The following is a 57172-nucleotide window of genomic DNA, read 5'->3' as shown; positions in this document are numbered from 1 at the left end:
CTCGCCAAACAGGCGCTGGCCGGCTTTCAGCGCGGCTTCGACGCTCTCTATCGGGTGGAACTTGCTGACGGCGACGAGGGAGACATCCGCCTCTGCACGTCCGGCCTTTTCGCAGGCTTGGGCAATGCGGTGACGGATGGCGGCGAGGTTCTGGGCAATAAGATCGGACATGTCTGGAGAAGACGCCATTGCGTCCGTGGCCGCAAGATGCGATTTCGGCAGGATGCGAGAGACCGATAGCCAGTCATGACCCAGAAGCCTTCCAATCCGTCGCCCCGTAATCCAGCCTCCGGAAACCGGAGCGGTGGTTCACGTCGTTCGCGGGGCCCTTCGCAGGGCAGGACGCAGGAGCGCCGTCCCGCGCCGGATCCGACGCGCGATCTGGCATTCGATATCGTCTGCGGTGTGGTCGAGCATCGCCGGATGCTGGAGACGACGCTGGACCGCGCCGGGCCGATGGATCCGCGTGACCGTGCATCCGCGCATCGTCTGGCGGCGACGACGCTGCGTCATCTGGGCAGCATGACCGAACTGCTTCAGCCGATGCTGCGACGCGAGCCGCCCGAGCCGGTGCGCTGTGCGCTGCTGATGGGCGTGGCGCAGCTGCTGCATCTGGAAACACCGCCTCATGCGGCCGTCGGCACGATCGTGGATCTGCTGCGTCGTCGTGGTCTGGCGCCATTCGCGGGGCTGGCCAATGCGGTGCTGCGACGCGTGTCGCGGGAAGGGCACGATCTGCTGGAGGGCCTCGACGAGGACCGGCTGGATGTGCCGCCCTGGCTGTGGAGTGCGTGGGGCAAGCGGGCGCGGGCGATTTCGCGCGGTCTGCATCGTGAGGCGCCGCTGGATCTGACGTTGCGTCCGGGCGCGGTCGCGCCGGAAGGGGGCGAGGTGCTGCCAACCGGTTCCGTCCGTTATCCGGCCGGCACGCGGATTACGGCGCTGGAAGGGTTCGAGGACGGCGCGTTCTGGGCGCAGGACGTGGCGGCGACGATGCCGGTGAAGCTTATGGGAGATGTGGCGGGCAAGACCGTTGTGGATCTCTGTGCGGCACCGGGCGGCAAGACGGCGCAGCTTGCGACGGCTGGCGCGCATGTCGTGGCGGTCGAGCGCGAGGAAGCGCGGGCCAAGCGGCTTGAGGAAAACATTGCGCGTCTGAAGCTTACGGCAAAGACGGTCGTGGCGGATGCTGCGACATGGCGTCCGCAAACGTCGGTGGACATGGTCCTGCTGGATGCGCCGTGTTCCGCGACGGGGACACTGCGCCGCCATCCGGATGTGCTGTGGATCAAGCGCCCGCGCGATGTGACGGCACTGGCGGAAGGTCAGGATGCGCTGATCGACGCGGCACACGAGATGCTCAAGCCGGGCGGCGTGCTGCTTTATGCCGTGTGCTCGCTCCAGGACGAGGAAGGGCCGGAGCGGATCAAGGCTGCGATTGCACGTGGTGGCTGGAAGTTCGATCCGTTCTCGGAAGCCGCGCTGGCGGATATGGCCGTCGCGCGGACCTGGGACGGGATGTTCCGCACTCATCCGGGCCTGTGGAGCGAACTCGGCGGCATGGACGGGTTCTTTGCCGCGCGACTGATCAAGGTCTGATCCCGCCCGGCATCAGAGGCGCATAAGCCCCGATGCCGGATGCTCCGCCTCAGGGAGCCGGGTTGGAGTGGACCTGATGGATGGCGTTGATCTTCTCTTCCAGTTCGGGCGTGATGGTCACGTTTTCCGCGCCGAGAATGGTGCGGAGCTGCTCCAGGCTGGTGGCGCCGATAATGTTGGACGTCACGAAGGGCCGTGAGGTCACGAAGGCAATGGCGAGCTGGACGGGGTCGATCCCTTCCTCGCGGGCGAGGGCGTGATAGGCCGTGACGGCCTCATCAACGCCGGGCTTCTGGTAACGCTGGCCGCGATCGAACAGCGTGGTGCGGGCGCCTGCGGGACGGGCGCCGTTGAGATACTTCCCGGTGAGATAGCCCTGAGCCAGCGGAGAGTAAGCCAGTAGCCCGACTTTCTCCTGAAGCGCCATTTCCGCCAGACCGATTTCGAACGTCCGGTTGATCAGGTTGTAGGCGTTTTGAATGGAAGCCACGCGGGGCAGGCCGGTGCGGGAGGCTTCCAGAAATTTCGAGACACCCCAGGCGGTCTCGTTGGAGAGGCCGACATGACGGATCTTGCCTTCATTCACGAGATCGCCGAGCACGCCGAGCGTTTCTTCGATGGGGACGGAGGTTTCTTCCGGCAGGTCGCGGAATGTCGTGCCGCCTGCGCCGAACAGGCCGATTTTCCGGTCCGGCCAGTGGAGCTGATAGAGGTCGATATAGTCCGTGCCGAGGCGGCGCAGGGAGCCTTCGAGGGCGTAGCGGATCTGGCGCGGGGTCAGGCGGGCTTCCTCGCCATCGGGCCGGAACCACGGCATGGCGGTGCGTCCGACGACCTTGCTGGCGATGACAAGGCGGTCCCGGCCACCGCGGGCTTTCAGCCAGCTTCCGATGATGGTTTCCGTTGAGCCCTGCGTCTCGGCGCGGGGTGGAATGGAATAGAGTTCGGCTGTGTCGATGAAGTTGATGCCGTGGTCCAGCGCCATGTCGAGCTGGGCGTGGCCTTCGGCTTCGGTGTTCTGCTGACCGAAGGTCATGGTGCCGAGGCAGATTTCGCTGACGGCAATGCCGGTGCGGCCAAGTTCACGCTGTTTCATGGGAAAGACCTGATCAGAAAATGGGGGGAAGCCCCCAGCATGGAAGGGCCGGCACCATTGATCAAGGTGCGGGCCTGTCCGGACCGGGCTTACAGGGCCAATGTTACGATGACGCGCAGCCCGCCGCTCGGCCGGTTTTCGAGGCGGACATTCCCGCCCTGGCCATGCAGGATGGTGCGGGCGATGGACAGACCCAGACCGCTGCCGCCGGTCTCACGGTTGCGGCTGCTTTCGATGCGGACGAAGGGCTCGAACACACGGTCCAGCTCGCTTTCGGGCAGGCCGGGGCCGTTATCTTCGATCAGGATCTTGACCACGTTGCCCTTCTCGCCCGGATGGGTGGCGGGAATGAGCGTGACATGCGCGTTGCCACCATATTTCAGGGCATTGAGGATCAGGTTGTTCAGGGCCCGTTTGAGCGCCACCGAGCGGGCCTTGATCCGGACAGGAACATTGGGCGGCTCGTAGAACAGGTCGTCGGCTTTGTCCGGCAGGCTTTCGGCTGCTTCGTCCATGATGGTCTGGAGCAGGGCGCGCAGGTCGAGCGAGACGATGGGTTCGGCGGAGGCGCTGTCCCGCCCGAAGGCCAGCGTGGCCGAGACCATGGCTTCCATTTCGTCCAGATCGGCCAGAACCTTGTTGCGCAGTTCCTCGTCGTCAATGAATTCGGCGCGAAGTTTCAGGCGTGTGATGGGCGTGCGCAGGTCATGGCCGATGGCGGTCAGCATGAGCGTGCGGTCCGTCACGAAGCGACGGATGCGCAGGGCCATGGTGTTGAAGGCGATGGCGGCACGACGGATTTCGGAGGGGCCGTTCTCGGGCAGGGCGACCGTGTGGACGTCCCGGCCCAAAGCTTCGGCGGCATTGGCCAGCGTTCTGACAGGCGCGATCAGGCGCTGCGTGGCCCAGACGATCATCGCACTCCCTGCAATCGACATGACGAGGAAGGCGATCATGAAGGTCGGGGAGCCGAACGGATTAGGCAGGGAGGTGACGAAACGTACCACGAGCCAGCAGTCACGGTCCGGCAGGAGGATCGAGGTCGAATGCGTGCGCATTTTCTGCCCGATCAGGACCTTGCGCGGATAGAGCGAGGACGGCAGGAGCGCCCAGCGCATGAAGGGTGGCATGTCGCGGCGGTGTATGGTGCCGGGAAAGCGCGGCTCTCCGTTCAGGTGCTCGGCGTCCGGATGTTCGCCATCGGGGTGTTCGGGAGGAAAATGGAACTCCGGTCCGCCCATTGGTCCCCCGGGCGGTCCTCCTGGTGGTCCCATCGGGCCGGGGAAGCCCGACCCTCCCATATCGGGTCCGGGATGCGGCATGCCCGGATCCATCGGGCCGGGAGGCGGAAAGCCCTCATGGCCCGATGGATCATCATGCAGGCGGTGCAGGAAAGACGGTGATGCCATCGCCGGAAACGGGATTTCATGCCCCTCGATCAGCGGGTCCGGCTCCTTGATCAGCAGCACCGTGACGTTGGAGGGGATATGCAGGTCGTCGATCGCATCGTGTCGGTCGGCGGGTTTGGCTTCCGCGACCGTGCGATAGATTGAAAAGACCTGAACCTGTTCCTCGTGGACCTGACTGCGCTCTTCCAGATCGAAGCGGTCCAGCGCGTGGATTCCGAGCCCCGCCGCTTCCACGACCGCAAGGCCCACGATCAGCAGCAGGCTGGTCCGGGCGACGAGAGACCGTGGCAGGATGTGCATCGGGTTCAGAGACGCTCCACTTCCGCTGCGAGCACGTAGCCACCGCCACGGACCGTCTTGATGACCTGTGCATTGCGCCCGTCATCCTCGAGCTTGCGGCGCAGGCGGCTGATGGCCACGTCGATCGCGCGATCGAACGGTCCGGCCTGACGGCCCCGCAGCAGTTCAAGCAGCATGTCACGCGTCAGGACGCGGTTTGCGCGCTCTAGCAGTGCCATGAGCAGGTCGTACTCGCCGCCCGTGAGGGAGACTTCCGCCCCGTCCGGGTTCAGCAGGCGCCGGCGCACGGGGTCGAGGCACCAGCCGGCGAAATGGATCTTGCGGGTGTCGGACGCCTGACGCTTGTCCTCGACATCAACCGTCCGGCGCAGGACGGCGCGGATGCGGGCGAGCAGTTCGCGCGGATTGAACGGCTTGGCGACGTAATCGTCCGCGCCGAATTCGAGGCCGATGATGCGGTCGGTTTCATCGCTCATGGCGGTGAGCATGATGATGGGGACGTTGTCCTGCGAGCGCAGCCAGCGCGCGACTTCAAGGCCGCTTTCGCCGGGCAGCATCAGGTCCAGCACCACGAGCTGGTAATGCCCGTTGGCCCAGGCCTTGCGGGCCTCGCGGGCGTCACGGGCGGCTGTGACGCGGAAATGGTTGCGTTCGAGGAACTGGCTCAGCAGTTCGCGGATTTCGCGGTCATCATCCACGACCAGAAGATGGGGCAGGGTTTCCGTGCTCATGACCAGAGGCCTTTCGGGAATGCTGTGACCGCGTTCGGACTGCTCATGCCGCCTGTCCGGAAAAAGGCGTTTCCGGACAGGATGTGGATGGGAGCGATGTTATGCCAGCCAGGGGGGAACAGGCAGGTTTTTCGCACGCAGGAACTCCGGGTTGAACAGCTTGGACTGATATCGGGCTCCACCGTCGCACAGAATTGTAACAATCGTATGTCCGGGACCGAGCCTGCGTGCCGTCCGGATTGCGGCGGCAACATTGATGCCGGACGAGCCCCCAACGGAGAGGCCTTCTTCCGATGTCAGGGAGAAAATCTGCTCCAGTGCTTCCGCATCGGGGATGCGTTCGGCGTCGTCGGGGTGCGAGCCTTCAAGATTCGCCGTGACACGACCCTGACCGATGCCTTCGGTGATGGAGTTGCCGGTGGCGGTGAGGTCGTTGGACTTGACCCAGCCATAAAGCGCGGAGCCTTCCGGATCGGCGAGGACGATGCGCGGGGCCGTCTTTCCTGCGGCTTTCGCCTGATTGCGCAGGCCGAGCGCAGTGCCGGCCAGCGTGCCGCCGGTGCCGCAGGCGCAGGTGAAGGCATCGACCTCGCCGCTCGTCTGTTCCCAGATCTCGCGGGCCGTGGTGGCGCGGTGGCCTTCGCGGTTGGCGGTGTTGTCAAACTGGTTGGCCCAGAATCCGCCGATCTCTTCGGCCAGACGGCGCGAGACGTGAACGTAATTGCCCGGATCGCGATACGGCTTGGCGGGTACGAGACGCAGATCCGCGCCGATCATGCGCAGGAAGTCCAGTTTCTCGCGGCTCTGTGTTTCCGGCACGACGATGACGGCCTTGCAGCCAACAGCATGGGCGACCAGTGTGAGGCCGATACCCGTATTGCCGGCCGTGCCTTCCACGACGGTTCCGCCGGGCTTGAGGGCGCCGGTCTTCAGAGCGTTCTCGATGATGGCCAGGGCTGCACGGTCCTTGACCGAGCCGCCCGGGTTCATGAACTCGGCCTTGCCGTAGATGTCGCAGCCCGTTTCCTCGGAGGCGCGTCTGAGGCGGATCAAGGGTGTACCCCCGATTGCGGCGGTCATGCCCGGGGAAGTGGTCTGCCATCCAGGCGTGGTGGCCGGAGAGACGGTTTGGCGGTTCGGGGAGATGTCAGTCATAGTTCACTCCTGTGCTGGGTGAATTATAGAACGCGTTTTGGAAGGATGAGGAAGAGCATGAAGGTTCTGACGGCACGACAGGCATGGGACATGCTTGAAAAAGAACCCGAAAATCAGGCGCCGGAAACGCCCGCTCCCATTCTCGTGGATGTCCGGACCCGGCCGGAATGGGTACATGTGGGGCTGCCGGACGCATCGGCAATGATGGCGCCGCTCCTGTGTCTGACCTGGCAGCCGGACCGGCAGCGGGAGTTCGTGGAGGCTCTGGTCGAGGCTGTCCCCGACCAGCAGACTCCGCTGCTGTTCCTGTGCCGGTCGGGGATGCGGTCACATCATGCCGCACTTCTGGCGGAAAATGCCGGTTATGCGGATGTCAGCAATATCGTGGACGGATTCGAGGACCAGCATGGTCCGGACAAGGGCTGGCGTGCCAGTGGCCTGCCGTCCACTCACATGCCGCTGTCGGGTTCCTGATCCGCATCGTAATGGACTTCCAGCACGGCGCACCAGGGATAGCGGCTGTCATAGCTGTGGCCTGAACCATCGGCGATCATACCGTTGGCATCCGTGGGAACATGGGTGAGGGCCACGGCATCGTCCACGTTACCGCCGACGATGCTCAGTTCGTGACCAAAGGGCTGGGCATTCTGGTTCGTGGCGGAGACGATGCCGCAATGGGCCGGAAAGCCGTAGCTGGTGGGCAGCATGGAGAAGGTAACGGTTTTGCTGCGGCCTCGGCCGACGCAGATCAGGTCGCCGATCTTCGGGGCATAGGTGCCCGGATCGTGGGCCGTGACGCCGCTGGACTGTCCGCTGGCGGCGGCGTTGATGTAGGTCGAGTGATTGGGCGAATACGGGAAGCGGTCATTGGCTCCGGCGACCCGCATCACATAGGAAATGAAAGCTGCGGACCAGGCGTAATGGCCGTCATGCTCGATCTCGAAGCGTGTGCCCTGGGAGTCCGTCTTGCCCGTCCAGCCCACTTCCGTCTCGTACGGGTCCTGCCCGATCCACCAGTACTCGCCAACGCGCTGCCACAGCCCGGGGAGGCGTTCGGGCTTCAGTGCGGCATCGGTGGGTTCGGGGCGGTCTTCGGGATCATCATCCGAGACGGGCGAGCCGAACATCCGCCATTCGCGCAGGGCGATGGCGGCGACATCCTGACGGTTGAACGGTTCGAAATTGCGTGTGGCGAAATCCGGGACGTGGCTGTCATAGCCAGCCGGACCAGTGGTTCCGTTCGCATACTGGGCGTTCGGCGTGCGGGCCGGGTACGGGCGGACACTCTGCTGGCTGGAACATGCAGCCAGTGCGAGCAGGGCGGCCGTAGCAGCTGCTCGCCTGAAAATATGCGAATCTGGCACTGTTATCCTCGTTGGGGGATCTGTTTCCCAGCCTGAATGAAGGGCCAAGACGACCGGGGCGTCAAGGACGGGCGCTCAGAGGGGCATGGCTGGCCGCATGGACCGCCATGATTTTCGTACAGGCTTTCTCAAGCAGTGGCACGCCCGTGGGAAGGAACCAGATGCCGAGCAGAACTGCCGAAATCAGCGTGTTCACGATCATCCGCATCCGGGACGGGGACGCCGCCCTGAAGAGAAGGATGGCTGTCACGATGCAGATGACCGGCAGGAGCAAGAGATAGAAAAACAGGCACCATCCGAAAATCGGCTCGTTGTCGGGGCTGGACAGGGCCATGCCAGCGCCGAGCCCGATACCGGGAAGAAAAACGCTCGCGACCATTCCGGCAATGACGTTGGCCATCAGGAAGCCCCGTATGATGCGGAACCACAGCGGAAGGAAGGCTGCAGGTGGTTCCTCGGAGACCGGAACAGGAGGTGGTATCGCGCAGTCCAGGTCCTGGCAGGAGGACACTCCTCAGTGGACTTTCGTCTGCTCGGGAAAGAGGGACTGCAGCCCGGCCTCGGATGCATCACAGCGGCCGCGTTCGGTGATGAGGCCTGTCACGAGGCGTGCGGGCGTTACGTCGAAGGCGGGGTTGGCCGCCGGGCTGTTGAGCGGAGCGATCCGGACGCGGCCGGCTTCCCCATCGCTGTCCAGTCCCGTCATGAACAGGACTTCATCCGCGCTGCGCTCTTCAATCGGGATATCCTTCACGCCGTCGCGCACGCGCCAGTCGATCGTCGAGGACGGCAGCGCCACCCAGAACGGGACATTGTTGTCACGGGCGGCCAGCGCCTTGAGATAGGTACCGATCTTGTTGGCGACATCGCCCTGAGCGGTCACACGGTCCGTGCCCACAATGACCATGTCCACACGACCGGCCTGCATGTAATGCCCGCCGGCATTGTCGGCGATGACGGTATGCGGGACGCCATGGCTGCCGAGCTCCCATGCGGTCAGGAGGCTGCCCTGATTGCGCGGGCGGGTCTCGTCCACCCAGACATGCACGGGGATGCCCTCGTCATGCGCCATGTAAATCGGGGCGAGGGCCGTGCCCCAGTCCACGGTCGCGATCCAGCCGGCATTGCAGTGCGTCAGCAGGTTTACCTGTCTCTGTTTGCCCTTGCGCTCCCAGATCTCGCGGATCAGCTCTAGTCCGTGACGGCCGATGGCCTCGTTGGTCTGCACGTCTTCGTCGCAGATCGCATCGGCTTCAGCGTAACCTGCGGCGACGCGTTCATCTTCGGGAACGGCCTTGAGGTGTGCGACCATGCGCTCGATGGCCCAGCGCAAATTGATGGCCGTCGGGCGGGTGGCGATCAGGAAAGCCGCTGCCTTGTCCAGTGCTGCGTCGGAGGCGTCGTCCTGCAGCGCGAAAACCAGACCATAGGCCGCGACGGCTCCGATCAGCGGTGCTCCGCGGACCTGCATGGTGGTGATGGCCTCGGCGACGGCATCTGCGTCCCGGAGTTCCAGGATCTCCACGTTCCAGGGAAAGCGGGTCTGGTCGAAAATCCGGATGCTGCGATCGTCATCGGACGGGCGCCAGAGGCTGCGATAGGAAATGCCGTTGATTTTCAAGTGTGACGCTCCTTGTCGGGACCAGGCGGCGGGGATGCCTCTGCATGTGCGTGATCCGGGGCCTCAACTCAAGGCCCCGGACCGCAAACAGTCCCGGAGTGTCAGAAAAACCCTGCTCAGAGTGTTTCGAGCGTTGCCAGAATGGTCTTAGCGCTTTCGGCCCACGGCCTGGGTTTGAACTCCGTACGGACCTGCTGCGTCCATGCGGTAAGGCCTTCGGGATCCTCGATGGTCTGTCGGATGACCGTGTAGGCCTCTTTCAGACTGCAGGGATTGAAATATCGTCCAAGGCTTCCTCCGGCTTCGGGAATGGAGGTCGTGTTCGAAGCGATGCAGGGGCGTCCCATCGAGAGGCTTTCCGTGACCGGCAGCCCCCAGCCTTCAAAGAAGGACGGAAAGAGCGTGAAACTGCAATCAGCGTAGAGGCGGCGCAGTTCGCCATCCGTGGGGTTCTGGATGAAACGGATCTTGCCATTCAGCCAGCGGGAGTTTTCCAGTTGCTGCATGAGGTCGGAGACGAGCCATCCCTCGCGTCCGGCAAAGACCAGGGTTGGAACCTTCTCAGCCGGCATGTCCTCGAGCAGTTGCCGCCAGACGCGGAAGAGGAGGGCATGGTTCTTGCGCGCCTCGATGGTCGAGACGAACAGGGCATAGGGTTCGTCCACCAGAGCTTCGGAGGCTGTGGCGGTCTCGGCGAGGCCGAAGCTCGTGCCCAGCGGGATGGCCTGAACGGGCGTGTCGATGCCCTGTTCTTTCAAATAGCTTTCCACATCCCGCGCCGTGGCCTGGCTGATGGCGAAGATCCTGTCGGCGAGTGGCAGGATGGCCTGATGCCAGTCCGTGTAATCCTGGATCATGTCGCGTGTGCACCACTCGGGGTGACGGATCGGAACCAGATCATACATGAGCAGACCATAGGACATCCGCAGATCGTCCCGTATCCAGCGGACCATGGTTGCATAATCGGCATGGTGCCAGGGCGCACCCAGCGTGAGGAAGATATCGCCGGGACCTGCTGCTTCCGTCAGCGGTGCACCAGGCGGAAGGGCAATCCGTGTCTGTTGAACTTTCTTCTGGGCAGTCTGTTCTTTGCGCTGGTCGCGCTTTGTCTGCCAGATATCGCGTTGGCGTTTGAGGGATGCCGAGACATGACGTTCGGTTACCCGGGCAAAACCACCCGGAACGCTCAGGGCCTGCTGCAGGCTCCCTTTCTGGATCTGGAGCAGTTCACCCAGCAGACTGTCGTTGGAAACGGTGCTGTCGGAAGCCGGTACGACGAAAGCGGGCAGTTGCGACGAAAGGCCTGAGGTTTCGGTCTCCGGCTCGTCAGGAGTCTGAGCAGCCGGAGCCCACTCGGAGCTTTTCCTGTCCACCGGCGTGAAGGTCATGCGGTCAAAGAGGGCCTGTGCGAAGGACCAGTCGACGACGCGCAGATCCCGCCAGTTCTCTCCGCGCCGGACAAAACGGACTGTCCTCCCGCCAAGGTGATGCAGGGCGCCGGATATTTCGTAGACGACGCGCTGGATGCCACTGGGACGGCTGTGATGAGCCAGATAGGTGAGCAAATCGTCAATATCGATCCAGAGCGTCATCGGTCTTACTGCTGTTAGAACATGGGGCAGGAGGGAAGGAAACGGATCAGACGGGTTCAAAAGCCGCGAGAATTGTCTTTGCGCTTTCGGTCCATGGCCTGGGTTTGAACTCCGTACGGACCTGCTGCGTCCATGCGGCGAGGCCTTCGGGATCCTCGATGGTCTGTCGGATGACGGTGTAGGCCTCTTTCAGACTGCAGGGATTGAAATACCGTCCAAGGCTTCCCCCGGCTTCGGGGATGGAGGTCGTGTTCGAAGCGATGCAGGGACGCCCCATTGAGAGGCTTTCCGTGACCGGCAGACCCCAGCCTTCGAAGAAGGACGGAAAGAGCGTGAAACTGCAATCAGCGTAGAGGCGGCGCAGTTCGCCATCCGTGGGATTCTGGATGAAACGGATCTTGCCATTCAGCCAGCGGGAGTTTTCCAGCTGCTGCATGAGATCGGAGACGAGCCATCCTTCACGTCCGGCAAAGACCAGGGTTGGAACCTTCTCAGCCGGCATGTCCTCGAGCAGCTGTCGCCAGACGCGGAAGAGGAGGGCATGGTTCTTGCGCGCTTCGATGGTTGAGACGAACAGGGCATAGGGTTCGTCCACCAGAGCTTCGGAGGCCGTGGCGGTCTCGGCGAGGCCGAAGCCCGTGCCCAGCGGGATGGCCTGAACGGGCGTGTCGATGCCCTGTTCCTTCAGGTAGCTCTCTACATCCCGCGCCGTGGCCTGGCTGTTCGCAAAGATCACATCGGCGAGCGGCAGAATAGCCTGATGCCAGGACTTGAATGTCGTGATGATGCCGCGGTCGCACCATTCAGGGCAGCGGATCGGGACGAGGTCGTGCATCAGAAGCCCGAAACGCATCCTCAGATCGTCACGCATCCAGCGAATGGTGTGGATGTAATGACGATGATGCCAGGGCGCGCCCAGTGTCAGGAAGACATCGCCGGGGCTGGCAGCGTCGGCCAGTTTCGTGCCTTCGGCAAATTCCACCCGGGGCGTCTGGGAGCGACGTTTCGTCACCCGGTCCCGCACGGCGTCAAGACCCATCCGACCAAGGATTTTGGTCAGGTCTCCCAACTCGCTCAGAACGCGGCTCTCGGACTCGAAGAATGTTGAAAGCGCAGCGTTCGAGGCGATGTCACCTGTTGCCTGTGGTGTGACCGGCACGGATTTTGCAGTGCTCGCGGAACTGGAGCCGGCATTTCCCATGATGTGACGAAACGCCGCTTCAACCATGGTCCAGTCAAGGGTCCGGAAATCACGGGGATCTGCCGGATTGGAGCCACGATGTACGAACTGGACGTTATTGCCGTACAGCGCACGCAGGGCTGCCCCAATTTCGAACACCACGCGCTGGATACCGCTGGGTCGTCCGTGATGGAGCAGATGAAACATCAGATCATCAATGTCGATCCAGAAGATCATGAGGTCTGTCTGTTCAGATAGGCCGCGTGACAGGCATCGAGAATTGCATCCGCGCTCCGTTCCCAGGGGACGGGTTTGAATTCGGTACGCACCTCTTCCTGCCATTTTTTCAGGCCGGGACGATCCTCGATCGTGTCCCGGACGACCCGGCAAGCTTCATCAAGATTTTCCGGGTCGAAGTAGCGGGTCAGCGGGCCGCCGGCCTCGGGAATGGATGTCGAGTTCGAGGCGATGCAGGGACGGCCGTTCACGAGGCTTTCCGTCACGGGAAGGCCCCAGCCCTCATAAAGGGAGGGGAACAGCGTGAACATGCAGCCATCATAGAGATGGGCGAGTTCATCATCTGTCGGGTTCTGCAGCAGACGGATCTTGCCCCGAAGCCATTCCGTATTTTCGAGCTGCTGCATCAGGTCTGAGACAAGCCATCCGACACGGCCGGCGAAGACGAGGGTTGGAACCTGATCGCGCGGCAGGTCGGCAACAAGGCGACGCCAGATGCGGAAGGCAAGAAGATGGTTCTTGCGCGCCTCGATGGTCGAGACGAACAGGACGTAGCTGTCTTTTGCGGGCAGGCCTCTCGGGCGTTCCCCGTTGATCAGTCTCGGAGGTCCGAAGCCGCTTCCGATCGGGATCGTCTGGACCGGGGCGGAGAGCTTCAGCCGCTGCTGGCGTGCATAGGTTTCGACACTGTCAGCCGTTGCATGGCTGATGGCCAGAAGGCGTCCGCACTGGGGAAGCGTCGTGTCGAGCCAGTGGCGGAAGTCCCGGATCAGGGACAGGGCACACCACTCCGGACGGACAGCCGGAATGAGATCATAAAGCAGCAGAACGGGCTGGACGCCGTATGTTTTGCGCATATGGGCCAGACGATCGCCAAAATCCGGTTCGGACCAGGCCGCGCCAAGGATCAGGAAGATGTCGCCTGTCTTTGGTGTAAGTGCCGAAGAGGCTGCGGATGCAGACGAAGCAACGGGCGCCTGGGACGTGGGAACAGGATTGGAATGTGTCTTGCGGCTGGTGCGCGTGCGGATATAGCGCCGGAGCAGCCTGATCGCACGCAGCTGGTTGACGGCTATGTTCAGGAGAGGACGTGCCAGCTCGGGGGGCAGACTTTCCAGGCGCCGGATCACGCCATGCCGGAGGCGCTGGACGAGCGGACCGCGGGAGGGCCGTGCGTCCGGCTGGAGGATGGTGCCAGAGACGTTCTTTTCTTCCGTACGCGCGGCAAAAAGCGCCTCGAGTTCCTCGAAGGAAACGGATGTCGGCAGATGGTTTTCGGACCCATCTTCCTGGGCGCGGCGTGTCAGGACAATGCGGCCAATGTCAGGTCTTGCAGCGGCCTGCTTGCGGATAACACACAATATTTCAAAGACGAGGCGCTGTATTCCGCTTGGACGGGAATTATTCTGGAAATATTGGAAGATATCCTCGACGTCGATCCAGATGGTGTAGTCTTTACTCATATGTCCAAGCCAACTTCAAAATAACCGACGAAGGGAAGGGAAGGTCAGGATTTCGTTGTTGGGTCTGTCTAGAATGACTGACCCCGTTCCGGCAAGGGCGTTGCGATCATGACCTGGCATGTCCCGGCGGGAAAAATGCCCCGATGTCCTTTTGGAAAAGACCAGTTCCGGGAACTGTTTTTTCGCAGGATGGTAGAAGTTCGGGAGATTATATGGCAGACTCTTCTTGGATGTGACTGATTATCTCAGTCTGTATCTTGATACCCTATTATTGAGAATCATTATTGCCATGCCATTTCCTGCCGAAAAAGTTGCCGATATTGTTCAATTGTTTCGGGCAGGTCTTGGACGGCGTCCCGAACTCTCTGCAATAACGCATTTTGCGACTCTGCTGGAAAACGGAGCAACGTTCCGTGATGTGGCACATGCCATCGCGGGTTCCGCGGAGTTCCGGCAGCTGCATGGCGCGGAAGATATCTGCGACAGGGAGTATGTTACATTCCTGTATCGTAATGGACTGGGCCGGGATCCGGACCCACAGGGTGAGGCAAACCTCCTTTCCGCCCCGAATCGGGGTGATGCGCTGGTTGTGGTGGCAGGTTCTGATGAGGCCAGGACGCGGACGGATCTTTTCGGTCTGCTCTATCCCGATGGTGCGTCTCCACAGGATGATCTGGCTTACCGGGCATGGCTCCTGCGTTACGATCGTATCTCGACGACGGAACGTCTGACCATTGGGCGTCATATTGATAACGGAATGAAGAGCCGGACCCGTTTTTCTCTTCTGATCCAGGTCAATCATCACCGTATCGACCTGTTTGAAGAGACGGTCGCGTCGCTGGAAAACCAGATCTACCCGGAATGGACGCTGATCGCGGTCTATCCTGATGATCTGCAGGCAGGGACGCAGCAATGCCTGCAGAAGGTCATAAAGCGGGTTCCGGGGATCGTGGGGGTGGAAGTCCCGTCCTATATGGGCGTGGAGGAACGCTGGCAGCAGACCATGATGAAGGCCGACGGGGCCTTTTTCGGGTTCCTGGAGCCGGGTGACCAGCTTGCCGCGACGGCTCTTTATGAATTCGCGGTGGCTGTTGAGGACAAGCCTGGACTTGCGCTGATCTACTGCGACGAAGATCGACTGGGGAGTGACGGACAGCGCTGTGCCGCATGCTTCAAGACGGCCTGGAGTTCGGAGCTGATCTATGCCGGTGACGTGGTGGGGCAGCTTGCGATGTTCCGTAAGGATGTTGCGCTCGCTGCAGGTGGTATCCGCGAGGATGTCGGTGCTTTCACGCGCTACGATCTGGTGCTCCGGATTACGGAGGGGCTGGAATCGTCCCGGATCTGCCATCTGTCCCGTGTTCTGTTCCATCGCGGGCGGATGCCCGGCCTGCCGCTGACATTTCCGCTGGTGCGCACAACAGCGCAGCATCCTGAAATCCGGCGCGTGGCTTTGCGGCACCTTCAGAACACTCGCCCCGGCTGCACGATTGAGGACGTCTATATTGGCGGCAATGTCTGGCCGCGTTTTGTCGCTCCCCTGCCGGCAGATGTTCCTCTCGTGTCGATTATTATCCCGACGAAGAACAAGGACACGCTTCTGGCGCGGTGTGTTTCCAGTCTTCTGAACGTGACGGATTATCCGCGTTTCGAGGTTCTTTTGGCCGATAATGGCAGTACGCGACCGGAAATGCTGGAACTTCTGCGGCGGCTTGATCGCCATGACCGTGTCTCGGTGACGCGGATTGCCGAGCCGTTCAACTGGTCGGCCATCAATAACCGCATGGCACGGCAGGCTCGTGGAGATCTGCTGCTGTTTCTGAACGATGATACCGAAATCCTTGAGGCCGACTGGCTGACCGAGATGGTGCGCCAGATCAGCCAGGACAAAGTGGGCGTTGTCGGGGCGCGTCTTTTCTATGCAGACGAGACGATCCAGCATGCCGGGATGGTGATGACTCCCAAGGGAGCCAAACATATCCTGCGTGGCGCACATGACGATAATCCGGGATATCTGGGGCAGCTGGTTCTGGCGCGCGACCTGATGGCTGTTACGGGCGCATGTATGCTGGTTTCCCGGACTGTTTTCACCGAACTTGGCGGGTTTGATGAAAGCTTCCCGTTGACCTGCAATGACGTGGAATTCTGTCTGCGGGTGCGACAGCGCGGGCTGCGTGTGATGTGGACGCCACATGCGTCACTGATGCATGTCGATGGTGGCACGAGAGGGCGGGATTATTCTCCCCGTAATATCCTTGATGCCTGCATGGATGTCGGGCGGCTGCTTCAGAAATGGGAGAAGGTCATGACCCAGGATCCGTTCCTCAATGACAATCTCCTGGCGACAGATCACGACCTGATTCTGGCCACTCCTCCGCGGGTGAAAAAAGCGTGGCGGCAGCGTCCTGCTTATATAAGATCGGGCCCCGCCACCCGGGGACTGCGCTCTGCCGAACTGTGACTGTCTGGTTTCTGAAGTGATGAGAATGTTTTTTTCCATACTGCCGCTTCCCTGTGACGGCCCGAAAAGGTGGCTGCCATGAGCGGTGTAACAGTGCGGCAGTGCGCCATTCTTGTGGGCGGTCTGGGGACACGGTTGGGCGCGCTGACGCAGTCGCTTCCCAAGCCGCTCATGTCCTGTGGCGACAGGCCCTTCCTTGCCTGGCTGATGCGCGAAATGCAGCGCTTCGGAGTAGAGGAATTCGTCCTTCTGGCCGGGCATCTTTCGCATGAAATCGAGCGGGCTGTTGAACAGATCCGTCTCTTTCTGCCGAAGCCTGCGAAGATCACGATCAGTGTCGAGCCGTTCCGGGCTGGCACAGGTGGTGCGCTCTATCATGCGCGGGAACACCTGCAGGAGCGGTTTCTCCTGTGTAATGGGGATTCCATATTTTCCTGCAATCTGTCGCGTTTTCTCTCCAGGGCCCGCAACGGAAACTGGATGCTGCTGCGCGAAGTTGACGATCTGGACCGCTATGGTGAGGTTCGTCTGGAGAGTGACGGGGAATGTGTTGCGTCCTTTCATCCCAAGGCGGAGCAGGCTGGTCGGTCAGGCCTTATCAACAGCGGGATCTACCTGTTCGACCACTCGGTCTTTGAACATCTGACGCCGAACTGCTCCCTGGAGCAGGATGTTCTTCCCAAACTGGCGCAGGAAAAGGCGCTGCGCGGTGTCTGTCTGACCGGATATTTCCGGGATATCGGTTTGCCCGATGATCTGGTTGCGGCTGGTCAGGAACTGCCTGAAGTCCTGCTGCGGCCTGCGGTTTTCCTTGACCGGGATGGCGTCATCAACCGGGATCACGGCTGGGTCGGAACGCGCGAGCGGTTTGAGTGGGAGGACGGTGTGCTTCCGGCCATCGCGCGCATGACCGATAGCGGCCATCATGTGTTTGTCGTCACGAACCAGTCTGGGATCGCCCGCGGGTTCTATTCCGAAGCGGATCTTGCACAGCTCATGGACTGGGTGATTGAGACTGTCCGTGAACATGGGGGCACGATCGAGGACTGGCGGTACTGCCCGATCCATCCGGATGCCAAACTCCCGCAGTACCGTGGGCATAGTCCGGACCGGAAGCCCGAGCCCGGCATGATCCTGGATCTTCTCAAACGCTGGGAAATAAAGCCCGAACACTGCGTGCTGTATGGTGATCAGCCTTCAGACATGCAGGCCGCGTCTGCCGCAGGCATCAGGAGTATCCTGGTGGGGCCTGCATCTCTTGCCGAGCTGATCTCTAAAACGAAAGACTTTCCGTGAACATCGAGTTTCATACCCGCCCGTCCCATGCGCGCTCTGTTACCGGGACGCGGGAGGTTGTTCGTGCGCGTGTTCCGTTGCGCCTTGGACTTGCAGGCGGTGGAACGGATCTCAGTCCGTATTGTGACGATTTTGGCGGTGCCGTGCTCAACACGACGATTGACCGCTATGCCTATGCGTTCATCGAGCGGTCCCAGGACGGCTGCGTGCACTTTGTCGCGCCGGATGTGGAACTGGACGAGGCATTTGCGGTCTATCAGATCAATGAAGATCTGCCGAAACAGGCCAGTCTGAAACTTCATGCCGGCGTTCTGGTGGGGATCAGCCGGCGCTTCAATGTGCCGGTAGAGCCGTGGCGCATCACGTCCTTTGTGGACGCGCCTCCCGGTTCGGGACTTGGGTCGTCTTCCGCACTGGTTGTGGCGCTTGTCGAGGCCTTTGTCAGGCTGCTGCATTTGCCGCTCGGCCCTTATGACGTGGCTCATCTGGCCTATGAAATCGAGCGTGTGGATCTTGGTTTGCAGGGTGGCAAGCAGGACCAGTATGCAGGAACATTCGGCGGCACGAATTTCATCGAGTTTCTCGCCGATGACCGTGTGATTGTGAACCCGCTCCGTATTTCGGACGGGATACGAAACGAGGTCGAGACTTCGCTTGTCATTGCCTTTACCGGCGTCTCGCGGGCTTCTGCCGACATTATTGCAGAGCAGCGTTCGGGCCTGATTCAGGTGACGGAAGAGACCATGCGCAACATGCATCGTCTCAAGCAGGACGCCCATGACATGAAGAATGCGCTGCTGCAGGGCAATGTCGTGCAGATGGCTGAAATTCTCAATCGCTCCTGGGAGGCGAAAAAGAGCACGGCGCGTGGCATTTCCAATCCGCTGATTGAATTGCTCTATACCCAGGCCATGAAAGACGGGGCGATTGGCGGAAAGGTTTCGGGCGCGGGAGGCGGTGGCTTCATGATGTTCATTGTTCCACCTGACCGGCGTGTGCAGGTCATCCGAAGTCTGAACACCTCAGGCGCGCAGGCCAGTGGCGTGCATCTTGTTGCGGAAGGAGCCGAGACATGGCTGAGCTGAACGAAAAGACAGCAGTCCCGACGCCACAGGAACCGGAGGCAGGTGTGAAGACCGGATGGCGGCTCAGTGAAGCAAAGGTGGAAAAGCATGTCCGCACGCTGATCGAAGATCAGCTGGGCCATGCCATGCATCGTGCCTATCAGTGTGAAGAACACGCGCGTCACCTCGAACAGATCGTCGCAAATGTCCCGCGAGCCGATGAGGACATGCAGGCGCTTTCCGTCACGAACGCCGACCTCCGCCGTCAGCTTGAGCAGATCCAGAGTGAGCACCGCATCCTTCTGCAGTCCACGGCATGGAGAGTGGGGCGGCGTGTCCGGGCGATTGCAAGCCGTCATCCGACTTTTGCCAAACACATGCGTCGTGCCGCCAAGCTGGCCTACTGGACGCTGACCATGCGTCTGTGGTCCCGTGTGCAGGTGCGACAGGGTGCGAAGCGCGGGATTGCCCTGCTCAGGGACTCTGCGCTGTTTGATGCAGACTGGTATCGCACGCGCTATGCGCATCTTCTGCAGCCGGACACGGATCTGGTCGCGCATTATTACTGGACCGGCGCAGCACAGGGGCTGGACCCGCATCCCCTGTTCAGCAGCAGCTGGTACATGTCCGCCCTGCCGGTCGAAGCCACTGTTAATCCGCTCGTGCATTATATCACGCATAACGGACGCGGGACGCCTGATCCCCATCCGTTATTCGATACGGCATTTTATTCCAAACAGGCGGGAAAGATTGCGGAGCGGCAGACCCCTCTCGAGCATTTTCTCGCCAGTAATCCGCAGGACGGTCTGAAGCCGAATGCCGTTTTCGATCCGGTGGCCTATCAGGAAGAATATGCGGCTGCTCTGAAGGGCGGCGTCAATCCGCTGGCCCATTATGCATCGGATGGTGAACAGGCCAATTTCTGGCCGCATCCCCTGTTTGATCCTGCCTGGTATGCCGCCCGCAATCCCGGTTCGGTCGAGTTCGGCGCACTGGCTCACTATCTGCGGGAAGCGCGCTGTGCAAAAGGCGTGCCCTGCTCGCTGCATATGGAGCGCTTTGCAGACCCGCAGCTTGCCCTGCCATTTACCCTGACTTTTCCTGAAGAAAAGAACCCGGAAGTTTCAATCATCATTCCGGTGTACGGTCATTATTATGACACCTGGCGCTGTCTTGCGTCCGTCATGCTGATGACGCGGAAAACCGCCTATGAGGTCATTATTGCGGATGACCGGCCTGCACGGCCGATTGCCAGGAAGCTTGGGCTTCATGGCGCAAAACTGATCATCAACAAGGAAAATCTTGGCTTTCTGGCCAACAGCAATACCGCTGCCCGTCAGGCCAGCGGGCGCGAAATACTGTTCCTGAATAACGATACCACGGTCTGCAAGAACTGGCTGGCGCCTTTGATGTCCGTCATGAATTCAGACACTCGTGTCGGCGTTGTCGGCTGCAAGCTGCTGAATGGTAATGGCACCGTTCAGGAAGCGGGCGGCATCATTTACGGGACGGGCTGGGGAGATCCGTTCGGTAAGAATGACCGGCCTGACCGGGGCTGCTACAATTATGTTCGTGATGTCGATGTCGTAACGGGGGCCTGTTTCCTTGTGCGGCGGCGTTTGTTCGAAGAAATGGCAGGGTTCGACAGTCGTTATGCCCCAGCTTTCTATGAAGAGTTCGACCTTGCGACAAGTATCCGTGACGCGGGGTATCGTGTTGTCTATCAGCCTGCCAGCGAGGTGTTTCATCATGGCAGCGCGTCTTACGGAACAGAAGTCCGCGACCGGCAGACCCTGAAAAACCATGCGACATTCTGTCGCAAGTGGCAGACGCTTCTGGCTACCCAGCCTGCACCGGACATGTCGTCGTTTCTCAGTCGTGAGCGGCCGTCTTCACGCGGCATCATTCTGGTTATTGATGACAAAGTGCCGGAATACGACAAGCATGCAGGCGCAGTGACGCTCTTTCAGTATCTGCGACTGATGCGGGAACTGGGGCTGCGGGTCATTTATGCACCTCAGGATGGAAAGCCGCTTGAGCCCTATACGAGCGCTTTGCAGCAGATGGGCGTCGAGGTTCTCTGTGCGCCGGATCGCCTTGATTACTGGCTGTGCACATACGGGCTTCATGTTGATTTTATCTGGACGGCGCGTCCGGATGTGACGTTCCCGATCCTGCCATTGCTGCGCAAGCATACGGGCGCAACAATTCTCTATTATACCCACGATCTGCACTATCTGCGTGAGATGAGACGTTACGAGCTGGAGGGAAGCATCTGGGCGCTGCAGGAATCACAGCGTCTTAAACCTCTGGAGCTCAAGATTTTCGACGTTGTTGATCACGTTCTGACGCCGAGTGGGGAAGAAAAGCAGGATATTCTTGAAGAAGTCCCCTACGCGAATGTGACCGTGGTTCCGCCTTACCTGTTTGGGGATACGGATCTGGTCGACGCACCGGCTGATTTCGGGAACAGGAAGGACCTGATCTTCGTCGGTGGCTTTGATCACACGCCGAATGTGGATGCTGCTTTGTGGCTTGGGCAGGAAATCATGCCCCTGGTCTGGAAAACCCATCCTGACAGCACACTCTGGATTGTCGGTAATGTGCCGCCCGACAGTGTAAAGGCACTGGCGGGTGAACGCATCAAGGTCACGGGTTTCGTGCCGGAACTGGAGCCTTACTTCGAACATGCCCGGGTATCGGTCAATCCGCTGCGCTATGGTGCCGGGGTAAAGGGCAAGATCGTGACGTCCCTGCAGGCCGGTATTCCGGTTGTGACAACGTCCTGCGGCAATGAAGGCATCCAGCTTCTCGACGGGGCAGAAGCCCTGATTGCGGATACGTCCACAGGGATTGCGGATGCGGTCAACCGTCTGCTGGATGACGAAAGCCTCTGCCATACCTTGATCCGTTCCGGTGCCAATGTGGTCCGGACGCGCTTTTCCGCCAGCCGTGCCCGGCAGATCCTGCAGAATGTTCTGGGTGATGGCGTCTGTTCGGTTTGTGGAAGCCGGCCGCGTCAGGAAAAACAGGCGCGCGATGACTGGAGAAAGGGGATCTACTGCCTGAATTGCGGGGCGGATAATCGTGTCGGGGCCGTAGCACAGGCCATGATAACGCCGTGGCGTCGCCAGCGCGTCAATACGGTGCATGAAGCCCTTTTCTATCTTCAGGATCTGCACATCCATGAACTGGATAATTCAGAAGCTCTGTCTTCCGAGTTGTCCAGGCTCAGGGGATACAGTCACGCTGACGGGATGGGAGAAAAATCGCTTCGACCGGGCAGTCTGGATCTGCTGCTGGCCGCAGATGACAGCAGGCTCGCACCGTCCAGAGCGCACGAACTTCTCAAGACCGGTGGCCGTTATATTCTGACGGTTATGGACGACCCAACGATGGAAGCAGGTGAGTTGCGCCAGACCGGATTGCATGTTTCGTCGCACAAGGTGGCGATGCCGGCATATGATCAGAAAGAGTTGTGGGTTCTTGAAGCCCGCAAGCTCTAGATCTTCCGGTCACTTACGGAATGCAGAAAGCCGGTTCTGGTAAATCCGGAACCGGTTTCCTGTTCTGAAAACCGAAAGATCAAAGCTGGCTTAAACGGATTTCAAACGATCTTCGTAGATATCGTTCAGTGTGTGGTTCCATGAAATCCGGGGCGTCCAGCCCAGGGCTGACCTGAAACGTGACGCATCTCCGGCGGCAACAGGGATGTCTGAAGGACGCAGCCGGGCAGGGTCGATGGTAATTTCTGCCTGCACACCGCTCAGATGCAGCAAATCATCCAGAATGGAACGAATGGAGCGGGTGTGCCCGGAACAGACGTTGAAGATCGCGCCTGGCTGAAGAGACAGGCGATGTTCCAGAATGTCCAGATAAGCATCGCAGACGTCTCTGACGTCCAGAAAGTCCCGCTCGGCATCAAGATTGCCCACATGGATCTGAGGCTTCTGCTGGCCTTTCGCAATTCGTGCAATCTGGGAGGCAAATGCCGGTACGACAAAATCCGGGGACTGGCCGGGGCCCGTATGATTGAAGGGACGCATCCGGATGGTCCGTAATCCGTCCCGCGCCATTGCGCCCAGAGCCAGGTCGGCAGCGGCTTTGGTGGCAGCATAAGTATTGGCGGGCGAAAGGACGGCGTCCTCATCAAGGGGAGTGTTGCGCTGGAACGTCGTGCCATAGGCCTCCGCTGTAGAAGCGAAGAGAAACGTGCCGTCCGGGACATGTTGCAGCATGGCCCGCGCCAGATTGAGCGTGCCTTGCAGATTGACGGCCCAGGTATCATCGGGCGACTGCCGGGCTTTTCCGATGGTCGAAATAGCTGCGAGGTGGATGCAGCATTCCGGCCGGTCCTCTGCGATGCTGTCATTGACCGCGCGGGCATCCCTGATGTCAGGAATGCCCGGCAGGATTTCACAATCGGGAAAGCGCATCTCAAGTCGGGACTTCAGGTGTTGCCCGACAAAGCCGCCGAGACCCGTGATCAGTAGACGCACGATCCGGCCGCTTATGAGTTTTTGTATCTGGAATGACGGGCGAGATCGGCTTCGACCATTTCCGCGATCATGCCCTCAAGCGTGGTTTCAGGCTCCCAGCCAAGGACGGTCTTCGCTTTGGTAGCGTCGCCCAGCAGGACTTCCACTTCGGCAGGGCGCAGGAAGGCGGGGTTGGTTACGACGTAGTCTTCGTAATTCAGGCCGGCGACGGAGAATGCAATACGGCACAGATCGCGAATGCTGGTGGTCCGGCCGGTGGCCACGACGTAATCGTCCGGCTTTTCCTGCTGCAGCATGAGGTACATTGCCCGGACATAGTCACGGGCATGACCCCAGTCACGGGTTGCATCGAGGTTTCCGAGAGCCAGTTCATTCGCAAGACCAAGCTTGATGCGCGCCACACCGTCCGTAACCTTGCGCGTTACGAACTCGATGCCGCGGAGCGGACTTTCGTGATTGAACAGAATACCGGAGGAGGCATGCATGCCGAAGCTCTCGCGGTAATTGATCGTCATCCAGTGCGCATAGAGTTTGGCGACGGCATAGGGGGAGCGCGGATAGAACGGGGTCTTTTCGTTCTGTATCAATTCCTGGATCAGGCCATACATTTCTGAAGAAGAGGCCTGGTAGAACCGGGCATTACTCTGGACGATACGGGCCGCTTCCAGAACATTGACTGCCCCGATACCCGTCACGTTTCCGGTCAGGAGCGGCTGCTGCCAGGACGCTGCAACAAAGCTCTGGGCTGCGAGATTGTAGATTTCGTCTGGTTTGACTGTCTCTACAACCCGGATCAGGGAGGACAGGTCCGTCAGATTGCCGTCAACCAGTTCTACATCATCAAGAATGCCGAGCCATCTCAGTCTCTCACCGATGACGTCCGCAGAGGCGGAACGTCTCAGCAGACCCACAACGCGATAGCCTTTTTTGAGGAGGAGCTGGCTGAGATAGGCTCCGTCCTGGCCAGTAATTCCTGTAATGAGAGCTGTAGGCATGATTATCTCTGAGTCCGGTTCGATGGAGAGTTGCGATCGTCACTTGGCCCGCTTGATGTGTATCGGGTTAAACCTTCTTGAGAAGGATGGTCAATGCGCGAAATTCTCCCGATTTCAGGCCTGTGGTCCATTTTTCTGATCTCGGAAAATAATTGATGAGTCCGATCTTCATCATATGTTACAGTCCGTGTCAGTTCATGCGACGGGAAGGAAATGATGGCGTCCTGCGTAAAAACATATGTTTCTTCACCCCGTATGGCAGGGAAGGCGGCAGCAGGTCTGCAAGGTCCGGAAGGATGCCTGAAAAAGGGCAGTGCGGTGGAGAAATACCGCCTGTTGCGTGAGACACGGCGTGTTCTTCGACGTGAACGTCTGGCGCAGGAACGCAACGCCAAACTGTAAAGTCTGTCAGGCTGGGATTTTCTAGCCGTTCATGCCTGGAAGAGCCGTCAGGTCGGCAAGCGGAGCCGGTCGCCCCATCAGAAAGCCCTGGGCTGTGCTGCATGAGGTGTGGCGCAGCATGTCGAGTTGTGCTGCCGTTTCAACGCCTTCGGCCACGACTTCCATCGACATGGCATCCCCTAAAGACACGATGGCGCTGACAATGCTTTCAGCCTGGGGATCGTTCAGCATGTCCCGTATGAAGGACCGGTCGATCTTGATCCGGTCGAACGGAAAGCTTCGCAGGTAGTTGAGGCTCGAGAAGCCGACCCCGAAATCGTCCATGACGATCTTTGTGTCCATGGCACGGATCTTGCTCATGGTTTCCAGATTGCGCTGTACGGCCTCGAGAAAGATGTTTTCCGTGAGCTCGAGTTCGAGCCGGTCTGCTGCCAGGCCGGTCTGAAACAGTGTCTGGATTATGGCGGCATACATGTCATCGCGCAGGAACTGGACAGCGGAAATATTGACGGCAACCCTGATATGAGCTGGCAGTCTGCTTGCCTGAGCACATGCTTCGAGCAGAACCCAGCGGCCGATCGGGACAATAAGGCCGCTTTCTTCTGCAATAGGGATGAACTCGTGTGGAGAGATCACACCTTTTAAAGGATGCTGCCAGCGCAGAAGAGCTTCAACGCATTCGACTGTATTGGTTTTGAGGCAGATGAGCGGCTGAAACTCCAGAAAGAACTGGTTTGTCTCAAGCGCGCGTTGCAGGTCATGTTCCAGTTCGGAACGATGCTGGATGTCTGCCTGCATGACCGGGTTGAATCTCACCCAGTCCGGTGACTGGAGACGGCGGGCCTCGTTCAGGGCGAGTTCGGCGTAATGGCATGCCGTCTCAAAGCGATAGGTATCAAACGGAATGACACAGCAGCCAATACTGGCCGTCAGATGGATCCTGTGTCCCGCGACTGACAGGGTCGTGTGAAAAACATCGCGGATGATCTGGGCCCAGCGGGTCGCCTGAGCCGGATGATCATAGGGAAAAGGGCAGAAAAGACCGAATTCATCGCTGCCCAGCCGCGCGACGATACAGTCATCGGTCAGAAACGTCCTCAGCCGCTGTCCTAATTCAGTCAGGACCTGATTTGCGACCAGCGTACCGTAACGTTCGCTGATTGTGTGAAAGCGGTTGATGTTGGCTTGCAGGAGGATGCCCGCGGGCTGCCGGATTGTGCCGTTTCCAAAGAGGGCTGCAAGACTTTTCCGGAACTCGTCTTTTCCGCACAGGCTTGTTGCAGTGTCCAGAGCGGAGGCCTCGAAAAAGGCAGCCATGGCATGTGGGAACATGATGGCCAGGGCCAGGCAATCCTGGTCTGCACGACGCAGGGGCGTTAGTCTGAACTGGACATGAAGGGTCTGTCCTTCCAGGGTTTTGAGCACGCCGGGACGATAACTGTTGTCTGGTGCGGCCTTAAGAGCGCTGGGAAGGATGTCGCGCAGGGCTGGGCACTTCTGCAGAGTGGTTCCGATGCAGGAGAGGAGCGGCCTGTTGGCCTCGATGATCCGGCCCTGATACAGAACAGCCAGTCCTTCGCTGGCGGCATCGGCGAGATGATGAATGGGACAGAGGGCCATGACGTTTTCCCGGAGCGCAGACTTCGGAAGGTGACCTTCCGCACAGGATCGCCCCCCTTTCTGACTGCTTTTTCCAGGAATATTCACGATTGTTTCTGTCCCTCTGTCTGCGGGAAGGATGACCCGCTTTCTGTTAAGAAACTGGAAATGTCGGACAGTCAGGAAACACTCCAAATGAAACAAAATGTTTCATAGAGAAGGGCGGGATACAATGCGTTACGAAATACTGACCATTTTACCGCCCCGTGAGCGCTATGAGGCAGGACATGCAGGCGCAATTTCCCTGCTTGTCAGCCGGATTGCGGGTGTTTCGGATGTGGTGGCGGGACTGGGGCGGATTGGAACGCCTTTGCCGGGTGGCCGGTATTTTCCGTTAATTCTGCCTCGTATTCCCCTGCCGTCAGGATGGCGTCTGCGTCTGGCATGTGTGGCAATGATGCGCTCCTGCCAGCCCGCTTTGACGGAAATTCACAACCGGCCCGATCTGGCGCGTTTTCTGGCGCGATTCGGGCCTGTCAGGCTGGTTCTGCACAATGATCCCTGCACGATGCGAGGTGCGCGCTCGGTCCGGCAGCGGGAGGAACTTGCGCGGCATGTTCTGGTCTATGGTGTTTCGGACTGGGTCACCCAGCGTTTCCGTGAAGGCTGCGGTTCGATCCGGACTGAAGTGCAGCCCAACTGCATCGATCTGTCGGCCTTGCCATACAGGCCTTTTGCCCAAAGGCAGAAGACGATCCTGTTCGCGGGGCGGGTCGTCGCGGACAAGGGCGTGGACGCGTTTGTAAGGGCCTGGGATGCAGTTCGGGCGGCTCATCCGGAGTGGCGGGCCGTTATCATGGGGGCAGACCGTTTTGGACCTGACTCGCCGGAAACGCCTTATCTGGAAAAGCTGCGGCCTCTTGCTGCGACGGCCGGGGTCATGATGACGGGATATGTGCCTCACGACAAAGTGCTGAAAGCCATGGCCGAGGCTGCCATCGTTGTGGTGCCAAGCCGCTGGCAGGAGCCGTTTGGCATGACGGCACTGGAAGCCATGGGATGTGGCGCGGCAGTCGTGGCGTCACCTATGGGGGCATTGCCGGATCTGGTTGGGGATGCGGCACTTCTGGCGGACCCTGATGCGCTGGGCGCGCTGGAGCAGGCTTTGAGCCGGCTGATGGATGACGATCGTCTGAGAGAACAGTTGGGAACAAAAGGCCGGGAACGGGCTGCCCTGTTTGATGTCGGGGCAGCCCGGATGCGACTTGGAGAACTGCGGCGGGAGGCAATTGCGTTTGCTCGCCGCGCGCCGCAGTCCTGATGGCTTCAGTCCCGGGCGGGAGGGGCCATGAAGGTCGGGTCAATGGGGTTCGGAACGTGACGGGCCAGGATTTCGTCAACGGCCTTCTTTTCCTCATCGGTCAGGGACCAGCCGAACACATCCTTTACACCTGAGACCTGCTCCGGCTTGCGGGCACCCCACAGGGCGATGACAGGACCCTGATCCAGAACCCAGCGGACAGCGAAGGCCATGACGGACTTGCCGCGCTTCTGGGCCAGCTTTTCGAAGTCCGCGACGGCAGCGAGATACTTCTCGAAATTCGGCTTCTGGAACTTCGGATCATTCGAGCGCAGGTCGTCCTTCGGGAAGGTCGTGTCGCGGTTCATCTTGCCCGTCAGCAGACCACGGCACAGCGAGCCATAGGCGAGAATGACGGCATTGTGCTTCTCGGCGTAGGGCAGGATGTCCTTTTCAATGGTGCGTTCGAAAAGGTTCAGCGGCGGCTGGATCGTGGCGAGAGGGGCGACTTCACGGAAGATGTCCATCTGCTCAGGCGAGAAGTTGCTCACGCCGAGGGCACGGATCTTGCCTTCCTGATGGAGCTTCTGCAGTTCGCGGGCGCTCTCGTCGATCGGGGTCTTGTCGTCGGGCCAGTGGATCTGTTCGAGATCGATCGTCTCCACGCGCAGGCGGCGCAGCGAGTCTTCGACTTCCTTGCGGATGCGGGCCGGGCGGGAATCCCGGAAGACCTTCATATTCTTTTCGTCTTCGCCGACCCAGTGCAGTCCGAGTTTCGTGGCGACATGCGCCTTGTTGGGCTTCTCTGCGAGCGCCCGACCAACGATGTCCTCGGAATGGCCGAAGCCGTAAACCGGGGCGGTGTCGATCAGGTTGATGCCTTCATCAATGGCGGCGTGGATGGTGCGGACGCCATTGTCATCATCGGGGCCGCCCCACATCCAGCCGCCGATGGCCCATGTGCCGAGGGCGACGCGGGAGAGAGGGGTGTCGATGCCGGGGATGCGGATGGTGTCGGAAGCCATGAATGTCTCCACTTGAAATGGACAGTAACGAAAAAGCGTATCGCGCCGGAAGTGGTTGCATGAAATCGTGAAACCTTCCATCCACGCCAGATGCGTTTCTCTCCTTCCGTCCTGACCCGGATCGGCCGTTGGGCTGCTGTGGTCCTGCCTCTGGCCCTGACGCATGTGCGCGTGGCGGGTGAGGCCGATCTTGATTTTCTGGCCGTGCTGCTTCTGCTGCATTCGGGCCTGACCGGACGGCGCCATGGCGGATGGGACTGGTTCCGCGAACCGTGGGTCGTTGCCACGTTCTGCTGGTGGGGCTGGCAGGTTCTGTGCACGCTGTGGGTAGCGCCGGGGCATGGGGCGCTGACCCAGTCGCTGCTGGCGATCCGTTTTCCACTCGCGGCCGCCGCTTTGGGCTGCTGGGTGCTGAAGGATGCGGTCTGGCGCCGGCGTGTGCTGTGGCTGACCTGTGCGTGCGGGGTCTATATCGCGTTGCAGATGCTGATTCAGGCGGTGTTTGGGCGCAATCTGTTTGGAATTCCGCGCTTTCATGACGGAACGCTGACCGGACCGTATGCGCATCCGCGGGCTGCGGCACCCCTGTCCCGGCTGATTTTGCCGCTGCTGATGGTCGGATGTGCAGCAGCGGAAGGGGCGCGCAGCCGTCTGGTGCGGACACTGGGGCTGTGCGCGGCCACGGTTCTGGCGGTCGGGATTATGGTTCTGGCCGGGCAGAGGATGCCGCTTGCGCTGTCCCTGCTGGGGATTGGCGTGTGCGCGCTGTTGTACCGGCCAATGCGTCCGGCGGCGCTGGCGGCGGCGGCGATGCTGCCGGTTCTGGTGCTGGTGGCGCGGGTGTTTTCGCCGGGCAGTTTCTTCCATCTTGTAACACTGGCGCGGCAGCAACTGACGCATTTCGGCCAGTCGCCTTATGGGGAGATCTATACCCATGCGGTTGTGATGGCGCAGGCGCATCCCTGGATCGGACAGGGTTATGACGCCTATCGGCATTTCTGTTCGGACCCGGCCACGTTCCATGGGCTGTCATGGCTGTCCGACGCCGTGCCGGAGAAGGGATGGCTGGATCTGTGTGTGCAGCATCCGCACAACCATTACCTTCAGGCGCTGGTGAATGCCGGGGTGCCGGGACTGATCCTGTTCGTGCTGATGATCGCGACCTGGCTGAAGGCGATCTGGCCGGGGCGGAACGGTGCGGCAATTTCGATCGGACTGTTTGCGGCAGTGTTCATTCAGGAATGGCCGATCGCGTCGTCGTCGGACTTCCTGAACCTGCCCCTGAGCGGCTGGGGCTTCCTGCTTCTGGGGCTGGCGCTGGCCTATCGGACATTCCGGACTGGGGACGGGTTTCAAGCGGGCAGGGACCGGCCTATATCGTAAGGCAGATTACGGAGGCCTTATGTCCAGCACCCCTGACACTACTGCGACCCCGACGCGGACCGGAACCGTTCCCGTGACGGTTCTCACCGGCTTTCTCGGCGCCGGCAAGACGACGCTTCTCAATCATATCCTGACGGCCGAGCATGGCCGCAAATATGCGGTCGTCGTGAACGAGTTCGGCGAACTCGGGATCGACAACGACCTCGTGGTGGATGCCGACGAGGAAGTGTTCGAGATGAACAACGGCTGCATCTGCTGCACGGTGCGTGGGGATCTGATCCGCATTCTGGGCAGTCTGCTGCGTCGGCGGAACCGGTTTGACGGCATCATTGTCGAGACGACAGGGCTGGCCGATCCGGCCCCGGTCGCGCAGACGTTCTTCGTGGACGAAAACCTGCGGGAGAAGGCGCGTCTGGATGCGGTCGTGACGGTTGTGGATGCGTTCAACGTCATGGAAACGCTGGATGAAAGCCCCGAAGCCGTGAACCAGATTGCGTTTGCGGATGTGATCGTGCTCAACAAGGTTGATCTTGCGGATGAAGAACGCCGCAAGGAGATCGTGGCCCGTCTGCGCAAGATCAATGCTGTGGCGCAGATCCATGAAGCGCAGCATGGTGGCGTGAAGCTGACGGATATTCTGGACCGCGGCGGCTTCGATCTGACGCGTGCGCTCAAGACGATGCCGGATTTTCTGGAAAACGAGCACCACTCGCATGAGGAAGGCATCACCAGCATTTCCCTGAGCATCAAGGAACTGATCGACCAGCGCCGTTTTCAGGCCTGGATCGGGGCGATCCTTCAGGAGCAGGGCGCAGACATTCTGCGGGCCAAGGGCATTCTGCACTTCAAGGGCGAGAAGGACCGCTTTGCGTTCCAGGCTGTACACATGATGGCGGATGGCGATTTCATCGGTCCGTTCCGTGAGGGCGAAAGCCGGGAGTCCCGTCTGGTGTTCATCGGGCGCAATCTCAACCGTCCGCAGCTTCGTCGCGGCTTTGAAAGCTGCATTGCGGAATGATGGGTGATCTTCTGACGGACCGGGGCGGAGAGCGCCGGTTCGAGAGCCCGGTCGTGCATGTGGTTTCCGCACGGGATGGCAACAGCTTTGCAGCGCTGACGGCGGACGGGGAGCTTGCGCTGATCCCACGGGACAGTCTGCGGGATCCGGAAAGCTGGACAGTTGTTGCGGCGCATGACGGTGGGCTGTGTCTGGCACAGGATTGTGCTCCGGATGCGTTCCTGTCGGGTGGCGAGGACGGAAAGCTCGTCCGGACCTTTGCTGACGGGCGGAGCGAAACCCTGCATGAAGGCCGGCGCTGGATCGACTGTGTGGCGAGCACGCCGGACCATCTGGCGTTCTCGACGGGCAAGCAGATCGAGGTCCGCAAGGCGGAAGGGCGTGAGATGCTCAAGGTTCTGGAGCATCCTTCGACCGTGACCGGCCTCGTGTTCGATGCGAAGGGCAAGCGGATCGCGGCGTCGCATTATAATGGCGCGTCGATGTGGTTCGTGCAGGCCAAAGTCGATACCGTACGGCCGTTTGAATGGAAAGGCAGCCATATCGCGATTGCCATCCATCCGGGCGGGGAGGCGCTGGTGACGTCCATGCAGGAGAACGATCTGCATGGCTGGCGTCTGTCGGACGGGCATAACATGCGCATGAGTGGCTACCCGAAGCAGGTGAGGTCGCTGGCCTTTACGCGCAACGGTCGCTGGCTGGCGACGGCCGGGGCGGATGCGATCATCCTGTGGCCGTTCTTTGGCGGTGGGCCGATGGGCAAGGCGCCGGCCGAGCTGGCACGCCTGCCGGGGCTGTTCGTCAGTGCGGTCTGTCCGAACCCGAAGGAAGACATCATTGCGGCGGGCTATGAAGACGGGACGGTCGTGCTCGCGGAAATCGGGGGTAGTGACCAGCGTGTTCTGCCGCTGTGCTCCGGGCAGGACACAAAGCGGGGCAAGGTCACGTCGCTCGGCTTCACGCCTCAAGGCGGGTCTCTGGTTTTCGGGACGGAAGACGGCATTCTGGCCGCGATCGATCTGTCCAGCGCAGACTGATTTTCGGAACTGACGTTGCGGAAGAACGGGCCGGTCTGATTATTCAGGCCGGCCCGTTTTCTATGTCGCCGGGCTGGAGGTCGCCTGTGGCGTCAGGGGCCTGTTTGCGTGCGAGGGCTTCCAGATGGGCACGATAGGCATCGTAATGCTCGGGGGCGGCGTGTCTGAAATCGGGGTCTTCGAGATGGGGGACGCGGCCGTGATGGCCGAAATTGACCAGACGAGCCTCGAGCAGGTGCACCTTGCCCAGAATATCGGATTGGATCAGCAGGACAGCGAGTGACGAGCCGATGAACGGTCCGAAAAGATAGATCCACAATCCATTCCAGTTGCCAGCAAACAGATCCGGGCCGAAGCTGCGGGCAAAATTGGCGCTGTTGCCGGACATCCAAGCCGTGATCGGGTTCATGACGAAGAAGAACAGGCCGCCAATCCAGGGTGTAATCCACTTGTAACGAGGATGGGCCGCCAGCCAGTACAGCATCATGATGAGCAGGCCGGTCACGAGAATTTCGGAGCCGAGCGCATACCAGATCGAGATATCGGTATAGGGAACGGTCGCTCCGTAATGCACTTCTGTCGAGAACAGGTGCCAGGGCTTGAAGATGATGCCGAAAGCATAGACGGCGCCGGTTCCGAGTGCAGCGCCCAGTATCTGCGCGATGATATAGCCCAGCGCGTCGATCCAGACGATTTTCTTCGACAGCATGAAGGCGAGGGTGACGGAGGGGTTGAGATGGGCTCCGCTGACTTTTCCGAATGGCGTCATGGCGGCAACCGTACCCGCGAGACCGAAGCAGAGGCCGCACAGGGCGGTCTGCAAGGTGGGATAGGGCGCGAGAAGGGTGCTGAAGAATGTGCCCGGTGCAGACAGGAAGATCACGCAGGTCAGGCCGGCAATCATCAGGATGGCAGTGGCGAGCGCCTCGCATCCGTAGAGATTCCAGTGGAACGGCCGTTCGGGATGGGGATCACCGGCAAGGGGGCGGTCGTGGAAATGGATATGGAAGTGGGGCCAATGGATCTGCGGAATCTTGTTGTGTGGAAGATGGAAGTGGGGAAGGTGCAGATGGGGGTGATGTGTCTCCCGAGTGCTTTCTTCCTCTTCCGGAACGGATTTCTGTTCTGACATGACCTCGTCCATGTATTCGTGGCGGTGCGATGCGCGAAAACACATGACATCCATTGCGGAACTCTTCGCGGCGTCTCTCTGATATGTAAGAGCACTTTGCGTCTACTGGGGTCACGATGCCGTGACGATGTCCGGGATTGAGTTGCATACGGGCCGATTGATGAGGGTTATATGTTATGATTCCGGAACATACTCCGCTGGTCGGTTCACGCTGGATTGTGCAAGGTTGAAATAACGCTATGTTCGTGCCATGCAGAGCACGGTTTCCATTCAGAAAAAGAATTTGAAGACAGTGCTTCCATCGGACGTTCCGGCTGATCCGACTGCATACGGGGATCTGCAGGCATTTTCGGATCTCGATCTCGACGATATTGCCGTGGCCGCAGCGGCGCTCTGCCGGGCGCCGATTGCGCTTGTCAGTATTCTGGATGGGGACCAGCTCTGGTTTTCCGCCCGGTTCGGAACCGACCAGCCAAGAGGTGCGCTTGCCAATTCCGGCTGTGCCGCGGTGATTGCGCTCAGGGCGCCGGTTGTGATCCCGGACATGATGGCGGATCCTGATACGCGCAAGAACGGCCTTGTCTGCGGCGTGCCGGGTCTGCGGTTCTATGCCGGATATCCGCTGTTTACGGCCGAGAACGATATTTTCGGCACGCTGTGTGTCGTGGATCTTGAGACACGCCCCGAAGGTCTTTCGCCGCAGGAGCATAACGGGCTGGGGGCGCTGGCACGGCAGGCCATGCGCCTTATGGGAATGCGCCGGGAGACGGTGGCGCAGGAGCGGCGTTTGGCCGCCCAGCAGATCCGCCGCGAACGCGCCACGCGACAGGCGCGGCAGGCCGATGCGGCACGGCGCCGGGCCGTCGAAAAATACGCCATCCAGCAGGCTGCGGGCGCGGCCGGTGGCGTGGGAATTTTCGAATATGACCTGGGAAGCGGAGACATTACCGTTTCTCCGGAAGTCTGCCGGATCATTGGTATGCCCGTCAGGGAGATCGTGACGGCGACCGAGTGGGTTATGTGCGTGCATGAGGAAGACAGGGCGCAGATCCCGGTTCTGGCACAACTGCTGGACGGGTCCGCGCCGCTGAAACTTGAATATCGTATCATCCGGGCGGACGATCTGAAGGAACGCTGGATCCTGCGTCAGGGCGTGCTGGACCGTGACGAGGACGGGCGTCCCATCCGGCTGATCGGCACGATTCAGGACATCACGCTTGAAAGGAACGCGACCAGTCGTCTGACGACCCTGCTAGCCGTGGGGGATGCTCTGCGGACGGCCACGACACGGCAGCAGGCGCTTGATGAGGCGTGCCAGCTTCTGGGCAACCGGCTTGATGTCCAGCGGGTCGGGTTTTCGGCGGTTTCCGTGCGTGACGAACTCTTTACCGTTGAGCGGGGATGGTTTGCGCCCGATGCGTCGCCGATTGAGGGGAGCTTTTCGTTTCAGTCCTTCCGCCGGGTCTCGAATTTCCTGCGCAGCGGGGCTGTGCTCATTCTGGATGATCTCTCCAATCCGTCCTGGATGTACGAGGAGCAGGAAGCGTGGCGTGCGGTGCAGGTCGAGGCCCAGATTGTTGTGCCGAAAATGGATCATGGCGAGCTGACAGGCTGTCTGTTCGTTCACAGCGCAACGCCCAGGGAGTGGACGCTGGATGAGACGTCCTTCATCCGCATGGCCGCGGACCGGATTTTCACGGCGCTGGATGAATGGGATGCCGAGGCGCGTCAGGAGATCGTCAATCATGAAATCCTGCATCGCCTGAAGAATACGCTGAGCATCGTGCAGAGCCTGGCCCATCAGGGTTTCCGGGGCGTGGACGATCAGGGGCCGCTGACGACCTTCACGTCCCGTCTGGTCGCGCTCAGTGCCGCGCATGACCTGCTGATGCGCCGGAACTGGCAGTCCACGGATCTGGCCAGTCTGGTCTGCGGGGTGCTGACGCCGCTGGGTGTGGAGAGCCGGGTTCTGGTATCGGGGCCGTTCCTCAAGCTGGGACCGGATACGGCGACGTCTTTTTCAATGCTGCTGCATGAACTGGCCACGAATGCCATGAAATACGGGGCGCTGAGCGTGCCCGAGGGTGAAGTCTCCCTGGACTGGACGATTACGGACAGCGATGGCGAGCCAGTCATGGCGCTGTGCTGGCGGGAGGCGGGTGGTCCGGCTGTTACGCCACCGCAGCGGACGGGGTTTGGCGTGCGTCTTCTCAAGGCAGGGCTGGGTCGATACGGAAAAACGGAACTTCGTTATGCTTCGACGGGTTTATGTGCAGATCTGACCGCCCCGACCCTGTCGCTCGCAACGATCTGACACTGACTGGAGACCCGTGATTTTTATGCCGGAGAACCCTGACACACGGCCAACGATCCTGATTGTCGAAGATATCGTGTTTATTCGCATGATGTCCGAGGACTATTTCGAGGATGCCGGCTTCAGGACTCTGAGCGCCCGGACGGCGGCGGAGGCGATTGCGTTCCTCGAAACGGACCCGTCGATCCGCTACCTGTTTGCTGACATCCATCTGCCGGATGGTGATGACGGGCAGAAACTTGCCGCCATCGCCCGCAAACGCTGGCCTCCGGTGAAAATCATCCTGACATCGGCCGATATGCCCGCAGATCAGGTGCGCCTGCCAGTCCGCGGCATGTTCCTTCCCAAACCCTATAGTCTCGACCGGGTCAGGCTCACGTTTGAAACCATGCCCTGATCCGCCGGATCAGGGTTCAGGTTGCGAAGTTGGGCGATCCGTGTGGCCAAGGTCGCGGTCGGGATCGATGACGTCCCGCACGCGCTGCTTCAGTTCCTTCGGGCCGGGAAAACCACCGTCGCGTTTGCGCTCCCAGATCAGGGTGTCATTGACGTGGATTTCAAAACGTCCGCCGGTATCAGGGATCAGGGCAACCTCACCCAGTGCCTGGCCGAAGGTGGAGAGCAGTTCCTGTGCCATCCAGCCTGAACGGAGCAGCCAGTTGCACTGGGTGCAGTAGCGGATGGAAACGCGGGGCAGTGGCGTTGTCATAAGTGGCTCCTGTTGCGGCTGTACGATGGTCTGGCGACACAGACTGTCATGAGGTTTTCACGCGTCAAAGTCTTCGCGTGGCGGGCAGTGAACGTTAAGGATACGGATTATTCTTCTCTTCCGTTTTCCTGACTGGAATTTCTGGCCCATGCATTCTGCTTTTCGTCTGCCCGCCGCGTTCGTCCTGTGTGCGACTGTCCTTTCGGGATGTGCGTTTTCAACGCATGAAACAGCTTCGGTTCAGGCCGGTATTCTGCCCGACAGCGCGGCTCCGGACGAACGTCTCGTCCTTGCGCCGCCGCCTGCACCTGGCAGCGCCGCACAGCTGGATGACGACCGGGTGTTCCGTGTGACGCGTGCGCTGAAGGATACGCCGCGCTGGACACTGGCGCAGAGCGATGCCGATCTGTCGCAAGAGCATCTGGTGCGGGATTTCTCCTGTGCGGCGGGTTTCGACATTGATCTGAAGAAAGCGCCGCATCTGGCCCGTGTGCTTGAGCGGATCCGCCATGCGGTCGGGCACCGGACGTCCGAGGTCAAGAAATACTGGCACCGTACGCGGCCTTTCGTGGGCACGAACCTGCCGATCTGTACGTCTTCCGAAGGTCTGGGGCTGAACTCGTCATATCCATCAGGACACACGACGGCGGGGTACGGGATGGCGCTGCTTCTGGCGCATCTGATGCCCGAACATGCGTCGGCCATTCTCCAGCGCGGGCGCGTGTTCGGAGAGAGCCGGATTGTCTGCGGAGTGCACTGGAAGTCCGATGTTCAGGCGGGATATCTGAACGCGTCTTCACTAATGGATGTACTTCTGGCCCAGCCGGAGCTTCAGGACGATCTGGCGGCGGCGCGTCGCGAACTGCTTGCGATGCAGGGGGATACTGCGGCTCCTGACGCCGGACGATGCGCCGTAGAACATGATGCCGCGGTGCACTCGTTGCTGACAGAACCATAAGAGACCGCAGAGCAGCGTGCTGAAAGATCAGGACGCTGCTTTTTCACTTTCGGATGGTGTCGGCGCGGGCTCGATAGATGGTGGGGAATGGTTGTGGTGGCGCCCGCGATCATTGGCTTCCATGAACCGGTCGGCCAAGCTGCTGTAGAGAGAATGCGGGCAGATCATTTTTGACACGCCGAACGCCAAGAAGGATGTGGCCAGCAGGGCCAGCGTGACCTGCTGGTTGTCGCACATTTCCATAACGATGATCGTGGCGGTCAGCGGCGACTGCGACATGCCGCAGAAATAGGCCACCGTGCCGAGAAGCACGACCGCGCCGGGGGTGGTGTGGGGCAGGAACTGTTCCACCCAGCCGCCGATCCCAGCGCCAATGGCGAGGGATGGTGCGAACATACCGCCCGGGATGCCGGAGCAGTAAGACACGATCATCGCCAGATATTTCAGGATGAAAAATGAAGCCGGGTAATGCTCGGTGCCGTTGAAAATGGCGCGGGCCTGATCATAGCCCGTGCCATAAGTTGCGCCCTTGGAGACAAGGCCGATCAGGGCGAGCACGAAGCCGCAGGCAGCGGCAAAGGCAATCGGGCGTGTGGCGGCAAACTGTCCCATCCGGCCGGGAATACCACGCGATGCCTTGATGAGAATGGCCGAGAAGCTGCCCCCCGCGAGGCCACCAAGAATGCCGCAGGTCAGCACCGCAATCCACGCCGTACCGACAGGCACGTCCACGTCTGCATGGCCGAAATAGGTGTAGTTCCCGATCAGTGCGATGGCGGTGACGCCGGACAGGACCACCACGGTCAGGGTGCGGCCCGAAGTCTTCTGCTCAAAGGAATGGGACAGCTCTTCGATGGCGAACATGATACCGGCCAGAGGCGTGTTGAACGCTGCCGCCATGCCGGCCGCGCCGCCGGCGAGGATCATGCTGCGTCGGGCGGCGATGTTGGATTGTCCCAGCAGGCGGGAAAAGGCATGCATGATGGACGCGCCGACCTGCACGCTGGGACCTTCACGGCCAATGGAGGCGCCGCAGATCAGTCCGAAAGACGTCAGCAGGATCTTGCCGAGGGACGTCTTGAGGGACAGCACGCGGTCCACAACAGTGACGTTTTCGATATGCAGTGTCGCAATGGTCTGGGGAATGCCGGAGCCCTGGGCGCCCTTGAAGATGGTGCGTGTGGCCCATGTGATGAGGGCCAGACCTGCGGGGGCGACGACCAGCATGGCAGTGGGGTGCCAGGCCACGATGTGATGACGTACGCCAGCCGCCCAGTCACCCAGTCGGGCGAAAAGGACGGCCACGATGCCGACCAGAACCGCGCCCACCCAGTAAACCGCTGTGCGGCGCCACTGGTTCGTCGTCACCTTGGCCGAGCGGCGCAGATGCAGGATGCGGTCCTTGCGGCGCATGGCATGCTGCGAAGAGCGTGCATCCGTCACCGGAGGCTCGGGAGGAACAGCGGCGACAGGAGAAGGAGGCGGTGTATCGGCCAATATTCGGACGTCCGGGAGGGAGGATCAGGCTGTGGAGGATACGCCCGGTTCAGGCCCGTGCGCTGATAATCTGCACCTGCCACCAACGCGGGAGGAGGGTCAAGGGTTCTCGACCGATGGGGCGCAGAAGGGCTAATCCGCCTCCGACTGTGTCATAAACCGCACGGTCAGGGCGGATTCGCCACGGTTTTGATCAGGCGTCAGCTCAGGACCAGAGCGCCGGAATGCTTGGCCTTGTCTTCGGGCTCGACATGGATGTGGATGGAGGCGCGGCCGAGTTCGGAGCGGATGGCGGCCTCGATCTGGTCGCAGATCTCGTGGGCATCGTGGACCGTGAGCGTGCTCGGGACCACGAGGTGGAACTCCACGAAAGACAGGGCGCCGACTTTGCGGATGCGCAGATCATGGGCCTCAAGAGCCCCTGTGGCGCTCTCGGAAATCACGGCCTTGACCGCATCCATCTGCTCGGGCGAGGGCGCTTCATCCATCAGGCCGGACAGGGAGTGCTTCATCATGGAGAAGCCGGCGCGCATGACGTTCAGTGCGACCAGTGCGGACAGCACGGCATCGAGCCGGTCCCATTTGAGCAGCGGGATGAGCGAGACACCGATCACGAGCGCGATCGTCGCCCAGACATCCGACACGACATGCTCGCCTGCGGCCTGAAGGGCCTGCGAGGACTGTTTGCGGCCGACCGCGATCAGGGTGCGACCCCATGCGAGATTGACCAGACCGGCCAGTGCATTGAGCGCCACACCAGAGAAAGGAGCATTGACCGGTTCGGGGTGGCGCCAGTCATGAATGGCGATGACCAGAATGCCGATGGCCGTGAGGACAACCAGCACGCCTTCGATGACGGCAGAAAGATACTCCGCCTTGCCGTGGCCATAGGGATGGTTGTCGTCGGCAGGCAGGGCCGCGACGGACATGGCCCAGAGCGTGCCGACGGCTGCGACAACATTCAGGATGGTCTCGATCGCGTCAGACAGCAGGGCTTCCGAGCCCGAAACCAGATAGGCCGCGTATTTGATGGCCAGCACCACCACACTCAGCACGATGGAGGCGCGGGCGACCTTGATGCGGGTGGATGTCATGACATGTCCTCAGCAGCAGGGCTGGTGCGTGTCGCAGACTGAAGGCTGGGTTTCAAGCTGGAAAGTGGGATGGGCGATGTCAAAACGCGTCCGGACAAGCTCTGCGGCGCGTGCAATGACCAGATCCGTGCTGACGGGTTTCGTCGGATCACAGACGAGATGAACGGTCAGGGCGGTCTCGGTCGTGCTCATGGCCCAGATATGCAGGTGATGCAGTCCGGAGACGCCATCAAGCGACAGGAGCGCGGCCTGCACGGCATCCGGATCGATCCCCGCCGGGACGGCGTCGAGCGCCAGATCCAGCGAACTCCGCAGCAGCGACCACGTGCCGATTACGATAGAGACCGACACGATCAGGCTCATGATCGGGTCGATGATCGTATAGCCCGTGAACGCGATCAGCAGCCCGGCGATGACGACCGAGAAGGCCATGACGGCATCGGCCGCCATGTGCAGGAAAGCGCCGCGGACGTTGAGATCGCTCGATGCGCCTTTCATGAAAAGCAGGGCTGTCACGGCATTGACGGCAATCCCGACCAGCGCCACCCAGCTGATGACCTCGCCCTGGACAGTCTGGTGCGAAAACAGACGCAGGACGGATTCCCAGACGATGCCACCGGTGACGAGCAGCAGGATCGTGGCGTTCGCGAGGGCCGAGAGGATCGTCGAGCGGCGCAGGCCGTAGGTGAAACGCGCGCTGGAGGAGCGTGTGGCAAGAACCTGCGCCAGCCAGGCCCCGGCGAGACCAAGCACGTCCGACAGGTTGTGTCCCGCATCGGCCAGAAGGGACAGCGAATGCGCCCAGACGCCCCACAGGGCCTCCCCCGCGACATAGGCCGTGTTCAGGGTGATGCCCACTGCAAACGCCATGCCGAAACTGGCGGGAGCATGGACGTGCTGGTGGCCGAATCCGAAACCGTGACTGTGCCCGTCGCAATGGTCGTGATCATGGTGATGGTCATCATGATCGTGGTCCGCATGGTCATGCGCGTGATGCTCATGCGGAAGGGTGGTGCCATGATGATCGTGATCGCAGGCGCAGTCGTGATGGGGATCTGAGGTCATGGAGGCCAGTGCTGTGAGAATTGAAAGCCGACCTTACTGCATGTGAGGCGACCATCCCATATCTATTGCCGAACCGTGCATGGCATGGTGTCATGACTGATATGAACGGCAGCGCTCCTGATGCGTCAGGATGCACACACGAAGAAGGAGAAAGAGACGATGGCTGAAAAGCGTATTCTCATGATCGCAGGTGATTTCGTCGAGGATTATGAAATCATGGTGCCGTTCCAGATGCTGCTTCTGGTCGGGCACAAGGTCGATGTCGTCTCGCCGGGCAAGAAGGCCGGCGAGCAGGTCGCAACGGCCATTCATGATTTCGAGGGGCACCAGACCTATACCGAAAAGCGTGGCCATAACTTCACGCTGAATGCGACCTATGCGGGCGTGACGGCAGACGCCTATGACGCGCTGGTCATACCGGGTGGACGGGCTCCGGAACAGCTCAGCACCGATGAAAGCGTGCTGGATCTGGTCCGCGCCTTCGTCGAGAGCGGCAAGCCGGTCGCGGCTGTCTGTCATGGCCCGCAGCTTCTGGCGGCAGCGGGTGTCATCAAGGGCAAGAAGATCTCGGCCTATCCGGCCTGCCGGGCGGAAGTGCTGCTCGCCGGAGCCGAGTATCAGTCCGTCCCGATGGATGGGGCGGTAACGGACGGGCAGTTCGTGACGGGGCCGGCCTGGCCCGCGCATCCCGCCTGGATCGGGCAGTTCCTGAAGGTTCTGGGCACGCAGATCACGCCGTAAGGGATTTGCGCCGGATCGCTCACAACATTGTGGCGAAACGCGGCCTGAAATCGTAGAGAGGGAGCATGACGACTTCCTCTCCTTCTCCCGATCAGCAGCCCAGACAACGCACCGGCAGTTTCGGCCGTGCCGAAGGCCTCATGGAGCGCGCGTTTTTCGCGACACGCTGGATTGCGGCGCCGCTCTATTTCGGCCTGACGGTCGGGCTGCTTCTGGTGGCCTTCAAGTTCTTCCAGCAGTTGATCGGACTGGTGCTGAAAGCCTCAGGGCTGGATTTCGATGACGTGTTCGTCGGCGTGCTGGACCTGATCGATCTCGTTCTGCTGGCCAATCTGCTGCTGATCGTCATGTTCTCGGGCTACGAAAACTTCGTCTCCCGCCTCGATATCCGCACGCATGAGGATTATCCGAGCTGGATCGGGCATGTCACGTTTGGAGACATCAAGATCAAGCTCATGGCCTCGATCGTGGCTATGTCCGCGATCCATGTGCTGGCGGACTTCATCCGCGTGGATGAGACCTCAACCCGCGCTCTGGAATGGAGCGTAGGCATTCATCTGGCTTTCGTCGTCTCCGGCGTGCTGATGGCCATCATGGACCGGATCATGGAAGGTTCGCCGGACACGCATCACGCTGACCCTGCGCCGGCTGTCTCGAAAACGGCAGGGGACGGGCACCACTGATGATCCGTATTACCGAACTGCGTCTGCCGCTGGATCATCCGGAGGAGGCGCTGCGTGACGCCGTGCTCGCGCGTCTGAACATTGCGCCGGAAGACCTGAAGGCTCTGCACGTGGCGCGTCGTGGATACGATGCCCGCAAGCGCGGCCATATCGTGCTGGTCTATAATGTGGACTGCGATGTTGCCGACGAAGCTGCGGTGCTGGCCGCACATGAGAGCGATCAGCATGTGCGGCCGACGCCGGACACGACCTATCATCCGCCGGAAGCAACGTTGCCTAAAGGCATGCCGCGTCCCGTCGTGATCGGCGCGGGACCGTGCGGGATCATGGCGGCGCTGACGCTGGCACAGGCGGGACTGAAGCCCATCATCATCGAGCGCGGCAAGGATGTGAAGGCGCGGACGGTCGATACATTCGCCCTGTGGCGCAAATCCGTCCTGACGCCTGAAAGCAACGTGCAGTTCGGCGAAGGCGGTGCAGGGACGTTCTCGGACGGCAAGCTCTATTCCGGCGTTTCGGACCCGCGACATCTGGGCCGGCATGTTCTGGAAGAATTCGTGCGCGCGGGAGCGCCGGAAGAAATCCTGACCATTTCCAAGCCGCATATCGGCACGTTCCGTCTGGTCACGATGGTCATGTTCATCCGCGCCGAAATCGAGCGTTTGGGTGGTGAGTACCGTTTCGAGACCCGCGTTGAAGGGTTCGACATGGAAGGCGAGGGCACGGAGCGTCGTCTGCGCGGCCTGCGTCTGTCCAGTGGCGAAACGCTGCCAGCGGAACGTGTCATTCTGGCTGTCGGACACTCGGCGCGCGATACGTTCGAGATGCTTCGCGACGCGCAGGTGGAAATGGATGCCAAGCCGTTCTCCATCGGTGTGCGGATCGAGCATCCTCAGCCGGTGATCGACGTGGCCCGTTTCGGGGCGAGCGCCGGGCATGAAATGCTGGGGGCGGCGGATTACAAACTCGTCCATCATGCGTCGAATGGCCGTGCGGTCTATTCGTTCTGCATGTGCCCTGGAGGGCAGGTCGTGGCGGCGACGTCCGAGGAAGGGCAGGTCGTCACCAACGGCATGAGCCAGTATTCGCGGGCCGAGCGTAATGCCAATAGCGGCATCGTCGTCGAGGTGAAGCCGGAGCTGGATTTTCCGGACGATGTGCTAGGCGGCATGGCGTTCCAGCGAAAGTGGGAAAAAGCGGCGTTCATCGCAGGTGGCAGCAACTACAACGCGCCGGCCCAGAGGGTCGGGGATTTTCTGGCGGGTCGTCCCTCCACGTCGCTTGGGGCTGTTGTGCCGTCATACCAGCCGGGTGTGACGCCGACGGATCTGACGCAGTGTCTGCCGGCTTTCGTGACGGATGCCATCCGCGAGGCCCTGCCGCAGTTCGAGCGCAAGCTGCGCGGATTTTCGATGGAAGATGCGGTCATGACCGGCGTGGAAACGCGGACGTCGTCTCCCATCCGCCTGCGTCGTGACCGTGAAGGCCAGAGCCCGACACTGCGCGGTCTGTTTCCGGCCGGTGAGGGGGCAGGATATGCCGGTGGTATCCTCTCCGCCGGGATTGATGGCATCCGGGCGGCGGAGTGGCTGGCGGCCTCTCTTTAAGAGGCCGTTTCGTCGCCTTCCATGTGCTCGCCCGGAAGTTCTTTCGGGCGAATGAGGGCGATGGCGCCGGTCACGAGGCTGGTGCTCAGCACGAAGATCTCGGCTGACAGCGGCAGGGTCAGGGCCGTGGGGCCGAACATGGGCACGAATTTCTGCGCCATGCCCTGTCCGATGGAGCCGAGCGCATAGCCCAGCCCCATACCGAAGCTGCGTGTGTCGGACGGGAAGCGCTGCGCCAGATAATGCGGAACAAGCGCGAAGATGCCCGAAGCGGCACCGCCCATGACGAAGGCGGCGATCAGCAGCATGTTCCAGCCTGGCGCGCTCAGGAACGGCCAGATCGTTAGCATCACGACAACCAGCGCACTGAGCATGACGCGGACTTCCCCGAACCGCTCTGCCAGCCAGCCGCAGAAGACCTTTCCGCTGAACGATCCGATGCAGTAGAGCATGACCGGCCAGAAGACGGCCTGCTGGGTCAGATGATGGCTGCCGCGCAGGATCGTTGGATAATAGGTGTAGATCGCGGCTTTCTGGAATTCGAGAAAGCTCATGAACGCAATGGCCTGAAAGGCTGCGCCTGTCAGACGGAATTTCGGACGCAGCTGGGGCGAGGCGTGCTCCTTTCGTCCCTGTGCCAGGCGTGCTTCGCGGTTGCGAAGCCACACCGGGCTTTCGGGTACGCCGATCCGGATGAACAGCGCCAGCGCGGCAGGGGCAAGGCCGATGAAGAACAGGACGCGCCAGCCGTAATGTGGCAGGATCAGCGCCTGCACGCCGGCCGCGACGAAATAGCCGACTTCATAGCCGGACATCATGAGGGCGGAGGCCATGGGCCGTGTCCAGGCGGGAACGCTTTCCATCAGAAGCGCGGCCGAGGCGGTCCACTCGCCGCCAAAGCCGATTCCGAACATAAACTGCACGGCCATGAGCACATAAAAGTGATGGGAGAGGCCTGTCAGGGCGGAAAAGACCGCAAACCAGATCACGCCAAGCATGAAGGCCGGCTTGCGACCATAGCGGTCGGCCAGCCAGCCCCAGCCGGTATTCCCGACAGCACGTCCGATGGACTGCCCCATCAGAACGGCCCCCAGATCGGCGATCGTGCACCCGAAATCATGGGCGATGTCCGGCAGCGTGAACATGAGCGTCGTCTGGTCGAAAGCATCCAGGAACCAGCCCAGAAAAGACGCAAAAGTGACCTGCCAGTAGGGCAGGAGAGCACGCAGGGAACCTTGGGAAGAGGGCGATACGGCGGAGCGGGTCGCGGCATCCATCATGCAGAATGGTCCTGTCCCGGCTACGGAAAAAACCGCGCCGAAGGGGTGTCACAGGCCCGGAAGAATGTCCGGACGAGAAACCGTAACAGCTTTGTCCAAATTGATCGAACGAAGAGTTTGAAAGGGAAGGCCAGAATAGGTCGGGTGGGTATAAGACAGCGTCTGCCGTTCAAAGGACATCAGAAAAACCTGCCGCTATTAAGGAAAAATTAGGCTGTTGGCCGCCATTGTCCCTGTCATGAAGAACGGAGGTGTCCGCATTGGATGATCTAGGACAGGGAGCGACTTCGGTGCCGGCAGCCCCTCAGAACCTGCATGCCGGCCGGACAGTCATGGCAGATGGGCTGTCCGAACTGCCAGAAAGCAGCACCGGCTACGCTACGCCCATGAGTGCGTCGAGTGCAGGAATGTTTGCCACGACCCTGCGAAGTCGCAGGGCGCGCCAGAAGAGTGCGCTGCCGCCGCTACGATGGCTGCCACGTTTCATGGTGGGTCGCGGTGGCATGGACAAGGTGATCGGGGCACAGGTGGATATGAGCCAGCTCTGGCTCTCAGTGCCACGACGGACCCTGCGCAAGAGCCGGCGCAAAAGTCTCGGTCAGCAGCAGCGGGAGTTTGATTCGGATCTGCTGGGAAATGCCTGTTCGCAGGCGGTGGCCTGGCCAGACAGTATGCGTCTGATGGTGTCCCTGGAAGATGATCAGGCACCGGATGGGGATTTCAATGGCCGCCTGAATGCTGTTCTTCAGACCAGCGGTTTTCCGGTCAGCCGGCTTGATCTTGTCTTTCAGGAAAGCGGTCTGGCGCAGGACGACAAGGAAACCTGTTACACCCTGTCTGCACTGCGCGATCAGGGATGCCAGATTTTTCTTGGAGGATTTGGCAGCGCGCCATCCAGTCTGAGTCTGCTACGCGAGCGGGCCATGGGGGGCTTGCTGGACGGGGTCCAGTTCGACGTGTCCATGCTGGCACCGTCTGGCATGTCCTGGCAGCAGTCCGGGAATGTGCCGCTTCTGGATGAAAGCGCCATGCTTTTTTATCGGGCGGCTCTGGACGCGGTCAAAGCACTGGGACTCAAGGTTCGGGGCATAGGGGCGGACTCGCCTGATCTCCTGGCCTTTGTGCAGAAGGCTGGATGCATCGAGGCTTCAGGAACGGTTCTTGCCACGCCTGAGACGACGGCACAGATTACCGAACGTTTTGAAGAGACGGCAGGACGACCGCGTCGCCGACGCATGGCGAGAACGGCGGAAGGCCTCTAGAGGGGCTTTCCGCCGTATTTCATGGGAGTAATCTGGCATCGGCCGTTCAGTTGATCTTGCACTGATAACTGAAAAGCCGTTCCGGATTTTCCCGAAGCATAGAGGCGAGCATTGGAAGCACCTCGGTCAGCGCATTCTCGACCGCCTTGGGCGACTGACCGGTTTCTTCACAGATATGGTTCAGGCGCCTTTCTCCCATCAGGTCTTCGACCTGTTCCGGTGAAAGGGGCGTAGAGGGGGAAGCCGGATTTCACTGATCGCCGTGGCCAGCTGGCAGTCCTCTTTCATCATCTTGATGGTGACTTCTGTCATGCCGGAACGATCCGTACTTGCACCACTCAGCCAGTCGCCGAAACGGATGAAAACGGATGTTGCAGCCTGGGCTTCGGTCTGGCCGGTGCCAGAGGCCGGAGACTTGGATGTGAATGTGTTCTGAGCGGTCGTTGTCAGGCTCCTTTCGTCAGGAGAAAACGGGCCTCTGCCGGGCTGGTGGCCCTGCATCCAGAACGTTTTCCCTGACCAAAGGGTGCCGGCATCTGGCAACACCTTTCTGTGTTGTTTGTCACAGGGAGTGAGCGTGTTGTCACACTTCTGATGCAGCCCCGGTTCAACGCAAAGCGGCGCTTTCCACCAGAACAATTTCCGCATCTTCCCGTGCGGTGAGGGTGATGCTCTCCACGTCACTCAGGGCCGCACCGTCCCTGTGTCCGACGATCTGACCATCGATCTCCACGCTGCCGGTCGCCGGAACGAGATAGGAGAACATGTTCCTGTCCGTCTCGAAGGTCAGCGTTTCACCGGCCTTGAGGGTCGCGCCCAGAACGCGGCCACGGGTTCGGATGGGCAGGGCGTTGTCTTCCGGGAAACCCGAAGCGAGCGGGACAAACCGGCCGTTACGTTCATGGCGCGGAAACGGACGTGTACCCCAGGACGGCTTGCCGCCTGTGCCATCAGGAATCAGCCAGATCTGGAAGAGTGTTGTGGCGTCGTCATCCCGGTTGAACTCGGAATGGACAATGCCGCTCCCCGCGGACATGACCTGCACATCTCCCGCTTCGGTCCGGCCACGGTTGCCGAGACTGTCCTCATGCGTGATGGCGCCGGTGCGGACATAGGTGATGATTTCCATGTCACGATGGGGATGTGCGCCAAAGCCGTTATGGGGTGCGATGCGGTCGTCATTCCAGACGCGCAGGCGGCCCCAGTGCATACGGTTGCGATCGTGATAATTCGAGAAGGAAAAATGATAATGGGCGTCGAGCCAGCCGTGATCGGCGTGGCCGAGAGAAGCGAATGGTCTGATGTCCAGCATGGGATCATGCTCCTGAATTGATGTCTTGTTGCAGATAATGGGGTAGAGAGGTCATGAAGAAAATGGAAAGGATGGAAATATGAAGTTTCCAGAAACCACATGACCGGTCTGCCTGATCTGGAAGGCTGGGCCGTGTTTGCACGGGTGACGGAAAGCGGTTCCTTTGCTGCTGCCGCGCGTTCCCTCGGGCTTTCGGCGCCGACTGTTTCCAAGATCATGGGGCGTCTTGAGCATCGGCTTGGAACGACGCTGTTCCAGCGCAGTGCGCGTCATCTTTCGCTAACGGCAGAGGGAGCGGAATGTCTTGAGCGGGCTCGTCGCATTCTTTCGGAAGGCGAAGGACTGGAAGCCGAATTGCGGGAAGGAACCGCCACGCCTCGTGGTCTGATCCGGCTGGCGGCACCCATGACGTTCGGTCGTGAGGTACTCGGGCCCGCCTTGCCCGGATTTCTGGAACGCTATCCGGATATCACGCTGGACATGGATCTGGATGACGGGGTTGTGGATCTGCTTGCGGGGCGGTTTGAAGCAGCTGTCCGGATTACGTCCGGGTTGCTGCGCCCGGCCGTATCGGGGCAGGCATTTCTGCTATGCCGGTCCGTGACGCGGCTAGTCTGTTCGCAGCAGTTCCGCGGGACGCTGACGGAGGTGGACAGTCCCGAGGATCTGGCCGGGCAGCCGGGCCTTCTCTATGCCAATGCGCCGGTTCCGGATTTCCTGCGTCTGAAACATGAAGATGGCCGGCAGGCTTCTGTGAGACTGAAAGGGCGTGTGACCGCCAATAGCGGGGACATACTCCTGCCCGCCATCCGGGCGGGTCTGGGGATTGCGCTTCTGCCGGAGTTCATGCTGCGGCCGGATCTGGAAAGCGGCCAGGTTGTGGAAGTGTTGCCCGGCTGGACGGGGGCCGAACTGTCCGTCTGGTTCATTGTCACGGGATGCGGGGCCACGCGGACGCAGATGTCAGCCCGGTTGCGGGTTCTGCTGGCTTATCTGGAGAGAGTGCTTGGCGAGATCGTGTCACAGGATTACAGTGCCGGGCAGGAGAAAACGCGATGAACTATGATGCGATGTTTCAGTCCGCCCTTGACGGTCTGCATGCGGATGGCAGCTACCGTTACTTTGCGGATCTGGAACGCCGGGCCGGTAACTTCCCCAAGGCTTTCCATCATGGCCTGGGCCGTGATGTCACGGTCTGGTGCTCGAACGACTATCTCGGCATGGGGCAGCACCCCGAAGTCCTGACGGCCATGCATACGGCACTGGATGAAACGGGCGCCGGAGCAGGCGGAACCCGCAATATTTCGGGCACCAACCACTATCATGTGGAGCTGGAAAAAGAGCTCGCCTCCCTGCATGGCAAGGAAAGCGCTCTGCTTTTCAACTCCGGTTACCTGTCGAACTGGGTGACGCTTGGGACCATCGCGGGGCGTCTGCGCAACTGCGTCGTCCTGTCTGACGAGCTTAATCATGCGTCCATGATCGAGGGCATCCGTCACTCCCGCGCCGAGAAGCAGATCTTCCGTCATAACGATGTCGAGGATCTGGAGCGTCGTCTGAAAGAGCTTCCGGCGGATGTTCCGAAGATCATCGCTTTCGAGTTTGTCTATTCGATGGACGGCGATATTGCGCCGATCGAAGCCTTCTGTGATCTGGCCGACAAATATGGCGCCATGACCTATCTCGACGAGGTTCATGCGGTTGGCATGTATGGCGATCATGGTGCCGGTGTGGCTGAGAAGCTGGGTCTGTCCCATCGCCTGACGGTGATCGAGGGCACGCTGGGCAAGGGCTATGGCGTTGTGGGTGGCTATATTGCTGCATCTGCCGCGCTTTGCGACTTCGTCCGCTCCTTCGGGTCCGGTTTCATCTTCTCCACGGCGCTTCCGCCGATGATTGCGGCTGGTGCTCTCGCCAGCGTGCGTTACCTGCGCAACAGCAGTGCCGAGCGTGAGGGGCAGCAGCGGGCCGTGGCCTATCTGCGTCAGGCTCTGGACAAGGCCGGTATCCCGCATGTCATGAACCCGAGCCATATCGTTCCGGTCATGGTGGGTGAGGCGCAACTGTGCCGCAATCTGTCGGACGAGCTGCTGAACCGGTTTGGCAACTATATCCAGCCGATCAACTTCCCGACCGTCCCGCGCGGCACGGAGCGTCTGCGCATTACACCGACGCCGCTGCATACGAATGAGATGATCGACGAACTGGTCGAGGCTCTGGCAACGTTGTGGCAGGAGCGTCAGCTCAAGACGTCCAAGTCCGCCGCAGCCTGAGAAAGGGGGAGCTTTAACGGCTCCCGTCGTCTCTGCCGAGAAGCAAATAAAAAAGGCAGACCCTTTTCGGGGCCTGCCTTTTTTAGTGTTGGTCTATTATGCTGACCGGTGTTCAGGCAGCAGCTTTTGCCTGAACGCCGTGAGCGAGGATCTGGAGGCTGAGAATGCCGCCGGATGTTTTCAGCAGTGAACCAAGGTCGAGACGGGCATTGCCGCCGGTCCAGCGCGCGTGGTTGCTCTCGATATTCCACCATCCATCGGCATACGGGTCCGAAAGATGATCCGAAAGACGATGCGTCCGCTCACCTGACCAGAGAGTGGCTTCACCGACCAGGAGGCCGAGTTTGCGGCGGTCGTCGACGAAGGGGCCGATCTGGTCTGTCGGACGTGCGGCGGAGCTCATGATCCGGACAGACTGGCAACCTTCGGGAAGCATGAAGACGAACTGCTCGCCGCGGGTGCGGATCGGCTGCAGGGCCGTGCCGTCTTTCAGCAGAAGATGGATGTCGCTCCCTGTGGCCGATACCGGTGCTTCGGTTTCCGGACGGGTATAGCCAAGGTCAGCGGCCCTGAGCGCCAGTGCTGCAAACAGGGGTTCGACATGGGCGCGATCCGTCACGAGCGGAACGGCTGCATCCTTCTCCCAGGTAAGAGCGTGCAGACGGGCCAGTGCGTTGCCCTGCATGAGGACATTGGAGCGATGACCGGCATCCAGGAAGCTTTCTGACAGGGCTCCATTGGCGACCAGAACGGAATGCTGTTCGGTTTCCACATGATAATAGTCATAGGCCGTGATCGAATGGTCGTAGGCAATGGTCATGCCATTGACGAGCATCCGGACCGGAACAAACGTGCCTTCGAGCATCATGCAGTGCTCGGGTGTGACCAGCAGATCCCGGTTCGGAACACCGTCGGCCAGAGCGTTGGCGCGAATGCGGACAGGAACGGAGTCCAGATCCGGTGGGCCGGTTTCCCCGGTTGTGGCATGGGCATGGCCGACGCGCATGATCGCATGCGTGCTGGTCGTGCCATTTTCATAGACCGTGACCAGATCACCGGGTTCAAGCGTCTCGATGGCGCGCTCGCCGTCTGGCGTGAGCAGCATGGTCCCCGCAAGGTAGCAGATCAGTTTGGAGCCGTTGATGACACTCCAGCTTCCATCCGCATTCTGCACTACTGTGGGGGAGCCTGCTTCATAGTTCGCGCCGAAAGTGATGTTCGAAAGCTGGATTTTGTTCCACGGGTCAAACATGATGTTCAGCGAATAGGTTCCATCGCCATTGCTCTGGAAATTGGCGCTGATCGGCGCGCCCTGCTGCTTCTGGCCCGCAATGGTGATCACGGAGGTTGCATCATAACCCGTGATCTTCGTGCTGACCGTCTGGTCGTAGTCCTGCAGAATGATCTGGTTATAGGCGTCATTTGCCGCATCGCTGCCGAAGACGATTTCCTTACCGGCAACGGCGTTGTTGACGTACAGGGACGCCCCGTTCTGCAGCACGGTCTTCAGCGACGAACCCATCTGGAACCAGGCGTTCGTGCTGCCCAGTGCTGATCCGTCCAGGATCAGGGTGCCGCTGCCGTCCATATTATGGCTGCTGATCGTAATGGCCGGATTGCCGCTGATCTGCAGGGTCCCGTTGACGACCGTATTGCTGCCGAGGTCCACAGCGCCGGACGTGGCGACGTTCATCGTCCCGCCCTGGTTGACCGTCAGCTGGTTGGTTCTGAAAACCGTGGCGCTGGCATCAGGGGATGTTGCCGTGACGTTGAGCGTGGCATTGGCATTGACTGTCAGCGTGCCGAAATTTGTTGCATTCGCCTGTGCAGCAGTGATCGTGACCGTCCTGTTATCGGACGTGCCGGCTACCACATTGTCCCAGCCATAGTTCTGGGGGACCTTGGTTTCGCTCCAGTTTGCGGCAGCGAACCAGTCGCCAGTTGCGCCACCTGCCCAGTAGTTTGTCATTTCATTGAGTCCTGATGAGGCAAGAAGCCGTTCCACCGGAGAGGCGGAGCGTTTCATCATCTGACTTGTGACGCGTTGTCTTACATAAAGAGTTAATTATTAGGTAATTTGAGTGCAAGATCATTCGCGTTTCAGAAATGAAAACGTCCATGACAAAATATTAAACTGTTGTCCTGCAATGACTTGCCGGAACTTGGTTTGCGGCTCTCGAATATGTGAATCGGCACTGCAAAGGGATTTTTTCAGGAACAGAGACGTCAGGACCGTGTCAGGAAAAGATGGGGCTCCCGGGTTGCCTGTCAACGGTCTTCCGCCCATCATGTGGTGATGGCGTCACAGGAAAAATCGGTTCCTTTCCGGAAGAACCGGAAAGCCACGAAGCTTTCACAGCGACTGGGGGTCGCGGGGGCCTCCTGTGTGCTTGATGTCATGATCAATGACCGGCCGGCTCTTGTGCGGGACAGTGCGGCGTTCATTGTGTTTCTGGAAAGAATCTGGAAGGCGCGCGATATCGATGCCGCGCTTGTCTGGGAAGAACTCGATGAGCGTATCCGTCTGGCGGACGAGTTGCGCGCCAATGGCATCCGTCCCTACAAGGGGGGCCGTTTCCGCTCGACGAAGCTGCCGTGACATGCCGCCCCTGCCAGACCTGTCCCATATCAACCCTGACGATCTGACCCGTCTCGACATCGCAGCCCTGGTCATCATGGGGCTTTCGGCGCTGTGGGGTCTGACGCGGGGTTTTGCGACCGAACTGGCCGGATTGCTGGCCTGGGTCGGGGCGATCGTCCTGACCTACCGGTTCCATGGGCTGCTCGAACCCTATCTGGAACCTTATCTGCATCAGGCCGCGCTGGCCGGCAGCGCAAGTACGGCGATTCTGTTCGTGATCGTGCTCTTGGTCTTTACCATGATCGGGGCGCGGATCGGTACGGCGGCGCGGGGTGTGCTGTTCGGGGGCGTGGACCGTATTCTGGGGGCCGTGTTTGGGATCGCACGCGGTTATGTGGCCCTGATCGTGCTTTATCTTCTGGCGGGGTCTTTTTTCGGGTCCTGGATGACCTATGTGATGCAGGGAAGCCTCATTGGGCCTTACATCGCCGCCGGGGCGACCCATCTGACAGGTTATCTGCCTCATTTCCTGCAACCACATCTTGCGTCTCCGGCCACAAGCGGCCATGACGCGTCCTTGTAAAACCAGTCCGGAAAGGCCGCAGCCGCATGACCCAGTCCGACAGTCTCAACCGCCCGTACGAAGAGTGTGGGGTTTTTGGCGTCTGGGGTGTGCCTGATGCATCGGCCCTGACAGCTCTGGGCCTGCATGCCCTGCAGCACCGCGGACAGGAAGCCGCCGGTATCGTCAGTTTCGATGGCGAACGGTTCCACCAGCACAAGGGGCTGGGGCTGGTCGGCGACGTGTTCGGTGACAGCCGCGTCATGGCGACGCTGCCAGGTACGGTGGCCATCGGTCACAACCGATATGCCACGACGGGCGGCACGCATGTCCGTAACGTGCAGCCGCTTTATGCCGATTACGAGTTCGGCGGTCTGGCTGTCGCGCATAACGGCAACCTCACCAATTCCGCGACGCTCAAGCAGGCGCTGGTCAAGCGTGGATGCATTTTCCATTCCTCAACGGATACGGAAGTCTTCATCCATCTGATCGCGATTTCGCTCTATACGACCGTGCTCGATCGCTTCATCGATGCCGTCAAGCAGGTGAAGGGCGCGTATTCGCTCATCACGCTGACGCCGGATGACGGCCTGATCGGTATGCGCGATCCGCTCGGTGTGCGTCCGCTCGTCCTCGGCCGGATGCCGGGCTATGAGCAGGGCAATGGTGGCTGGGTGCTGGCGAGCGAGACCTGTGCTCTGGATATCATTGGTGCGGATTATGTCCGGGATATCGAGCCCGGCGAGATCGTCGTCATCAATAATGACGGCCTGCGCTCCCTTCGGCCTTTCGGGGACAAGGGCGGCCGCTTCTGCGTCTTTGAATATATTTACTTCGCACGGCCTGATTCCGTTCTCGAAGGGCAGCCGGTCTATGAAGCCCGGCGGCAGATTGGCTGTGAACTGGCACGGGAAAGTGCGGTCGAGGCCGATGTTGTTGTGCCGGTTCCGGATTCCGGCGTGCCGTCCGCGATCGGCTATGCGGCCGAGAGTGGGATTCCGTTCGAGCTTGGGATTATCCGCAACCATTACGTGGGCCGGACCTTCATCGAGCCTACGGACCAGATCCGTAATCTTGGCGTGAAGATGAAGCATTCTGCCAACCGTCCGGTTCTGGCGGGCAAGCGCGTCATTCTGGTGGATGATTCGATCGTCCGTGGCACGACGTCGCGCAAAATCGTGGATATGGTCCGCGCCGCCGGGGCGACGGAAGTGCATATGCGCATCACGTCCCCTCCGACGAAGCATGCCTGTTTCTATGGGATCGACACGCCGGAAGAGAGCAAGCTGATGGCGGCGACGCATACGCTTGAGGAAATGGCGCAGGCGATTGGTGCGGACAGTCTGGCATTCGTCAGCTTTGACGGGCTTTATCGTGCGCTGGGTCATGCCAACCGGGCCGAGGGTGCGCGCCGTTACTGCGATGCCTGCTTCACCGGGGATTATCCGATCGAACTGGTGGACAAGGAAGGCAATCTGGTCGCGTAAGGTCGCTTCCTGTTCAGGACATGAAAAAAGGCGCCGGACCAGTGGTCAGGCGCCTTTTTTGTATCCGAAGACTGAATGTATCTCAGGGATACGGGTAGGGGATCTGGGACAGTGCGGCTTCCGTACTGGCATCGGCTTCCGTGGGAAGCACTGAGTCCAGCGGCAGGGTCATGACGGCTTCGAGCCCCGGATTTAGGGTTGTGTAGGTGAGTGTGCCGGCGAGACTGCTGACGACGGCATTCATCATGCGTGTGCCAAAGCCCGTTCCCTTGAGCTGGGGCGTGCATTCTCCCTGGTCCGAGACCGTCAGGATCAGGCGGTCACTGGTCTGGCCCAGGCCGACATGGAGCGGGCCTGCCTTGCCGTCATAGGCGTATTTGCTGGCATTGATGACCAGTTCAGTCAGGACCAGCCCGATATTGATTGCACGGTCTGCTGAAATCATGATCGGGAAGAGGGCGAGATGCAGTTGCTCATGCCAGTCCTCGCCAAGTGACGAGCACAGCTCTTCCATCAGTTCTTCAAGATAGCGCCCGAGATCCACGACACCGAAATGTTCGTCGCGGTACAGGCGGCGATGCACGAGACCGATGGCCGCGATGCGGTGCTGCGCTTCGGTCAGGGCCGTCGTGGTTTCCTCATTTGCGGCGCTGCGGGCCTGGAGCTTGAGGAAGGAGGCGACCATCTGCAGGGAGTTCTGCACGCGATGATTGACTTCGCGGATCAGGAAATCCTTCTGGCGCAGCAGGTTTTCACGCTCTTCCAGCGTGGCGGCCAGTGTGGCGTTGAGTTCACGGAGCTGCTGGGTCTGGTAATCCGCGATCAGGACGCGGCGCAGGCGCCGGGCGGCCTGTTTCTGCTCATTGGTCCAGCGCAGGCTGTGACCGCGGATGGTCTGTTCCCAGGTCTTGAACGAGGTCCGGAGACGCAGCACGCCGTCGTCATCCTCATCGCCCTTATGCGGGTTGCCGGCCCATTCGATGGTCTGGATAATTTCGACCCGGCTCCAGATGAGGCACATCGGTGTCCGGAAGGGGAGCGTGATGGCCAGGATACCGGCAGAACGTTCGGGCCAGTCGGCCGCAGGCGGGTAGTCCTTGGCCAGCATGGCGCTGGTGAAAATGCCGCCATTGGTGCCCATTCTCAGCCAGTCATGCAGCTTGTGCAGGTTCTCGCTATCCGGCAGGACACCGGTTGCCGTGATGGTCTCGCCGCTGATGACGGCAAAGCCGTTGCAGGAGAACAGGGACTGCAATTCGCCCATGAAACTGCGCAGATTGCTCTCGATGGGATGGCGCACGTCGAAATGGGACGTGACGAACTCCGTCGCATTGCGCAGGCGCAGACGCTCCTGATAGGTGACCAGCTCTTCCTTGTTGCGCAACTGGCGTGACATGACGCCCGCCAGCGTGCGGCAGGCGGCGCGGACGTCCTCGGAGAGGCGGCGCGGCGTCGCATTGTGGCAGGCGACCAGGCCCCACAGGGCACCATCCACGACCAGCGAGACGGAGGCCGAGGCCCGCACGCCCATATTAGCCATATATTGCAGATGGATCGGCGAGACGCTGCGGAGCTGGACGTCGCTGAGGTTGAGCCCCGCAAGCCCGGCTTCGGGCGGGCGGATGGGGGCGGCTTCGTAAGTGATGTCCGGGATGACGCGGATGCGGTTGCGCAGATACAGCGCCCGGGCCTGCGCGGGGATGTCGCTGGCCGGGAAATGATGGTTCATCAGGGACGGGAAGGCGTCGTTGCGGCTTTCCCCGACAACGCGGCCGGTGCCATCCTCCATGAAGCGGTAGACCAGAACGCGGTCGAAACCGGTGAGGCGCTGGAAGATCGTGGCGCCCTGACGGCAGACGGATGCTGTATCGGGGCAGCGTTCGAAACGGTCGGCCGTGCGGTCGATCTCGCCGAAAATATCCCAGGTCAGCAGGTTATGCGGTTCGACCGGTTCGAGTTCGATGAGGATATGCGTGTCCTGATCGTGGCGCAGGACGCTGAAGGTCTCGCCTTTCAGGCCCGGTACGCGCAGATCGGACAGGGAGGGGTGTTTTTCGTCGTGAAAACGGCTTGTCGGGACTTCCAGGATCGCAGGGAGCGGACGTCCCAGCCAGTCCGGTGCAAGGCGCCCTTCGATATCGCCGGCGCCCCCGATGATGGTCAGGGTCGTGCTGTCGGCGATCAGCAGCAGGCCATAAGGCTGGATGGCATCAGGACGGTGGATCGGCTCACGGTCACATGAGGTCGTGACGGCGTGTTCCAGCGAGTAGCCCGGCTCGGAGGCGGCTGTGCGCTGGACGGTCAAGAGGAGGTCCGCCTGAAAGAAGGAGAGACCGTCCGCAGAGCAGACTGTCTGCAATCAGCAGGGTCAGTTTGAAAAGCAGCGGACATAGGGGGCACTCGGTTTGTGGCTGCCTTGCGTGCTCGGGCAGGCCCGACCAGCGGAGGTCCAGATATCGTTCTGTCCATTATCTGTTCCTCCACCGGGGCTGTCAATTTATGACGTTCTGTTTCAGGGCTGTCGGCTGTCAGCCTGGATCCAGGACGCCACGTCTGCCGAGAGAGCATGGCGGCTGGCCGGGCGCGTATAGAGCATGTGGCCCCCCTGATAGAGATGCAGCGACACGCGATCCGCGCCCACCGTCAGATGATCCTTCATCCAGTGCGCAGTGCCGAACGGGCAGGCTACGTCATAGTAGCCATTAGCCACAAAGACGCGCAGGCCGGGATCGAGCGCCAGCAGGCGGTTGAGGACCGGGATCTGATGGATCGGCGAGGGACCGCCCGAA

At 60.6% G+C, this 57172-nt stretch carries 49 protein-coding genes (2 of these 49 only partly in view); 23 read left to right on the top strand and 26 right to left on the bottom strand.

Going from position 1 to position 57172, the window contains the following annotated elements:
- Nucleotides 1-171: the beginning of a YggS family pyridoxal phosphate-dependent enzyme gene (locus tag ACJ2A4_RS05330; protein ID WP_408873907.1), read on the bottom strand. It extends 510 nt beyond the left edge of the window; the window shows 171 of its 681 coding nt (coding positions 1-171); its start codon is at nucleotides 169-171; the stop codon falls past the left edge of the window.
- 75 nt (nucleotides 172-246) lie between these two features.
- Here ACJ2A4_RS05330 and ACJ2A4_RS05325 point away from each other — a divergent pair, with 75 nt between their 5' ends.
- Complete coding sequence (locus ACJ2A4_RS05325; protein WP_408873906.1) at nucleotides 247-1599, top strand: RsmB/NOP family class I SAM-dependent RNA methyltransferase; 1353 nt, start codon at nucleotides 247-249, stop codon at nucleotides 1597-1599.
- A 49-nt stretch (nucleotides 1600-1648) separates the two neighbouring features.
- Here ACJ2A4_RS05325 and ACJ2A4_RS05320 read toward each other — a convergent pair whose 3' ends face one another.
- From ACJ2A4_RS05320 to ACJ2A4_RS05305, 4 genes are all read right to left on the bottom strand, one after another.
- A complete protein-coding gene (locus ACJ2A4_RS05320) occupies nucleotides 1649-2695 on the bottom strand; it encodes an aldo/keto reductase (protein WP_408873905.1) in 1047 nt (348 codons plus the stop codon).
- Nucleotides 2696-2784: 89 nt separating this feature from the next.
- The gene (locus ACJ2A4_RS05315) at nucleotides 2785-4404 is read right to left on the bottom strand and encodes an ATP-binding protein (RefSeq protein ID WP_408873904.1); all 1620 of its coding nucleotides are present in this window, start codon (nucleotides 4402-4404) and stop codon (nucleotides 2785-2787) included.
- Between the two features lie 5 nt (nucleotides 4405-4409).
- Complete coding sequence (locus ACJ2A4_RS05310; protein ID WP_062506969.1) at nucleotides 4410-5135, bottom strand: response regulator; 726 nt, start codon at nucleotides 5133-5135, stop codon at nucleotides 4410-4412.
- Nucleotides 5136-5234: 99 nt separating this feature from the next.
- Nucleotides 5235-6290: a cysteine synthase A gene (locus ACJ2A4_RS05305; RefSeq protein WP_408873903.1), complete on the bottom strand. Its 1056-nt coding sequence runs from the start codon at nucleotides 6288-6290 to the stop codon at nucleotides 5235-5237.
- Nucleotides 6291-6347: 57 nt separating this feature from the next.
- Here ACJ2A4_RS05305 and ACJ2A4_RS05300 point away from each other — a divergent pair, with 57 nt between their 5' ends.
- Complete coding sequence (locus tag ACJ2A4_RS05300; protein WP_408873902.1) at nucleotides 6348-6764, top strand: rhodanese-like domain-containing protein; 417 nt, start codon at nucleotides 6348-6350, stop codon at nucleotides 6762-6764.
- On the opposite strand, the gene ACJ2A4_RS05295 is transcribed toward ACJ2A4_RS05300, so the two are convergent.
- From ACJ2A4_RS05295 to ACJ2A4_RS05270, 6 genes are all read right to left on the bottom strand, one after another.
- Nucleotides 6740-7660, bottom strand: a complete 921-nt coding sequence (locus ACJ2A4_RS05295) for a DUF2272 domain-containing protein (RefSeq protein WP_052327647.1) — start codon at nucleotides 7658-7660, stop codon at nucleotides 6740-6742. The two genes, ACJ2A4_RS05300 and ACJ2A4_RS05295, sit on opposite strands and share 25 nt — an antisense overlap.
- A 55-nt stretch (nucleotides 7661-7715) precedes the next feature.
- Nucleotides 7716-8054, bottom strand: a complete 339-nt coding sequence (locus ACJ2A4_RS05290; protein WP_408873901.1) for a hypothetical protein — start codon at nucleotides 8052-8054, stop codon at nucleotides 7716-7718.
- Between the two features lie 114 nt (nucleotides 8055-8168).
- Nucleotides 8169-9275, bottom strand: coding sequence for an S-methyl-5-thioribose-1-phosphate isomerase (gene mtnA / locus ACJ2A4_RS05285; RefSeq protein WP_408873900.1), 1107 nt, complete (start codon nucleotides 9273-9275; stop codon nucleotides 8169-8171).
- 116 nt (nucleotides 9276-9391) lie between these two features.
- Nucleotides 9392-10867: a glycosyltransferase family 4 protein gene (locus tag ACJ2A4_RS05280; protein WP_408873899.1), complete on the bottom strand. Its 1476-nt coding sequence runs from the start codon at nucleotides 10865-10867 to the stop codon at nucleotides 9392-9394.
- Between the two features lie 46 nt (nucleotides 10868-10913).
- Nucleotides 10914-12284 carry a glycosyltransferase family 4 protein gene (locus ACJ2A4_RS05275; protein ID WP_408873898.1) on the bottom strand — a complete coding sequence of 457 codons (1371 nt, stop codon included), beginning with the start codon at nucleotides 12282-12284 and terminating at the stop codon, nucleotides 10914-10916.
- Nucleotides 12281-13747 (bottom strand): glycosyltransferase family 4 protein, encoded by a 1467-nt coding sequence (locus ACJ2A4_RS05270; protein ID WP_408873897.1) that lies wholly within the window; start codon nucleotides 13745-13747, stop codon nucleotides 12281-12283. The genes ACJ2A4_RS05275 and ACJ2A4_RS05270 overlap by 4 nt, the downstream gene beginning before the upstream one ends.
- 289 nt (nucleotides 13748-14036) lie before the next feature.
- Here ACJ2A4_RS05270 and ACJ2A4_RS05265 point away from each other — a divergent pair, with 289 nt between their 5' ends.
- From ACJ2A4_RS05265 to ACJ2A4_RS05250, 4 genes are all read left to right on the top strand, one after another.
- A complete protein-coding gene (locus ACJ2A4_RS05265) occupies nucleotides 14037-16208 on the top strand; it encodes a glycosyltransferase (protein WP_408873896.1) in 2172 nt (723 codons plus the stop codon).
- A gap of 78 nt (nucleotides 16209-16286) precedes the next feature.
- On the top strand, nucleotides 16287-17504 hold the full coding sequence (locus ACJ2A4_RS05260) for an HAD-IIIA family hydrolase (protein ID WP_408873895.1): 1218 nt from the start codon (nucleotides 16287-16289) through the stop codon (nucleotides 17502-17504).
- Nucleotides 17501-18589 (top strand): hypothetical protein, encoded by a 1089-nt coding sequence (locus ACJ2A4_RS05255; RefSeq protein ID WP_408873894.1) that lies wholly within the window; start codon nucleotides 17501-17503, stop codon nucleotides 18587-18589. The genes ACJ2A4_RS05260 and ACJ2A4_RS05255 overlap by 4 nt, the downstream gene beginning before the upstream one ends.
- A complete protein-coding gene (locus ACJ2A4_RS05250; protein WP_408873893.1) occupies nucleotides 18577-22074 on the top strand; it encodes a glycosyltransferase in 3498 nt (1165 codons plus the stop codon). Before ACJ2A4_RS05255 ends, ACJ2A4_RS05250 begins: the two co-directional genes overlap by 13 nt.
- A gap of 90 nt (nucleotides 22075-22164) precedes the next feature.
- On the opposite strand, the gene ACJ2A4_RS05245 is transcribed toward ACJ2A4_RS05250, so the two are convergent.
- The 3 genes from ACJ2A4_RS05245 to ACJ2A4_RS05235 form a co-directional block, all read right to left on the bottom strand.
- The gene (locus ACJ2A4_RS05245) at nucleotides 22165-23067 is read right to left on the bottom strand and encodes a GDP-mannose 4,6-dehydratase (protein WP_408873892.1); all 903 of its coding nucleotides are present in this window, start codon (nucleotides 23065-23067) and stop codon (nucleotides 22165-22167) included.
- A gap of 11 nt (nucleotides 23068-23078) precedes the next feature.
- Complete coding sequence (gmd, locus tag ACJ2A4_RS05240) at nucleotides 23079-24062, bottom strand: GDP-mannose 4,6-dehydratase (RefSeq protein ID WP_408873891.1); 984 nt, start codon at nucleotides 24060-24062, stop codon at nucleotides 23079-23081.
- Between the two features lie 423 nt (nucleotides 24063-24485).
- Nucleotides 24486-26084, bottom strand: coding sequence for a putative bifunctional diguanylate cyclase/phosphodiesterase (locus ACJ2A4_RS05235; protein WP_408873890.1), 1599 nt, complete (start codon nucleotides 26082-26084; stop codon nucleotides 24486-24488).
- Between the two features lie 211 nt (nucleotides 26085-26295).
- Here ACJ2A4_RS05235 and ACJ2A4_RS05230 point away from each other — a divergent pair, with 211 nt between their 5' ends.
- Nucleotides 26296-27384 carry a glycosyltransferase family 4 protein gene (locus ACJ2A4_RS05230; protein ID WP_408873889.1) on the top strand — a complete coding sequence of 363 codons (1089 nt, stop codon included), beginning with the start codon at nucleotides 26296-26298 and terminating at the stop codon, nucleotides 27382-27384.
- A 5-nt stretch (nucleotides 27385-27389) separates the two neighbouring features.
- Here ACJ2A4_RS05230 and ACJ2A4_RS05225 read toward each other — a convergent pair whose 3' ends face one another.
- On the bottom strand, nucleotides 27390-28388 hold the full coding sequence (locus tag ACJ2A4_RS05225) for an aldo/keto reductase (protein ID WP_408873888.1): 999 nt from the start codon (nucleotides 28386-28388) through the stop codon (nucleotides 27390-27392).
- Between the two features lie 90 nt (nucleotides 28389-28478).
- Here ACJ2A4_RS05225 and ACJ2A4_RS05220 point away from each other — a divergent pair, with 90 nt between their 5' ends.
- Genes ACJ2A4_RS05220 through ACJ2A4_RS05210 form a run of 3 tightly spaced genes read left to right on the top strand, consistent with a single transcriptional unit; the run spans nucleotide 28479 to nucleotide 31826 of the window.
- On the top strand, nucleotides 28479-29771 hold the full coding sequence (locus ACJ2A4_RS05220) for an O-antigen ligase family protein (RefSeq protein WP_408873887.1): 1293 nt from the start codon (nucleotides 28479-28481) through the stop codon (nucleotides 29769-29771).
- Nucleotides 29772-29790: 19 nt separating this feature from the next.
- Nucleotides 29791-30789, top strand: coding sequence for a CobW family GTP-binding protein (locus tag ACJ2A4_RS05215; protein ID WP_408873886.1), 999 nt, complete (start codon nucleotides 29791-29793; stop codon nucleotides 30787-30789).
- Complete coding sequence (locus ACJ2A4_RS05210; RefSeq protein ID WP_408873885.1) at nucleotides 30786-31826, top strand: WD40 repeat domain-containing protein; 1041 nt, start codon at nucleotides 30786-30788, stop codon at nucleotides 31824-31826. The genes ACJ2A4_RS05215 and ACJ2A4_RS05210 overlap by 4 nt, the downstream gene beginning before the upstream one ends.
- Nucleotides 31827-31869: 43 nt before the next feature.
- Here ACJ2A4_RS05210 and ACJ2A4_RS05205 read toward each other — a convergent pair whose 3' ends face one another.
- Nucleotides 31870-32958 carry an MIP/aquaporin family protein gene (locus ACJ2A4_RS05205; protein WP_408873884.1) on the bottom strand — a complete coding sequence of 363 codons (1089 nt, stop codon included), beginning with the start codon at nucleotides 32956-32958 and terminating at the stop codon, nucleotides 31870-31872.
- Nucleotides 32959-33250: 292 nt separating this feature from the next.
- On the opposite strand from ACJ2A4_RS05205, the gene ACJ2A4_RS05200 reads away from it, so the two are divergent.
- Together ACJ2A4_RS05200 and ACJ2A4_RS05195 are read left to right on the top strand one after the other, a co-directional pair.
- Nucleotides 33251-35272 (top strand): GAF domain-containing protein, encoded by a 2022-nt coding sequence (locus ACJ2A4_RS05200; RefSeq protein ID WP_408874105.1) that lies wholly within the window; start codon nucleotides 33251-33253, stop codon nucleotides 35270-35272.
- 25 nt (nucleotides 35273-35297) lie between these two features.
- A complete protein-coding gene (locus ACJ2A4_RS05195) occupies nucleotides 35298-35669 on the top strand; it encodes a response regulator (protein ID WP_408873883.1) in 372 nt (123 codons plus the stop codon).
- 9 nt (nucleotides 35670-35678) lie between these two features.
- Here ACJ2A4_RS05195 and ACJ2A4_RS05190 read toward each other — a convergent pair whose 3' ends face one another.
- The gene (locus ACJ2A4_RS05190) at nucleotides 35679-35981 is read right to left on the bottom strand and encodes a SelT/SelW/SelH family protein (protein ID WP_408873882.1); all 303 of its coding nucleotides are present in this window, start codon (nucleotides 35979-35981) and stop codon (nucleotides 35679-35681) included.
- Nucleotides 35982-36129: 148 nt separating this feature from the next.
- Between ACJ2A4_RS05190 and ACJ2A4_RS05185 the strand changes: the two genes are divergently transcribed.
- A complete protein-coding gene (locus ACJ2A4_RS05185) occupies nucleotides 36130-36939 on the top strand; it encodes an acid phosphatase (RefSeq protein ID WP_408873881.1) in 810 nt (269 codons plus the stop codon).
- A 27-nt stretch (nucleotides 36940-36966) separates the two neighbouring features.
- Here ACJ2A4_RS05185 and ACJ2A4_RS05180 read toward each other — a convergent pair whose 3' ends face one another.
- The 3 genes from ACJ2A4_RS05180 to ACJ2A4_RS05170 form a co-directional block, all read right to left on the bottom strand.
- Nucleotides 36967-38436: a chloride channel protein gene (locus tag ACJ2A4_RS05180; protein WP_408873880.1), complete on the bottom strand. Its 1470-nt coding sequence runs from the start codon at nucleotides 38434-38436 to the stop codon at nucleotides 36967-36969.
- Between the two features lie 200 nt (nucleotides 38437-38636).
- On the bottom strand, nucleotides 38637-39530 hold the full coding sequence (locus ACJ2A4_RS05175; protein ID WP_408873879.1) for a cation diffusion facilitator family transporter: 894 nt from the start codon (nucleotides 39528-39530) through the stop codon (nucleotides 38637-38639).
- 9 nt (nucleotides 39531-39539) lie between these two features.
- The gene (locus ACJ2A4_RS05170; RefSeq protein ID WP_408873878.1) at nucleotides 39540-40400 is read right to left on the bottom strand and encodes a cation diffusion facilitator family transporter; all 861 of its coding nucleotides are present in this window, start codon (nucleotides 40398-40400) and stop codon (nucleotides 39540-39542) included.
- A gap of 24 nt (nucleotides 40401-40424) precedes the next feature.
- Between ACJ2A4_RS05170 and ACJ2A4_RS05165 the strand changes: the two genes are divergently transcribed.
- The 4 genes from ACJ2A4_RS05165 to ACJ2A4_RS05150 all read left to right on the top strand — a co-directional run bounded on the left by ACJ2A4_RS05165 (nucleotide 40425) and on the right by ACJ2A4_RS05150 (nucleotide 43626).
- Nucleotides 40425-40589: a hypothetical protein gene (locus tag ACJ2A4_RS05165; RefSeq protein ID WP_408873877.1), complete on the top strand. Its 165-nt coding sequence runs from the start codon at nucleotides 40425-40427 to the stop codon at nucleotides 40587-40589.
- A gap of 165 nt (nucleotides 40590-40754) precedes the next feature.
- A complete protein-coding gene (locus ACJ2A4_RS05160; RefSeq protein ID WP_062497638.1) occupies nucleotides 40755-41336 on the top strand; it encodes a DJ-1/PfpI family protein in 582 nt (193 codons plus the stop codon).
- Between the two features lie 65 nt (nucleotides 41337-41401).
- Nucleotides 41402-42019: a TIGR00645 family protein gene (locus ACJ2A4_RS05155; RefSeq protein ID WP_062501485.1), complete on the top strand. Its 618-nt coding sequence runs from the start codon at nucleotides 41402-41404 to the stop codon at nucleotides 42017-42019.
- A complete protein-coding gene (locus ACJ2A4_RS05150; RefSeq protein ID WP_408873876.1) occupies nucleotides 42019-43626 on the top strand; it encodes an NAD(P)/FAD-dependent oxidoreductase in 1608 nt (535 codons plus the stop codon). Before ACJ2A4_RS05155 ends, ACJ2A4_RS05150 begins: the two co-directional genes overlap by 1 nt.
- Here ACJ2A4_RS05150 and ACJ2A4_RS05145 read toward each other — a convergent pair.
- Nucleotides 43623-44906, bottom strand: coding sequence for an MFS transporter (locus ACJ2A4_RS05145; protein ID WP_408873875.1), 1284 nt, complete (start codon nucleotides 44904-44906; stop codon nucleotides 43623-43625). The two genes, ACJ2A4_RS05150 and ACJ2A4_RS05145, sit on opposite strands and share 4 nt — an antisense overlap.
- Nucleotides 44907-45196: 290 nt before the next feature.
- Between ACJ2A4_RS05145 and ACJ2A4_RS05140 the strand changes: the two genes are divergently transcribed.
- Nucleotides 45197-46168, top strand: a complete 972-nt coding sequence (locus ACJ2A4_RS05140; protein ID WP_408873874.1) for an EAL domain-containing protein — start codon at nucleotides 45197-45199, stop codon at nucleotides 46166-46168.
- Between the two features lie 198 nt (nucleotides 46169-46366).
- Here the strand turns inward: ACJ2A4_RS05140 and ACJ2A4_RS05135 are convergent, their stop codons facing one another.
- Nucleotides 46367-46816, bottom strand: coding sequence for a hypothetical protein (locus tag ACJ2A4_RS05135; RefSeq protein ID WP_408873873.1), 450 nt, complete (start codon nucleotides 46814-46816; stop codon nucleotides 46367-46369).
- On the bottom strand, nucleotides 46776-47480 hold the full coding sequence (locus ACJ2A4_RS05130; RefSeq protein WP_408873872.1) for a pirin family protein: 705 nt from the start codon (nucleotides 47478-47480) through the stop codon (nucleotides 46776-46778). Before ACJ2A4_RS05130 ends, ACJ2A4_RS05135 begins: the two co-directional genes overlap by 41 nt.
- A gap of 99 nt (nucleotides 47481-47579) precedes the next feature.
- On the opposite strand from ACJ2A4_RS05130, the gene ACJ2A4_RS05125 reads away from it, so the two are divergent.
- Both ACJ2A4_RS05125 and hemA read left to right on the top strand, forming a co-directional pair.
- Nucleotides 47580-48539, top strand: coding sequence for a LysR substrate-binding domain-containing protein (locus ACJ2A4_RS05125; RefSeq protein ID WP_408873871.1), 960 nt, complete (start codon nucleotides 47580-47582; stop codon nucleotides 48537-48539).
- The gene (gene hemA, locus ACJ2A4_RS05120; RefSeq protein ID WP_408873870.1) at nucleotides 48536-49753 is read left to right on the top strand and encodes a 5-aminolevulinate synthase; all 1218 of its coding nucleotides are present in this window, start codon (nucleotides 48536-48538) and stop codon (nucleotides 49751-49753) included. Before ACJ2A4_RS05125 ends, hemA begins: the two co-directional genes overlap by 4 nt.
- A 112-nt stretch (nucleotides 49754-49865) precedes the next feature.
- On the opposite strand, the gene ACJ2A4_RS05115 is transcribed toward hemA, so the two are convergent.
- Nucleotides 49866-51722 (bottom strand): Hint domain-containing protein, encoded by a 1857-nt coding sequence (locus ACJ2A4_RS05115; protein ID WP_408873869.1) that lies wholly within the window; start codon nucleotides 51720-51722, stop codon nucleotides 49866-49868.
- A gap of 417 nt (nucleotides 51723-52139) precedes the next feature.
- On the opposite strand from ACJ2A4_RS05115, the gene ACJ2A4_RS05110 reads away from it, so the two are divergent.
- Genes ACJ2A4_RS05110 through purF form a run of 3 tightly spaced genes read left to right on the top strand, consistent with a single transcriptional unit; the run spans nucleotide 52140 to nucleotide 54383 of the window.
- Entirely contained in the window at nucleotides 52140-52352 is a 213-nt protein-coding gene (locus ACJ2A4_RS05110; RefSeq protein ID WP_408873868.1) for a hypothetical protein, read from the top strand.
- 1 nt (nucleotide 52353) lies between these two features.
- On the top strand, nucleotides 52354-52917 hold the full coding sequence (locus tag ACJ2A4_RS05105; RefSeq protein ID WP_408873867.1) for a CvpA family protein: 564 nt from the start codon (nucleotides 52354-52356) through the stop codon (nucleotides 52915-52917).
- A 26-nt stretch (nucleotides 52918-52943) separates the two neighbouring features.
- Nucleotides 52944-54383 (top strand): amidophosphoribosyltransferase, encoded by a 1440-nt coding sequence (gene purF, locus ACJ2A4_RS05100; protein WP_062507377.1) that lies wholly within the window; start codon nucleotides 52944-52946, stop codon nucleotides 54381-54383.
- An 82-nt stretch (nucleotides 54384-54465) separates the two neighbouring features.
- Here purF and ACJ2A4_RS05095 read toward each other — a convergent pair whose 3' ends face one another.
- Both ACJ2A4_RS05095 and ACJ2A4_RS05090 read right to left on the bottom strand, forming a co-directional pair.
- A complete protein-coding gene (locus tag ACJ2A4_RS05095; protein WP_408873866.1) occupies nucleotides 54466-56688 on the bottom strand; it encodes a histidine kinase dimerization/phosphoacceptor domain -containing protein in 2223 nt (740 codons plus the stop codon).
- A gap of 207 nt (nucleotides 56689-56895) precedes the next feature.
- A protein-coding gene (locus ACJ2A4_RS05090; RefSeq protein WP_408873865.1) for a S10 family peptidase crosses the window boundary here: on the bottom strand, nucleotides 56896-57172 show its 3' portion. 1208 nt of this gene lie beyond the right edge of the window; 277 of the gene's 1485 nt are visible here — the last part of the coding sequence; its start codon lies beyond the right edge, outside the window; its stop codon occupies nucleotides 56896-56898.

Source organism: Gluconobacter roseus, assembly GCF_046058915.1.
GTDB lineage: Bacteria > Pseudomonadota > Alphaproteobacteria > Acetobacterales > Acetobacteraceae > Gluconobacter > Gluconobacter roseus_A.
Note: the sequence above shows the minus strand (reverse complement) of the source record. Positions and strands in the feature narration are given on the sequence as shown.

What these genes read in the sequence shown, in the direction of transcription:
- ACJ2A4_RS05325 (WP_408873906.1), top strand. Translation starts at nt 247, where the DNA reads ATGACCCAGAAGCCTTCCAATCCGTCGCCCCGTAATCCAGCCTCCGGA.
- ACJ2A4_RS05320 (WP_408873905.1), bottom strand. Translation starts at nt 2,695, where the DNA reads ATGAAACAGCGTGAACTTGGCCGCACCGGCATTGCCGTCAGCGAAATC.
- ACJ2A4_RS05315 (WP_408873904.1), bottom strand. Translation starts at nt 4,404, where the DNA reads ATGCACATCCTGCCACGGTCTCTCGTCGCCCGGACCAGCCTGCTGCTG.
- ACJ2A4_RS05310 (WP_062506969.1), bottom strand. Translation starts at nt 5,135, where the DNA reads ATGAGCACGGAAACCCTGCCCCATCTTCTGGTCGTGGATGATGACCGC.
- ACJ2A4_RS05305 (WP_408873903.1), bottom strand. Translation starts at nt 6,290, where the DNA reads ATGACTGACATCTCCCCGAACCGCCAAACCGTCTCTCCGGCCACCACG.
- ACJ2A4_RS05300 (WP_408873902.1), top strand. Translation starts at nt 6,348, where the DNA reads ATGAAGGTTCTGACGGCACGACAGGCATGGGACATGCTTGAAAAAGAA.
- ACJ2A4_RS05290 (WP_408873901.1), bottom strand. Translation starts at nt 8,054, where the DNA reads ATGGCCAACGTCATTGCCGGAATGGTCGCGAGCGTTTTTCTTCCCGGT.
- ACJ2A4_RS05280 (WP_408873899.1), bottom strand. Translation starts at nt 10,867, where the DNA reads ATGACGCTCTGGATCGATATTGACGATTTGCTCACCTATCTGGCTCAT.
- ACJ2A4_RS05275 (WP_408873898.1), bottom strand. Translation starts at nt 12,284, where the DNA reads ATGATCTTCTGGATCGACATTGATGATCTGATGTTTCATCTGCTCCAT.
- ACJ2A4_RS05270 (WP_408873897.1), bottom strand. Translation starts at nt 13,747, where the DNA reads ATGAGTAAAGACTACACCATCTGGATCGACGTCGAGGATATCTTCCAA.
- ACJ2A4_RS05265 (WP_408873896.1), top strand. Translation starts at nt 14,037, where the DNA reads ATGCCATTTCCTGCCGAAAAAGTTGCCGATATTGTTCAATTGTTTCGG.
- ACJ2A4_RS05260 (WP_408873895.1), top strand. Translation starts at nt 16,287, where the DNA reads ATGAGCGGTGTAACAGTGCGGCAGTGCGCCATTCTTGTGGGCGGTCTG.
- ACJ2A4_RS05250 (WP_408873893.1), top strand. Translation starts at nt 18,577, where the DNA reads ATGGCTGAGCTGAACGAAAAGACAGCAGTCCCGACGCCACAGGAACCG.
- gmd (WP_408873891.1), bottom strand. Translation starts at nt 24,062, where the DNA reads ATGCCTACAGCTCTCATTACAGGAATTACTGGCCAGGACGGAGCCTAT.
- ACJ2A4_RS05235 (WP_408873890.1), bottom strand. Translation starts at nt 26,084, where the DNA reads ATGGCCCTCTGTCCCATTCATCATCTCGCCGATGCCGCCAGCGAAGGA.
- ACJ2A4_RS05230 (WP_408873889.1), top strand. Translation starts at nt 26,296, where the DNA reads ATGCGTTACGAAATACTGACCATTTTACCGCCCCGTGAGCGCTATGAG.
- ACJ2A4_RS05225 (WP_408873888.1), bottom strand. Translation starts at nt 28,388, where the DNA reads ATGGCTTCCGACACCATCCGCATCCCCGGCATCGACACCCCTCTCTCC.
- ACJ2A4_RS05220 (WP_408873887.1), top strand. Translation starts at nt 28,479, where the DNA reads ATGCGTTTCTCTCCTTCCGTCCTGACCCGGATCGGCCGTTGGGCTGCT.
- ACJ2A4_RS05215 (WP_408873886.1), top strand. Translation starts at nt 29,791, where the DNA reads ATGTCCAGCACCCCTGACACTACTGCGACCCCGACGCGGACCGGAACC.
- ACJ2A4_RS05210 (WP_408873885.1), top strand. Translation starts at nt 30,786, where the DNA reads ATGATGGGTGATCTTCTGACGGACCGGGGCGGAGAGCGCCGGTTCGAG.
- ACJ2A4_RS05205 (WP_408873884.1), bottom strand. Translation starts at nt 32,958, where the DNA reads ATGTCAGAACAGAAATCCGTTCCGGAAGAGGAAGAAAGCACTCGGGAG.
- ACJ2A4_RS05195 (WP_408873883.1), top strand. Translation starts at nt 35,298, where the DNA reads ATGCCGGAGAACCCTGACACACGGCCAACGATCCTGATTGTCGAAGAT.
- ACJ2A4_RS05190 (WP_408873882.1), bottom strand. Translation starts at nt 35,981, where the DNA reads ATGACAACGCCACTGCCCCGCGTTTCCATCCGCTACTGCACCCAGTGC.
- ACJ2A4_RS05185 (WP_408873881.1), top strand. Translation starts at nt 36,130, where the DNA reads ATGCATTCTGCTTTTCGTCTGCCCGCCGCGTTCGTCCTGTGTGCGACT.
- ACJ2A4_RS05175 (WP_408873879.1), bottom strand. Translation starts at nt 39,530, where the DNA reads ATGACATCCACCCGCATCAAGGTCGCCCGCGCCTCCATCGTGCTGAGT.
- ACJ2A4_RS05170 (WP_408873878.1), bottom strand. Translation starts at nt 40,400, where the DNA reads ATGGCGTTTGCAGTGGGCATCACCCTGAACACGGCCTATGTCGCGGGG.
- ACJ2A4_RS05160 (WP_062497638.1), top strand. Translation starts at nt 40,755, where the DNA reads ATGGCTGAAAAGCGTATTCTCATGATCGCAGGTGATTTCGTCGAGGAT.
- ACJ2A4_RS05155 (WP_062501485.1), top strand. Translation starts at nt 41,402, where the DNA reads ATGACGACTTCCTCTCCTTCTCCCGATCAGCAGCCCAGACAACGCACC.
- ACJ2A4_RS05150 (WP_408873876.1), top strand. Translation starts at nt 42,019, where the DNA reads ATGATCCGTATTACCGAACTGCGTCTGCCGCTGGATCATCCGGAGGAG.
- ACJ2A4_RS05145 (WP_408873875.1), bottom strand. Translation starts at nt 44,906, where the DNA reads ATGATGGATGCCGCGACCCGCTCCGCCGTATCGCCCTCTTCCCAAGGT.
- ACJ2A4_RS05135 (WP_408873873.1), bottom strand. Translation starts at nt 46,816, where the DNA reads ATGCGGAAATTGTTCTGGTGGAAAGCGCCGCTTTGCGTTGAACCGGGG.
- ACJ2A4_RS05130 (WP_408873872.1), bottom strand. Translation starts at nt 47,480, where the DNA reads ATGCTGGACATCAGACCATTCGCTTCTCTCGGCCACGCCGATCACGGC.
- ACJ2A4_RS05125 (WP_408873871.1), top strand. Translation starts at nt 47,580, where the DNA reads ATGACCGGTCTGCCTGATCTGGAAGGCTGGGCCGTGTTTGCACGGGTG.
- hemA (WP_408873870.1), top strand. Translation starts at nt 48,536, where the DNA reads ATGAACTATGATGCGATGTTTCAGTCCGCCCTTGACGGTCTGCATGCG.
- ACJ2A4_RS05115 (WP_408873869.1), bottom strand. Translation starts at nt 51,722, where the DNA reads ATGACAAACTACTGGGCAGGTGGCGCAACTGGCGACTGGTTCGCTGCC.
- ACJ2A4_RS05105 (WP_408873867.1), top strand. Translation starts at nt 52,354, where the DNA reads ATGCCGCCCCTGCCAGACCTGTCCCATATCAACCCTGACGATCTGACC.
- purF (WP_062507377.1), top strand. Translation starts at nt 52,944, where the DNA reads ATGACCCAGTCCGACAGTCTCAACCGCCCGTACGAAGAGTGTGGGGTT.